At 64.1% G+C, this 57472-nt stretch carries 51 protein-coding genes (2 of these 51 only partly in view); 28 read left to right on the forward strand and 23 right to left on the reverse strand.

The genetic code is table 11. The features are described 5' to 3' along the window. The 3 genes from araD to A9973_RS02555 form a co-directional block, all read left to right on the forward strand. Positions 1-260, forward strand: partial view of an L-arabinonate dehydratase gene (araD, locus tag A9973_RS02545; RefSeq protein WP_183012188.1) — the 3' portion only. It extends 1471 nt beyond the left edge of the window; 260 of the gene's 1731 nt are visible here — the last part of the coding sequence; the start codon falls outside the window, past its left edge; the stop codon is at positions 258-260. Between the two features lie 75 nt (positions 261-335). Then, entirely contained in the window at positions 336-1046 is a 711-nt protein-coding gene (locus tag A9973_RS02550; RefSeq protein ID WP_183012291.1) for a ribonuclease activity regulator RraA, read from the forward strand. A 59-nt stretch (positions 1047-1105) separates the two neighbouring features. After that, the gene (locus A9973_RS02555) at positions 1106-2095 is read left to right on the forward strand and encodes a tripartite tricarboxylate transporter substrate binding protein (protein WP_183012189.1); all 990 of its coding nucleotides are present in this window, start codon (positions 1106-1108) and stop codon (positions 2093-2095) included. A 24-nt stretch (positions 2096-2119) separates the two neighbouring features. Here the strand turns inward: A9973_RS02555 and A9973_RS02560 are convergent, their stop codons facing one another. Both A9973_RS02560 and A9973_RS02565 read right to left on the reverse strand, forming a co-directional pair. Continuing rightward, the gene (locus A9973_RS02560; protein ID WP_183012190.1) at positions 2120-3076 is read right to left on the reverse strand and encodes a tripartite tricarboxylate transporter substrate binding protein; all 957 of its coding nucleotides are present in this window, start codon (positions 3074-3076) and stop codon (positions 2120-2122) included. A 23-nt stretch (positions 3077-3099) separates the two neighbouring features. After that, entirely contained in the window at positions 3100-4002 is a 903-nt protein-coding gene (locus tag A9973_RS02565; protein ID WP_183012191.1) for a dihydrodipicolinate synthase family protein, read from the reverse strand. A 281-nt stretch (positions 4003-4283) separates the two neighbouring features. Here A9973_RS02565 and A9973_RS02570 point away from each other — a divergent pair, with 281 nt between their 5' ends. Then, positions 4284-5009: a GntR family transcriptional regulator gene (locus A9973_RS02570; RefSeq protein WP_183012192.1), complete on the forward strand. Its 726-nt coding sequence runs from the start codon at positions 4284-4286 to the stop codon at positions 5007-5009. A 54-nt stretch (positions 5010-5063) separates the two neighbouring features. On the opposite strand, the gene A9973_RS02575 is transcribed toward A9973_RS02570, so the two are convergent. The 3 genes from A9973_RS02575 to A9973_RS02585 all read right to left on the reverse strand — a co-directional run bounded on the left by A9973_RS02575 (position 5064) and on the right by A9973_RS02585 (position 9460). Then, positions 5064-7868 (reverse strand): autotransporter domain-containing protein, encoded by a 2805-nt coding sequence (locus A9973_RS02575; RefSeq protein ID WP_183012193.1) that lies wholly within the window; start codon positions 7866-7868, stop codon positions 5064-5066. 538 nt (positions 7869-8406) lie between these two features. Beyond that, positions 8407-8805 carry an aldehyde dehydrogenase family protein gene (locus A9973_RS02580; protein ID WP_183012194.1) on the reverse strand — a complete coding sequence of 133 codons (399 nt, stop codon included), beginning with the start codon at positions 8803-8805 and terminating at the stop codon, positions 8407-8409. A 16-nt stretch (positions 8806-8821) separates the two neighbouring features. After that, the gene (locus A9973_RS02585) at positions 8822-9460 is read right to left on the reverse strand and encodes an isochorismatase family cysteine hydrolase (protein WP_183012195.1); all 639 of its coding nucleotides are present in this window, start codon (positions 9458-9460) and stop codon (positions 8822-8824) included. 151 nt (positions 9461-9611) lie between these two features. On the opposite strand from A9973_RS02585, the gene A9973_RS02590 reads away from it, so the two are divergent. Next, on the forward strand, positions 9612-10109 hold the full coding sequence (locus A9973_RS02590; RefSeq protein WP_183012196.1) for a helix-turn-helix domain-containing protein: 498 nt from the start codon (positions 9612-9614) through the stop codon (positions 10107-10109). Positions 10110-10218: 109 nt separating this feature from the next. On the opposite strand, the gene A9973_RS02595 is transcribed toward A9973_RS02590, so the two are convergent. After that, entirely contained in the window at positions 10219-10968 is a 750-nt protein-coding gene (locus tag A9973_RS02595) for an SDR family NAD(P)-dependent oxidoreductase (protein ID WP_183012197.1), read from the reverse strand. A gap of 227 nt (positions 10969-11195) precedes the next feature. On the opposite strand from A9973_RS02595, the gene A9973_RS02600 reads away from it, so the two are divergent. Beyond that, the gene (locus tag A9973_RS02600) at positions 11196-11810 is read left to right on the forward strand and encodes a TetR/AcrR family transcriptional regulator (protein ID WP_183012198.1); all 615 of its coding nucleotides are present in this window, start codon (positions 11196-11198) and stop codon (positions 11808-11810) included. Between the two features lie 131 nt (positions 11811-11941). Here the strand turns inward: A9973_RS02600 and A9973_RS02605 are convergent, their stop codons facing one another. Beyond that, complete coding sequence (locus A9973_RS02605) at positions 11942-13018, reverse strand: LysR family transcriptional regulator (protein ID WP_183012199.1); 1077 nt, start codon at positions 13016-13018, stop codon at positions 11942-11944. 386 nt (positions 13019-13404) lie between these two features. Here A9973_RS02605 and A9973_RS02610 point away from each other — a divergent pair, with 386 nt between their 5' ends. From A9973_RS02610 to A9973_RS02625, 4 genes are all read left to right on the forward strand, one after another. Next, positions 13405-14601, forward strand: a complete 1197-nt coding sequence (locus tag A9973_RS02610; RefSeq protein WP_183012200.1) for an efflux RND transporter periplasmic adaptor subunit — start codon at positions 13405-13407, stop codon at positions 14599-14601. Between the two features lie 26 nt (positions 14602-14627). After that, positions 14628-17843, forward strand: a complete 3216-nt coding sequence (locus A9973_RS02615) for an efflux RND transporter permease subunit (RefSeq protein WP_183012201.1) — start codon at positions 14628-14630, stop codon at positions 17841-17843. A 73-nt stretch (positions 17844-17916) separates the two neighbouring features. Next, positions 17917-19395: an efflux transporter outer membrane subunit gene (locus A9973_RS02620; protein ID WP_183012202.1), complete on the forward strand. Its 1479-nt coding sequence runs from the start codon at positions 17917-17919 to the stop codon at positions 19393-19395. Positions 19396-19419: 24 nt separating this feature from the next. Then, positions 19420-19611, forward strand: coding sequence for an alkyl sulfatase C-terminal domain-containing protein (locus A9973_RS02625; protein WP_183012203.1), 192 nt, complete (start codon positions 19420-19422; stop codon positions 19609-19611). Positions 19612-20151: 540 nt separating this feature from the next. On the opposite strand, the gene A9973_RS02630 is transcribed toward A9973_RS02625, so the two are convergent. Beyond that, complete coding sequence (locus A9973_RS02630; protein ID WP_183012204.1) at positions 20152-20628, reverse strand: hypothetical protein; 477 nt, start codon at positions 20626-20628, stop codon at positions 20152-20154. A gap of 52 nt (positions 20629-20680) precedes the next feature. Here A9973_RS02630 and A9973_RS02635 point away from each other — a divergent pair, with 52 nt between their 5' ends. Further along, positions 20681-20881, forward strand: a complete 201-nt coding sequence (locus A9973_RS02635; RefSeq protein WP_370539433.1) for a tripartite tricarboxylate transporter substrate-binding protein — start codon at positions 20681-20683, stop codon at positions 20879-20881. Between the two features lie 165 nt (positions 20882-21046). Here A9973_RS02635 and A9973_RS02640 read toward each other — a convergent pair whose 3' ends face one another. Genes A9973_RS02640 through A9973_RS02650 form a run of 3 tightly spaced genes read right to left on the reverse strand, consistent with a single transcriptional unit; the run spans position 21047 to position 27908 of the window. After that, the gene (locus A9973_RS02640; RefSeq protein WP_183012206.1) at positions 21047-22054 is read right to left on the reverse strand and encodes a tripartite tricarboxylate transporter substrate binding protein; all 1008 of its coding nucleotides are present in this window, start codon (positions 22052-22054) and stop codon (positions 21047-21049) included. 55 nt (positions 22055-22109) lie between these two features. Then, a complete protein-coding gene (locus A9973_RS02645) occupies positions 22110-24575 on the reverse strand; it encodes a CoA transferase (protein ID WP_370539428.1) in 2466 nt (821 codons plus the stop codon). Positions 24576-24590: 15 nt separating this feature from the next. Continuing rightward, positions 24591-27908, reverse strand: coding sequence for a carboxyl transferase domain-containing protein (locus tag A9973_RS02650; protein ID WP_183012207.1), 3318 nt, complete (start codon positions 27906-27908; stop codon positions 24591-24593). 270 nt (positions 27909-28178) lie between these two features. Between A9973_RS02650 and A9973_RS02655 the strand changes: the two genes are divergently transcribed. The 8 genes from A9973_RS02655 to A9973_RS02690 all read left to right on the forward strand — a co-directional run bounded on the left by A9973_RS02655 (position 28179) and on the right by A9973_RS02690 (position 37970). Then, a complete protein-coding gene (locus A9973_RS02655; protein ID WP_183012208.1) occupies positions 28179-29108 on the forward strand; it encodes a LysR family transcriptional regulator in 930 nt (309 codons plus the stop codon). Between the two features lie 234 nt (positions 29109-29342). Continuing rightward, positions 29343-29750 carry a Zn-ribbon domain-containing OB-fold protein gene (locus A9973_RS02660; protein ID WP_370539429.1) on the forward strand — a complete coding sequence of 136 codons (408 nt, stop codon included), beginning with the start codon at positions 29343-29345 and terminating at the stop codon, positions 29748-29750. Between the two features lie 61 nt (positions 29751-29811). Beyond that, entirely contained in the window at positions 29812-30963 is a 1152-nt protein-coding gene (locus tag A9973_RS02665; RefSeq protein ID WP_183012209.1) for an acetyl-CoA acetyltransferase, read from the forward strand. Between the two features lie 23 nt (positions 30964-30986). Next, the gene (locus A9973_RS02670) at positions 30987-32300 is read left to right on the forward strand and encodes a 3-hydroxyacyl-CoA dehydrogenase (RefSeq protein WP_183012210.1); all 1314 of its coding nucleotides are present in this window, start codon (positions 30987-30989) and stop codon (positions 32298-32300) included. Between the two features lie 137 nt (positions 32301-32437). Further along, positions 32438-33442 (forward strand): tripartite tricarboxylate transporter substrate binding protein, encoded by a 1005-nt coding sequence (locus A9973_RS02675; protein ID WP_183012211.1) that lies wholly within the window; start codon positions 32438-32440, stop codon positions 33440-33442. 585 nt (positions 33443-34027) lie between these two features. Next, positions 34028-37030: an autotransporter outer membrane beta-barrel domain-containing protein gene (locus A9973_RS02680; protein WP_370539430.1), complete on the forward strand. Its 3003-nt coding sequence runs from the start codon at positions 34028-34030 to the stop codon at positions 37028-37030. Positions 37031-37361: 331 nt separating this feature from the next. Then, positions 37362-37727: a DUF695 domain-containing protein gene (locus A9973_RS02685; RefSeq protein WP_183012213.1), complete on the forward strand. Its 366-nt coding sequence runs from the start codon at positions 37362-37364 to the stop codon at positions 37725-37727. 57 nt (positions 37728-37784) lie between these two features. Then, positions 37785-37970 (forward strand): amidohydrolase family protein, encoded by a 186-nt coding sequence (locus tag A9973_RS02690; protein WP_183012214.1) that lies wholly within the window; start codon positions 37785-37787, stop codon positions 37968-37970. Positions 37971-38010: 40 nt separating this feature from the next. Here the strand turns inward: A9973_RS02690 and A9973_RS02695 are convergent, their stop codons facing one another. Next, the gene (locus A9973_RS02695) at positions 38011-38580 is read right to left on the reverse strand and encodes an AAA family ATPase (protein ID WP_255468982.1); all 570 of its coding nucleotides are present in this window, start codon (positions 38578-38580) and stop codon (positions 38011-38013) included. 208 nt (positions 38581-38788) lie between these two features. Between A9973_RS02695 and A9973_RS02700 the strand changes: the two genes are divergently transcribed. The 5 genes from A9973_RS02700 to A9973_RS02720 all read left to right on the forward strand — a co-directional run bounded on the left by A9973_RS02700 (position 38789) and on the right by A9973_RS02720 (position 42310). Then, positions 38789-39385 (forward strand): NAD(P)H-dependent oxidoreductase, encoded by a 597-nt coding sequence (locus A9973_RS02700; RefSeq protein WP_183012215.1) that lies wholly within the window; start codon positions 38789-38791, stop codon positions 39383-39385. 14 nt (positions 39386-39399) lie between these two features. Further along, positions 39400-40008, forward strand: a complete 609-nt coding sequence (locus tag A9973_RS02705; RefSeq protein WP_183012216.1) for a TetR/AcrR family transcriptional regulator — start codon at positions 39400-39402, stop codon at positions 40006-40008. A gap of 240 nt (positions 40009-40248) precedes the next feature. Continuing rightward, positions 40249-40536: a hypothetical protein gene (locus tag A9973_RS02710; protein WP_183012217.1), complete on the forward strand. Its 288-nt coding sequence runs from the start codon at positions 40249-40251 to the stop codon at positions 40534-40536. Positions 40537-40778: 242 nt separating this feature from the next. Next, positions 40779-42014, forward strand: coding sequence for a M48 family metallopeptidase (locus tag A9973_RS02715; protein WP_183012218.1), 1236 nt, complete (start codon positions 40779-40781; stop codon positions 42012-42014). Between the two features lie 59 nt (positions 42015-42073). Next, positions 42074-42310, forward strand: coding sequence for a TetR family transcriptional regulator (locus tag A9973_RS02720; protein ID WP_255468983.1), 237 nt, complete (start codon positions 42074-42076; stop codon positions 42308-42310). Positions 42311-42373: 63 nt separating this feature from the next. Here the strand turns inward: A9973_RS02720 and A9973_RS02725 are convergent, their stop codons facing one another. From A9973_RS02725 to A9973_RS02735, 3 genes are all read right to left on the reverse strand, one after another. Further along, the gene (locus tag A9973_RS02725) at positions 42374-44194 is read right to left on the reverse strand and encodes a glycoside hydrolase family 15 protein (protein WP_183012219.1); all 1821 of its coding nucleotides are present in this window, start codon (positions 44192-44194) and stop codon (positions 42374-42376) included. Positions 44195-44198: 4 nt separating this feature from the next. Further along, entirely contained in the window at positions 44199-45017 is an 819-nt protein-coding gene (locus A9973_RS02730; protein WP_183012220.1) for a glucose 1-dehydrogenase, read from the reverse strand. A gap of 151 nt (positions 45018-45168) precedes the next feature. Then, positions 45169-45576, reverse strand: coding sequence for a RidA family protein (locus A9973_RS02735; RefSeq protein WP_183012221.1), 408 nt, complete (start codon positions 45574-45576; stop codon positions 45169-45171). 365 nt (positions 45577-45941) lie between these two features. Here A9973_RS02735 and A9973_RS02740 point away from each other — a divergent pair, with 365 nt between their 5' ends. The 3 genes from A9973_RS02740 (at position 45942) to A9973_RS02750 (ending at position 48167) form a co-directional block, all read left to right on the forward strand. After that, the gene (locus tag A9973_RS02740) at positions 45942-46778 is read left to right on the forward strand and encodes an alpha/beta fold hydrolase (protein WP_183012222.1); all 837 of its coding nucleotides are present in this window, start codon (positions 45942-45944) and stop codon (positions 46776-46778) included. 317 nt (positions 46779-47095) lie between these two features. Then, entirely contained in the window at positions 47096-47518 is a 423-nt protein-coding gene (locus A9973_RS02745; protein ID WP_183012223.1) for a GreA/GreB family elongation factor, read from the forward strand. 19 nt (positions 47519-47537) lie between these two features. Beyond that, positions 47538-48167 carry an oxidoreductase gene (locus A9973_RS02750; protein WP_183012224.1) on the forward strand — a complete coding sequence of 210 codons (630 nt, stop codon included), beginning with the start codon at positions 47538-47540 and terminating at the stop codon, positions 48165-48167. Between the two features lie 79 nt (positions 48168-48246). Here A9973_RS02750 and A9973_RS02755 read toward each other — a convergent pair whose 3' ends face one another. The 8 genes from A9973_RS02755 to A9973_RS02790 all read right to left on the reverse strand — a co-directional run bounded on the left by A9973_RS02755 (position 48247) and on the right by A9973_RS02790 (position 56733). After that, a complete protein-coding gene (locus A9973_RS02755) occupies positions 48247-49920 on the reverse strand; it encodes a long-chain fatty acid--CoA ligase (protein ID WP_183012225.1) in 1674 nt (557 codons plus the stop codon). Between the two features lie 15 nt (positions 49921-49935). After that, positions 49936-51090, reverse strand: coding sequence for an acyl-CoA dehydrogenase family protein (locus A9973_RS02760; protein WP_183012226.1), 1155 nt, complete (start codon positions 51088-51090; stop codon positions 49936-49938). Positions 51091-51107: 17 nt separating this feature from the next. Next, complete coding sequence (locus A9973_RS02765) at positions 51108-51932, reverse strand: SDR family NAD(P)-dependent oxidoreductase (protein ID WP_183012227.1); 825 nt, start codon at positions 51930-51932, stop codon at positions 51108-51110. A gap of 21 nt (positions 51933-51953) precedes the next feature. Beyond that, a complete protein-coding gene (locus tag A9973_RS02770; RefSeq protein ID WP_183012228.1) occupies positions 51954-52373 on the reverse strand; it encodes a MaoC family dehydratase in 420 nt (139 codons plus the stop codon). A 10-nt stretch (positions 52374-52383) separates the two neighbouring features. Next, on the reverse strand, positions 52384-52827 hold the full coding sequence (locus A9973_RS02775; protein WP_183012229.1) for a MaoC family dehydratase N-terminal domain-containing protein: 444 nt from the start codon (positions 52825-52827) through the stop codon (positions 52384-52386). A gap of 10 nt (positions 52828-52837) precedes the next feature. After that, on the reverse strand, positions 52838-54022 hold the full coding sequence (locus A9973_RS02780; protein WP_183012230.1) for a lipid-transfer protein: 1185 nt from the start codon (positions 54020-54022) through the stop codon (positions 52838-52840). Then, entirely contained in the window at positions 54019-55551 is a 1533-nt protein-coding gene (locus tag A9973_RS02785; protein WP_183012231.1) for an AMP-binding protein, read from the reverse strand. Before A9973_RS02785 ends, A9973_RS02780 begins: the two co-directional genes overlap by 4 nt. A 126-nt stretch (positions 55552-55677) precedes the next feature. After that, on the reverse strand, positions 55678-56733 hold the full coding sequence (locus A9973_RS02790) for an AraC family transcriptional regulator (protein WP_183012232.1): 1056 nt from the start codon (positions 56731-56733) through the stop codon (positions 55678-55680). A gap of 191 nt (positions 56734-56924) precedes the next feature. Between A9973_RS02790 and A9973_RS02795 the strand changes: the two genes are divergently transcribed. Further along, positions 56925-57472, forward strand: the start of a protein-coding gene (locus tag A9973_RS02795; RefSeq protein WP_183012233.1) for a CaiB/BaiF CoA-transferase family protein. It continues 622 nt past the right edge of the window; 548 of the gene's 1170 nt are visible here — the first part of the coding sequence; it begins with the start codon at positions 56925-56927; its stop codon lies off the right edge, out of view.

The raw sequence follows: 57472 nt of genomic DNA on the forward strand, positions 1-57472 counted from the left end.
CCTATATCGGCGGTCCATTGGCGCTGGTCAAGACGGGCGACACGATCACGGTGGACGTGCCCGCCCGCAGCATCCACTTGAACATCAGCGACGAGGAGCTGTCCGCGCGCCGCGCCGCCTGGACCCCGCCGCCCAAGCGCTACGAGCGCGGCTACGGCTGGATGTACTCCAAGCACATCCTGCAAGCCAACGACGGCTGCGACTTCGACTTCCTGGAAACCGGCTTCGGCGCACCCGTGCCGGAACCCGAGATCTTCTAAGCGCGCAGGCGGGCGCGGCCCGCCTGGCGCTTCCCCATTCATCGTCTATCGACCCCCGGAGTCATCGTGTCCCAAATGAATCCCGAAACCCGCGCCCGCCTGGCCGGCATCAGCACGGCCACGCTGTGCACGGCCTTGTTCAAACGCGGCCTGCGCAACCAGTTCATCCAGGACGTGCGCCCGCTGAACGCCAATCTGCCCAACATGGTCGGCCCGGCGTTCACGCTGCGCTATATCCCCGCCCGTGAAGACCTGAACACCATCAAGGTGTTTGAAGACCGCTCGCACCCGCAGCGCGTCGCGGTCGAGACCTGCCCGGAAGGCGCGGTGCTGGTGATGGACAGCCGCAAGGACGCGCGCGCGGCCTCCGCGGGCTCTATCCTGGTCACGCGCCTGATGAAGCGCGGCGTGGCGGGCGTCGTCACCGATGGCGGTTTCCGCGATTCGCCCGAAATCGCCGAGCTGGGCTTTGCCGCCTATCACCAGCGACCGTCGGCCCCGACCAACCTGACGCTGCACCAGGCGCTGGACATCAACGCGCCCATCGGCTGCGGCGACGTGGCGGTGTGGCCGGGCGACATCGTCGTGGGCGACCGCGAGGGCGTCGTGGTGATTCCGGCGCATCTGGCCGACGAGATCTCGGTCGAAGCCGTGGAGATGACCGCCTTCGAAGACTTCGTGACCGGCCAGGTGCAGCAGGGCGCGTCCATCCTGGGCCTGTATCCGCCCACCGACCCCGGCACCAAAGACAAATTCGCCGCCTGGCGCAAAGAACAGGGCCGTTGAGCCTTGCCGCCGGCCGCCCGGCCGGCGACCCATACCTATAAATCAAGGCAGGAGACAATATGAAACCGCAACGACGCATCGCGTTGGGCGCGCTGCTGGCCGGCGCCGCCATTGGCGTTATGGCCATGCCGGCCAGCGCCGCCGACTGGCCCGCCCAGAAGCCGATTTCTTACGTGGTGCCGTTCACCGTCGGTGGTTCGACCGACGTGGTGGGCCGCGTGCTGGCCCAGAAGCTGGGTGACCGCCTGCACCAGAACGTCATCGTCGAGAACAAGCCGGGCGCTGCCGGCGGCATCGGCGCGACCTATGTGGCCAAGGCGCCGCCCGACGGCTATACGCTGTTCGGCGGCACCATCAGCACGCATGCCATCAACGCCAGCCTGTACAAGAACCTGAAGTACGACCCGGTGAAGGACTTTGAACCGGTGTCGCTGATCGCCTACCTGCCCAACGTGCTGCTGGTGGATCCCAACCTGGGTGTGAATTCGGTGGCCGACCTGATCGCGTTGCTCAAGCGCGATCCGAACAAGCGCACGTTCGCGTCGTCCGGCGCGGGCACGTCAACGCACCTGGCCGGCGAACTGTTCTCAAGCATGATCGGCGTGCCGTTGACGCACGTGCCGTACAAGGGCACGCCGCCCGCGATGGTGGACGTGTCGTCGGGCGCGGTGACTTTCATGTTCGATCAGATGACGGCGGCCTTGCCGCTGTTGCAGACCGGCAAGCTGAAGCTGTTGGCCGTCACCACCAAGGACCGCATTTCGCTGGCGCCCGATGTGCCGACCATGCAGGAAGCCGGCGTGCCGGGGTTCCAGATGGCGTCGTGGCAGGCGGTCTATGCGCCCAAGGGCACGCCCAAGCCGATCCTGGACAAGCTGGCACAGGAGATCGCGGTCATCCTGAAAGAGCCCGATGTGCAGGAAAAGCTCGGCAAGACCATGGGCATGGAGCTGGTGGGCAGCACGCCCGACGAACTGCGCGCGCTGATGGCCACCGAAATCCCCCGTTGGGCCGAAGTCGTGAAGCGGTCCGGCGCAACGGTGGAATAAGACGTTTGGCGTCCCGGGCTGGGCCTACGGTTTCAGGTTCAGCTTGGGCACCAGGGTGTTGAAGGCCTGTTCCTGGCGGGCCACGTCAGCCGCGAACTGCGGCTGATCGGCATAGGACGGCGTCAGGTTCTGCTTGCGCATTAGGCTCTGGAATTCCTTGGATTGCGCTACCTGGCTGGCGGCGGCGCGCCATTTCGCCACCGCATCGGCGGGGGCGGACTTGGGCAGGCCGATGCCGCGCCACACGCTGAATTGCAGGTCGGCGCCGCGTTCCTTCATGGTGGGCACCGCCGGCAGGTTTTCCAGTCGTTTCGGCGCCATCACGGCAAGCGTGCGCAGCTTGCCGGTGTCGACGTGCTGCTGCAGTTCGGCATAGGCGACTGTCGTGGCTTGCACGTCGCCCGCCAGCAGGCCCATGATGGCTGGCGCCGATCCCTGATAGGGCACATGCACGAACTTCACGCCGGTCTGTTCGCCCAGCGCGGCGGCGGCCATGTGCGGCACGGTGCCGATGCCGGCGTTGGACACCGCCACCCGCTCCGGATTCTTCCTGGCGTATTCCAGGAACTCTTCCACCGTCTTCCAGGGCGCATCGGCGCGCACCGTCACCGAGGACGGATCGTCGGTGAAGCGCGCGATCGGCAGGAAGTCGGCGACGGTGGTCTTGCCGATGCCCATCAACGGAACCACCAGCATTTCCGGCGTCATCAGGACGAGCCTGTAGCCGTCCGGCTGCGCGTTGGCCACATACGACCACCCGATGGAGCCGCTTGCGCCGGGCTTGTTGATCACGACGGTGGGCTGCGCAAGCAGCGGGGGACGCACGGCCTCAGCGATGGCGCGGGCAGTGTTGTCGCTGCCGCCGCCAGGCTGGTAGGCGACGACAAGTTCCATGGAGCGGACGGGATAGTCCGCGGCATGCGCGGCGGACTGGGCAATCAGGGCGCTGGCAAGCAGCGCGGGCAGGCGGATGAGTCGCATGGTGGCGGTTCCGAAATCAGTGATCAGTAGCCCAGGGCGGACAGGTCCGCGAGCGTCTGTTTGGTGATGGCGATGGTGCGTTCGCGTTCCGCGCCCGCAAGGTCCAGGCGCGGCGGCTTCACGGTTTCGGCGCTGCCGGTGATCAGGTGTTCGGCCAGCTTGATGTGCTGCACCAGCTTGACCACGGTGTCCAGGTGGAACAACGGTGTCAGCGCGGCGTACAGCTTGCGGGCACGCACGAAATCGCCCTCGGCGGCCAGCCGGAGCAAGTCGACCGAAGCCTTGGGAACGGCGTTGGCCATGCCCGAGACCCAGGCGGTCACGCCCAGAGCGGCGCTTTCCAGCACCAGGTCGTCCACGCCGCACACCACCGCGAGTCGGTCGCCGAAGCGGGTGATCAGATCGGTGACGCGGGTCGTGTCGTAGGACTCCTCCTTGATAGCCACGATGGTCGGTTCTTCCAGCAATTCAGCCACCACGTCCGGCGTCAGGTCGACGCCGTAGCCGCGGGGGTTGTTGTAAAGCAGGATGGGCAGGGGGCTGGCCTGCGCCACTGTGCGGTAGAACGCCACCGTTTCGCGGTTGTCCGACTTGTAGGTCAGGCCGGGAAACACCATCAGCCCGTTCACGCCGATCGTCGCCGCTTCCTGCGCGAACGCCGCGGCACGGGCGGTGCCGGTCTCGGCCACGCCGGAGATCACCGGCACGCGGCCGCGCACGGTTTCCACGGCCGTGCGCAACACGGTCAGTTTCTCGTCGGGCGATAGTTGGGCGTTTTCACCCACCATGCCCATCATCACGACGCCGCCCACACCGTTGGCGATCAGGCGCTCCAGGCCCTGCCGCAGGGCGTTCAGATCCAGCGAGAAGTCGGGGTTCAGTTTGGTGGTGACGGCGGGGAAAACGCCTTGCCATTGAATGCTCATGCTGCAACTCCTGATGCGTGGCCGCCCGGCGGTTTTCAGGCGGATATTGGTTATTGGATATTGGATCCAAAAATAAAGAGTCAAAAAAACGAGGCGGTTTGCCTCGAATCGCCACGTCCTCGGACGGGCGTTAACAACTGGATCATGGATCCAATATACTCGCATTAAACGGGCTGTGGATACCGGCTGTCTCTCGGGGTTTTCCTGGGCACAACGGGCCCGCCGCCCGCATTCCCATGCCGCCTGGCGTTTGCCTGGCGGCCCAACCAGGCAGGTTTCACGTGTCTCAGAATTCGCCGCTTTCCGCTTCCCCGACCCGTCCCCAAACCGGATCCGCCGGCCGGCTGGTCCGCAAAACCGCCGTCGACCTGGTGGTGGACGAGCTGCGCGACCGCATCCTGTCCGGCGTGATCCCGCCGGGGTCCGCGTTGCGCCAGGAGTTGTTCGCGGAAGAACTGGGCGTAAGTCGTCTGCCCGTGCGCGAGGCCATTCGCCAATTGAGCGCCGAAGGGCTGATCGACATGATCCCGCACCGGGGCGCGTACGTGTCGATGCTGTCGCGCACGGAAGTGCAGGAATTCTTCGATATCCGCATGCGGCTGGAGCCGTGGCTGTTTCGCCTTGCCGTGCAGCAGCATGACGACGGCGACCTGGACCGCGCCGACGACGTGGTGGCGCAGATGGACACGGCGGCGCCCGAGCAGTGGGGGCGGCTGAATTGGCAGCTTCACGAATTGCTGTACCGGTCCGCGCAACGGCCGGCGGCGCTGGGCATGGTCCGCGCCTTGCACGAAAAATCCGAACGCTATTTCCGCTTCCAGATCGTCAATGCGCCGATCCGCCAGCAGGCCCATGACGAGCACAAGGAATTGATCGCGCTTAGCCGCCAAGGCCGGGCCGAGAAGGCCGAGGCCGCGTTGGAACGGCACATCGCACAGGCCGCCGAGCAGATCCTGGCTATCGTCGATCATCTCCTTGATGCGGCGATGCCGTTGCAACCGGGCTAGGCAGCCGCCAGGCGAAGCGGACGTGGAATGGCCGCACCCACTTCGCCTGCGTCCCTAGAATCGGATCGACAAATTGGCCTGCAATCGCTGGTCGGTGTTGCTGGAACCGAACTGTCCGCCGTAGGCCAGTCCCAGGGTCGCAGTCGGGGAAAGCGCCAAGTCCGCGCCGATCTCGACCACGGCGGCATCCTCGGCGATGGGCGCGCCGGAGACGCTGAAGGCGCTGCCCCCGGAAAAGGCCACGGTCGATGTGGGCGTCGTGTCGCCGAAAGCGTGCCGCCATCCGATCAGGCCGCGAACGGTGCCGCTCATCTTGCCGACTTCGATATCCAACGACGGCCTGATGCCGAGCGTGGAAAACCAGGTGTTGGAGCTGTCGGAACGACTGCTCAGCGCGGCATCACCACCACGCTCATCGAACCCGTCTGTGCGGAGGTTCACGAAGGCCAGCGCGGCAATCGGCTCAATACGAAGAACGCCTCGGGACAGCCCGTATCCCACTTCTCCGAAGACTTGGCTTGCACCCGCGTCGTAATCGGCTCGCAGGTTGTTGCTCAGGTTGCCTATACGTACCGAGCGGCGCGTATCCACGTCATGCCACGAGTAAGCCGCGCCCACGCGCAGCGCCAGGCGATCCCACTGTCGTCCGCCATAGACGCCGAAGTGGTAGCTGTCGGCGCCGCCCTTGGAGTCAAGCTGATCCACGTTGAAGCTGGTATGGGTGTAGCCGGCAAAGGCGCCTGCCCGCCAATCGCCCGCAAGAGGCATGTCGGCACCGATCAGGAAACCGGCGGTGTCCTGTTTGATCTGGGAAATGCCTTGTCCGCCGCCGGCGCGGCCCCAGCCACCCAGCGCCTGTGCCCACGCGCGGGGTGTAGCGTCGCTGGCGCAGGCGCGCGCCAGTGCGCTGCCGCGGCCTTCACGCCCGTCGTTCAGGCATGACGTGTCCCGCAGGCGGTCATTGACCGAATTGCGGACCAGCAAGGTGCCCGAGACCAGCATGCCCTTGGACGACGCCAATGCTTCGCCGGACAGCGCGTCCAACATGTCGCGCGCTTGCGCGTCGGAATCCGCGTTCAGCACCGTGTCGCCTGCCGCGCCGGCAAGGCCGCCGGCGGTGCTGCCCTGGTTGGGTGTTTCCGCAGCCTGGTCGACGCTACGAACCTGCACCAAACTGAGATAGACATGGTTGCTGTCGTAGCTGTCTTGCAGGGCAAGAAACGCCGAGACGGGCACCGACTGGCCATAGGTCCCGCCGACCCCGCCCGTCGCGCTGAGCACGGTGTACTTCGTGCCCAGGCGGTAGCTTGCCGCCGAGACGGGTTTGAGGTCATAGCGCGCGCCGGGTTGCAGCGTGGCCGCGCCGTTCACCGCGATCAGATCCGATGCCGAGGAGCTCGGGTCGAGTTCGATCTGATACACCGAACCTGCCGCCTGCGTGAAATTGCCATTGACCGTCAGGGTGCCAATGGATGATCCGGGAGCCACCACGCCGCCGCGCTCCACCTGCGTCGTTCCGACCGTGCCCCCGCCGGCCAGCGTGCCGCCTTGCCGGACCGTCACGGCGGAGTTTCCGATCGACCCGTTCACGGCCAGGACGCCGCCCTGGATCGTGGTGGGTCCCGTAAAGCCGATGCTGGTGCCTGAAAGCCCTTGCGTGCCGGCATTCAGCGTCAGCCCGCCGCTTCCTTGCAGCGTGCCCCCGAAGGTATCGTTCGCCGCGGTCAACGTTAGCGTCTGGGTGCCGAGGGCGACGTCGCCCGCGCCCGCCAGGGTGCCGATGGTTGCTCCGGCCGCCGTCGCTGAAATGTCAAAGATGCCATCGCCGACCACTACCCGGTTCGACACTGCCAGGCGGCCTGCGCCCGTCAATGACAGCCGGCCGGATTCGATGCGGGTGTCTCCGCTGTAGCGGTTGTCGCCCGAGAGCGACAGGGCGCCCGCGCCGAGCTTGGTCAACGAACCCGTTCCGGCGACCCCCGTGCCTACCGTCACGGTGTTGCCTGCGTCCGCGACGTCGAGCGTCCCTCCGCGCTCATCCAGCGTGATTGCGCGCGCCGTTGCGGTGAATGTGGTGCCGCTGATCTGCAGCACGCCGCCATTGAATTCGAGCGTTCCGGCCGCATTGCCCAGGTTGGCGTCGCTGGACACCCGCAAAGTTCCGCCGTTGATGTACGTTCCGCCCGTGTAGGTATTGGCGCCGCTCAGCGTGGTGCTGCCAGCGCCCGAGATAATCAGGCCGCCGCTGCCGATGATTGCCTGTTCCAGAACGAAGGCATTGCCGGCGTTGACCGCGTTCAGCGTCAGCACCGAGGTATTGAGGTTCAGATTGCGGGTATTGCCGTTGGTCAATTGCCGAACGCTGCCGCTCTCGCTCTCGATGCGCCATTCCTGGTCATTGCCCAGCGCGATTCTGGAACTGAGATCGATCTGTTGATTCACCCGGCTTTCCACGCCGACACCGTCAACGCCATTGATCGTCATGACGGCATTCAGCGTCGGACTCGCAGTGTTGGGGATGAAACCCGTGCCGGTATACGGCGCTAAAAAGACGAGGGAGCCTATCTGGCGGGCTGGGCCCCACAACATGGATTGCCCGCTTCCAGCCATCGCGTAGATTGCCCGATCAGTTCCACCCGGAACCGGGCTGCCGTTCGTGTCGAATCCGCTGCTGGGGGTTTGGCCCCACGTTATATTGCCTGTTTGAATGAAATACCGGTCCGCCGCCAGCGCCGCTGGCGCGGTCAAAACCCAAGAGGCCGTGCCAAGGATGGCGGCGAACGAAAAGAAGTAACTGCCCCCACTTCGCCGCGCCCCTGCCCGCTTCACCGTGTGCTGTTCCTGTTCGGCAAATCGCACGCTTTTAAATGCTGAGAACACTGTTCGATTCCTTCCTGGATGAATATCGCTAGCAATCGTTACGATCAAAACCTAATGAGGTTGTTTTTGACTCGATGATCCAAAAGGAGCCAGATTTCCCCAAGCATTTGTTCAACCGGCAGGCTGGCGCCGGGGTTTGCCGGTTCATGTTCCCGGCCTGCAGGGCGATCACGGGCCGGCCCGGACTCTCGCGACCCGCCGCCACGTCGGGCTGTTCCCCCCCGGGCGAATCGTGGTAGCAGATCCACTTCGATAGGTGCTCGGTGCGTCTTCCGCAGACGCTGAAGAGCTCGATCGACGCTGATGCGAGGGCAATGGATTGACCGAGCACGTCTCTACCACCGAGCTTGGCGTTCCGCATGCTGAGCGGCGACGGCGGCATCGAATCGTCATGAGTACGCGGTAGATTTCAATTGCGCGCGGTGCGAGCTCGCGCTCCTATATATTGGTTTTTTATTGTCCAGTACAAAATATGGCGTGCTAATTCACTCCGACAGGTAGATCACTGCTTGCCTCTTCAGCGCGGGCGCGGCGGACGTTTCGAATGGGCGGACTCGATAGCCGCGTAGTTGAAGCGTCCCTGACGAACGACAGTCGCAAACTGGCGAAACTGGAGGACAGCCTTGCTGGCCTCCAGTTTTCGCTGCTCGACAGGTAAACCCGATTCAAGCGAAATACGTTGCGCGAGTTCCGATGCGATCGCGTCGATCCCGTCGGCGAAACGTTCGAGAAGCGCGGCGCGTTTCTCGCGCAAGGTGTTGTCGCAGCTGTTGAATACGTTGTCTGTGAGTTGAGCGACGCACGCGACTTCGGCGGCGCCTCCCAATGCGAAGAGCGATTCTTTTTCGGCGTTTGTCGCCAGGCCGGCGATGGCAGGCGCTTGAGCGTCGACGAGAAAATTACCATTGCGCGGCATCTTGATTTCGTCGGCCTCAGGCGCTGGCAGTGCTATTGCCGATGGCACCGATGAGCGTGGCTGTCGTCAGGATCTCGTGGGCGTAGGTCGGGCCGTTCAGTTCGTGCGCGGCGCGCATCATTTCTTGGGTGAAGGAAGACGTCGCGTCGCGCACAAGCGTTACGTGATAGCCGAGTTCCATCGCAAAGCGACCAGTAGATTCGATGCAAGTATTGGCCAAGAGGCCCACAACTACCACGTGAGTGATGCCTTTCTGCTTTAAATGGAAGTCGAGATCGGTGTTGGCAAAGCCGCTCTGAGCCCAATGTTCCTTGACGATGATGTCGGATTCCTGCGGCACGAAATCGGGATGCCATTCTCCGCCCCACGAGTCCTTGGCAAAGGTACGGCCTTGTTGCACTAGTCGCTGGGTCGGATTTGGATGATCCCAGTTCTCGTAATCGCCAGGCTGCCAGCGGCGGTGCGGCACGTAAAACACCTGGATATCCGCTTGGCGAGCGGCGGAGACCGACGCACGCAAATTGTCGAGCAGGCGGACGTCGTCGGCGACTTCCTTAATCATCGAAAACAGCTTGCCGCCTTCTGAAAGAAAGTCGTTGTACGGATCGACCAACAGCAGGCCCGTGCGCTCCGCGCTATAGGTGAGAGTAGCCACTTCGTTTTCCAGTTAGAAAAGCTTGCGAACAGGTTCGCGTTTCGTCGGCGACGACATGCTTTGAAGAGTATCACTATGAAAATCATAGTGTCAAGAAGGGTTCCCAATGCTCGTGCTACTATGTAAATCATAGTTTTGACGAGAAACGCCTATGGCACAGCATTCATCAGCGCCGTATACGGTGTGTCCGGTCGCGCGCTCTCTGGATCTCGTTGGTGACCGGTGGACAGTCCTGATCCTGAGGGAGCTGTATATGGGCGCGACTCGTTTCGAAGAGATCCAGATTCAGACCGAAGCAACGCCGCAGATGCTAGCGACGCGCCTCAAATCGCTTGAGGCCAACGGATTGATTGAACGCCATCGGTACAACGAGAGGCCTCTACGCTTTGAATATCGACTGAGCGAGAAAGGGCGAGCGTTTTATCCTGTTGTTTACGCCATGCGCGCGTGGGGCGAGACCTGGTGCAAAGATGATGGCGAGGAGGTAGCAGTGCGTTTTGTCCACCGTGAGTGCGGTCATGACGTCGGGCTGGGATCTGTATGTCCGAATTGCGGCGTGCCTGTCGAACATAATGATCTTGATGCGTTGGTGAGCGATAAGTTTGCGGCCGAGCGAGTCGAGCGGCGCGCGGCGTTCAAGAGAAAGTAAGCGGGCTTGCAGTCCCATCTGCACCGAATTCGGAACGTATGATGGATGGCCAATATGGCCGCCTTGCACGCCAGCGCCAACTCCTGAACGCCTTCTGGCTAACTGGAGGTTAGCGAAGCCCGCCGGCGGCTAGTAGGTGGACGCCGGTGATAAAGGCCGCATCGTCGGACGCTAGAAAGACTGCGGCCTTAGCAATCTCATCCGTCGTGCCGAGACGACCGAGGGGCGTTCGTGAGAGAAAGCCCTGGGCGAAGACGGAGTCGGGAATGCCGTTCGCGAGTGCTTTCTCGGTCAGGGTCAAACCAGGTTTCAGGGTGTTGACCCGTATACCGCGTGGTCCAAGCTCGTTGGCGACAATGGTGGTGTAACCGTCGATCGCTGCCTTGGACGCTGTATAGACTGAAGATCCGAGAAGTGCGTAATGAGTCGTGACAGAGCCCAGATTGATAATGCTGGCGCCCTTCTTAAGGTACTTCACGGCGGCGGCCGTCATGTGCATCGTCCCTAGCACATTTACCTCGAACATTTGATGGTAGAGCTCTTTGTCGAACTCCTCGACTGGCGCGAACGCAGCCGCGCCCGCGTTGTTCACGAGGATATCGAGTTGCCCATAATTCTGGATCGCAGCTTCCACGATGGCTGCGGCCGATGCCTTCTTCGTCACGCTCGCGCCTACGGCGACGGCGTCGCCACCTGCCTTTTTGATTTCCTCGACCACGGCATACGCCCCGGCCTGATCAGTGTTGTAATTGACGACAACCGAAGCACCTTCAGCAGCGAGTGCGTGCGCTATCCTGGCGCCAATGCCAGTTGATGCGCCAGTTACGACGGCGACCTTTCCCGCGAGTTTTTGAGACATAGTTATTTTTTCACATAAGGTTATGTATTAACTAGTACAAAACATGGTGAACCGATTCATACCGTGCATGCACGCAACGACCGCCCGCCGCATTGGCTTGAGATCGCGCCCACAAAGACGACTTCAGTCTAGGTTTTGTACTGATCAGTATTACAATAACGCGATGAATTTAATCGCGTCAAGCATGTTTTGTACTTTTCGATAAAAAACCTATTTTTCCTCTAAAAATGGCAAACCTTTCAGCCAAGAATCTGGGTGGGCGCCCCGTAGAGTTTTGCCTCGAGACAGCACTTGAGGCAGCAACGAGCGTTTTTGCCTCAAAGGGATTCGAAGCCGCCTCATTGAACGATCTCTGCAGTGCGATGGGCATCAACCGGCCCAGTCTCTATCTGCACTTCGGGAACAAGGAAGCGCTTTACTTGAAAGCGGCCGAACGCTTCTCTCGCATGAGCGCACAGCTCCTAGAGGCCTGCCTTTCTGACCCCTCCGCGCGAGCGGGCACCGAACGGCTACTGCGCGAAGGCGTAATGATGTCCACCGATCCGCACGGACCAGGTGTGTGCTTCATCACGCAAAGCCCGCTGACAAGCAGCGAAGCATCCGCGGAGACACGAGAGGAACTTGAACGACGGCGCAACACCGTTGCGGTCATGCTGCGTGCTCGTTTTGACAAAGCGGTAATGGACGGCGATGTACCGGCGGGCACGAACACGGAAAGCCTCGCAAACTTCTACGCGATACTGATGCAGGGACTAGCGCTGCAGGCGCTGCACGGCGGAAAGCGCGAGGCGCTGCTTGATGTGGTCGCCGTCTCGATGACTGCTTGGCCAGCAAGCTGCTAGTTGCGTGTCGTCTGTCTGCTCAATTCCGGGCGGGCCTCAAGAAATACGGGGACACAAGCCCTGTACTTACTGCGGGATTCCCCTCATTTTCCAGCGTGGCGGGTCAACCGGCGCGCCACGCCGAGCACGTGCTAGCTGTTTTCGGCCGCCTCTTCGCGCGCGCTGCGCCAGCGCGGCGGGGTCGTCTGGATCAATGCGGGTTCCGTCCGAGGCTTTGGCTGCGCGATGGCCATCCCGGTGGGCATGCCCAGTTGACGCTGGAAAACACCGCACGCGCTCGCAGCGGGATCGGTTTCGTCGCGACCGCTGAGCAACGGGCAACCCGCGAACAATTCCGCTACCCAATCGGTGAAGGCGCGCACCTTGGGCGACAGCTGGCGGCTTTGCTGATACAGCACCGAAATCGCGGTGGTGCTGGGCTTCCATTGGGGCAGGATTTCGATCAGTTCGCCGGACTGCAAGTGCGGCAACGCCATGTAGCGGGCCACCTGAATCAGACCAAACCCCTTCAGGCCGCAGTCTAAGTAGGCGCCGGCCTGGTTCACCGCCACCGAGCCCTGCATGTTCACTTCCTGGTGCTTGCCGTCCACCTTGAAGTCCCAGGCGTAGTTGCGGCCAGTGCGGCTGGAGAAATAGTGCACCGCATGGTGGTCCCGCAACGATTCGATCGTCTGCGGCATGCCGTGGCGCGCCACGTAAGTCGGCGAAGCGCAGGTGATCGTCTGCAGGGTGCCGATGCGGCGCGCGACCAGGCTGGAATCTTCTAGCTCGCCGGAACGGATCACACAGTCCACGGCCTCCTGCACCATGTCCACGGGGCCGTCGCCCAGGCCGAGCACCAGCTCAACGTCTGGATACTTGCCGTAGAAATCCCACAATGCGGGAATCAGGATCAGGCGCCCGATGCTCGCGGACACGTCGATCCGCAGCCGCCCCTTCAGGCGCAGGGAGGCTGCCTGGAAGCAGACCTCGGTCTCTTCGACATCGGCCAGAATCCTCACGCAATGCTGGTAATAGTCCGCGCCGTCCGGGGTCAGGCCGACACGGCGCGTGGTGCGGTTGAGCAGACGCACGCCCAGAAGGCGTTCGAGGTTCTGGATGATGGTGGTGACCGTGGTCCGCGGAAGCGAGAGGCTGTCGGCCGCCCGGGTAAAGCTATTGGCATCCACGATGCGCACAAACACCTGCATAGCCTGAAAACGGTCCATGGCGGGGGTGTCCTTTGGGGCGAATAAGTCGGCGTGAACGGAGAATAACCTGTTTTCCGCACTGATTAGTCACCCTTGAAGAACAGTATATTCGTAATAGACGTGTTTATCTGGCCCCGTAAAACACCCAGAATGCAAACCATCTTGAACCGCCCTTGCCGCCTTACGCCACAAAAGCGGCATGTCAACCCTCAGATTCCGAACCCGCAGCGATCCGCCTTCACCTGGCGCCGCAGCCCAGGATACGCAACGCCGTTGCATGCTGCGGCGCACCAATAAACATATATCCATCGGATCCTTAGGACTGACATTCCCCGGATCATCACCGCCGCTCCCTGGCTTCCCGGCAAGCGCGCTATCGCCCCTACACCACTCAAGGAAGCATCATGGTTTCGCGCAATCGAATCACTACTCTCGTCGTCTTTGCAGCCGTACTCGCGACCGGAGGCGGCTACGCCCTGACCCGGGGCCCCGCCGGCGGCAATGTCGCCATGGCGCAAGGCGCCCCCGCCGCCACGCCGGTCGAGGTGGCCGAAGTCGTCACCAAGACCATCGTGGACTGGCAACGCTATTCCGGCCGCCTGGAGGCGATCGACCGCGTCGACATCCGCCCGCTCGTGTCCGGCACCCTGACCGCCGTGCACTTCCAGGACGGCAGCATCGTCAAGAAGGGCGACCTGCTCTTCACCATCGACCCGCGCCCCTACGTCGCCGAAGTGGACCGCGCCGCCGCCGCGCTGACGGCCGCGAAGGCCCGCGCGTCGTACACCGCCACGGACCTGGCCCGCGGCCAGCGCCTGCTGACGGACAACGCCATCGCCCGCCGCGACTTCGAGGAAAAGCAGAACGCCTCGCGCGAAGCCGCCGCCAACCTGCAAGGCGCGCAAGCCGCGCTGGACTCCGCCAAGTTGAACCTGGGCTACACGCGCATCGAAGCGCCGGTGGCCGGCCGCGTCTCGCGCGCCGAAGTCACCGTGGGCAACGTGGTCTCGGCCGGCGCCGCGTCGGTGCCGCTGACGAGGCTGGTGTCGGTGGCGAAGATGTACGCATCGTTCGACGTGGATGAACAGACCTTCCTGAAGTATGTGAACCCGGCGCGCAACGGCCGCGCGGGTTCGGTGCCGGTCGAGCTGGGCCTGGCGAACGAGGACGGCTATTCCCGCACCGGTTTCGTGCAGTCGGTGGACAACCGCCTGGACACGACGTCCGGCACGATCCGCGTGCGCGCCGAATTCGACAACGCCGACGGTTCGCTCCTGCCCGGCCTGTATGCCCGCGTCCGCCTGGGCGGCGGCGACCCGCGTTCGGCCGTGCTGATCGACGAACGCGCCATCGGCACCGACCAGGACAAGCGCTACGTGCTGGTGCTGGACGACAAGAATCACGCCATCTATCGCCAGGTGAAGCTGGGCGCCAACCAGGAAGGCCTGCGCGTCATCGACACCGGCTTGGCCGCCGGTGAACGCATCGTCGTCAATGGCCTGCAACGCATCCGCCCCGGCGCCGCCGTGGCCCCGACCCTCGTGCCCATGGTTGTCGCCAAGGCCGCCCCGGTCAAGACCGCCGCAGCCGACCTGAAGTAAGGCCTGCGCGTCTACAGAGAACGTTCATGAATATCTCAAAGTTCTTCATCGACCGGCCGATTTTCGCCGGCGTGTTGTCCATCCTGGTGCTGCTGGCAGGCTTGCTGGCCATGTTCCAGCTGCCCATTTCCGAATACCCGGAAGTCGTGCCGCCGTCGGTCGTGGTGCGCGCGCAGTATCCGGGCGCCAACCCCAAGGTCATGGCCGAAACCGTCGCCTCGCCGCTGGAAGAATCCATCAACGGCGTGGAAAATATGCTGTACATGCAGTCGCAGGCCAACAGCGACGGCAACCTGACGCTGACGGTCAACTTCAAGCTGGGCGTGGACCCCGACAAGGCGCAGCAGCTGGTGCAGAACCGCGTGTCGCAAGCGCTGCCGCGCCTGCCGCCGGACGTGCAGCGCCTGGGCGTCACCACGACCAAGAGCTCGCCCACGCTGACGCTGGTCGTGCACTTGATCTCGCCCAATGACCGCTACGACATCACCTACCTGCGCAACTACGCGATCCTGAACGTCAAGGACCGTCTGGCCCGCATCACGGGTGTGGGCGAAGTGGCGGTGTGGGGGGCAGGCAACTACTCGATGCGCGTCTGGCTGGACCCGCAAAAGGTCGCCCAGCGCGGCATGACCGCGTCGGAAGTAGTCGCCGCCATCCGCGAACAGAACGTGCAGGTCGCCGCCGGCGTGATCGGCGCATCGCCTACGCAAGGCGACGTGCCGCTGCAACTGAACGTGAATGCGCGCGGCCGCCTGCAAAGCGAAGAAGAGTTCCGCGACATCATCCTGAAGACCTCGCCCGACGGCGCCGTGACGCACCTGTCCGACGTCGCTCGCGTGGAGCTGGACGCCCAGGAATACGGCCTGCGGTCGCTCCTGGACAACAAGCAGGCAGTGGCGATGGGGATCATGCAATCGCCGGGCTCGAACGCGCTGGATGTCTCCAGCCAGATCCGCGCCGCGATGGCCGAGCTGGAACAAGACTTCCCGCCGGGCGTGGAATACCGCATCGAATACGACCCCACGCAATTCGTGCGCTCCAGTATCGAAGCCGTGGTGTATACGCTGCTTGAAGCCATTGCGCTGGTCGTGCTGGTGGTGATCCTGTTCCTGCAGACCTGGCGCGCATCCATCATCCCGCTGCTGGCGGTGCCCGTCTCCATCGTGGGCACGTTCGCGCTGATGCTGGTGTTCGGCTATACCATCAACGCCTTGTCGCTGTTCGGGATGGTGCTTGCCATCGGGATCGTGGTCGACGATGCGATCGTGGTGGTGGAAAACGTCGAGCGCAACATCGCGGCGGGTTTGAGTCCACGCGACGCGACCTACCGCGCCATGCGTGAAGTCAGCGGCCCCATCATCGCCATCGCGCTGACGCTGTGCGCCGTGTTCGTGCCACTGGCCTTCATGACGGGCCTGACCGGCCAGTTCTACAAGCAGTTCGCCATGACCATCGCCATCTCGACGGTGATCTCGGCCTTCAACTCGCTGACCCTGTCGCCCGCGCTGTCGGCCCTGCTGCTGAAAAGCCATCACGACAAGCCGGACTGGCTGACCCGCGGAATGAACCGCGTCTTCGGCCGCTTCTTCAACTGGTTCAACAACATGTTCGGCCGCGCGTCCGAGTCCTACGGCTCGGGCGTGTCCGGCGTGATCCGCCGCAAGGCCAGCGCGATGGGCGTGTACGCGGTGCTGGTGGCCGCCACCATCGGCGTGTCGTACCTGGTGCCCGGCGGCTTCGTGCCGGCGCAGGACAAGCAGTACCTGATCGGCTTCACGCAGCTGCCCAACGGCGCGTCGCTGGACCGTACGGAAGCGGTGATCCGCCGCATGAGCGACATCGCCCTGAAGGAACCCGGCGTGCAATCCGCCATCGCCTTCCCGGGTATGTCGATCAATGGCTTCACCAACAGCTCCAGCGCCGGCATCGTGTTCGTGACGCTCAAACCCTTTGGTGAACGCAAGGACGCCGCGCTGTCCGGCAACGCCATCGCGGCCTCGCTGAACCAGAAGTTCGCGACGATCCAGGACTCGTTCATCGCCGTATTCCCGCCCCCACCCGTACTGGGCTTGGGCACGCTGGGCGGCTTCAAGCTGCAACTGGAAGACCGCGCCGCGCTGGGCTATGCCGAACTGGATAAGGCCAAGCAGGCCTTCCTGGAAAAGGCGCGCCAGACGCCCGAACTGGGCCCGTCGTTCTCCAGCTACGAGATCAACGTGCCGCAGCTGGATGTGGACCTGGACCGCGTGAAGGCCAAGCAGCTGGGCGTGCCCGTGACGGACGTCTTCGACACCATGCAGATCTACCTGGGTTCGATGTATGTGAACGACTTCAACCGCTTCGGCCGGGTGTTCCAGGTGCGTGCGCAAGCCGATGCGCCGTTCCGCGCCCACGCCGACGACATCCTGCAGCTGAAGACCCGCAATGCCGCGGGCGACATGGTGCCGCTGTCGTCGCTGGTGACGGTCAACCAAACCTTCGGGCCTGAAATGGTGGTGCGCTACAACGGCTACACCGCCGCCGACATCAACGGCGGTCCGGCCCCTGGCTTCTCGTCCGATCAGGCGCAAGCCGCGGCCGAGCGCGTCGCCGCCGAAACGCTGCCGCGCGGGGTGAAGTTCGAATGGACCGACCTGACGTATCAGCAGATCCTGGCGGGCAATGCCGGCTTGTGGGTGTTCCCGATCAGCGTGCTGCTGGTGTTCCTGGTGCTGGCCGCGCTGTATGAAAGCCTGACCCTGCCGCTGGCCGTGATCCTGATCGTGCCGATGAGCATCCTGGCCGCGCTGACGGGCGTCTACCTGACGGGCAACGACAACAACATCTTCACGCAGATCGGCTTGATGGTGCTGGTGGGCTTGTCGGCGAAGAACGCGATTCTGATCGTGGAATTCGCAAGAGAGCTGGAAATGAGCGGCCGCACGCCGCTGGAAGCCGCCATCGAAGCCAGCCGCCTGCGCCTGCGCCCGATCCTGATGACGTCCATCGCGTTCATCATGGGTGTCGTGCCACTGGTGCTGTCGTCCGGCGCCGGTTCGGAAATGCGCTACGCCATGGGGGTCGCTGTGTTCTTCGGGATGCTGGGCGTGACCTTGTTCGGCCTGTTCCTGACGCCGGTGTTCTACGTGCTGCTGCGTTCGCTGGGCGGCAAGACGCTGCACTCCGCCGCGCCGCACGAAGCGCCGGTGAGCACGCAGCATATCGACCCGAACGCGCCGCCCGTCACGCAACCTCACGCATAAGGCCGGCAACGCCGAAAGAGCAGCCAGCGCGCCCCGTCACGAACGGCGGGGCGCGCGCTAAAGAGAATTCATCATGATCCAAAGACTGACCCGCGGTTCCGCCTTGCTTGCCGTCCTGCTTGTGCTGGCCGGCTGCGCGGTGGGCCCCACTTACGAAAAGCCGTCCGCCGCTGCGCCGGCGACATTCAAGGAAGCCGCCCTGCCCGCCTCTGAAGCCGGCACCTGGAAGCCCGCAGAGCCGTCTGAAGACGCGCTGCGCGGCGCCTGGTGGAAGGTGTTCGGCGACGACGGCCTGAACCAGCTGGAAGACGAGGCCCAACAGGCCAACCAGAACCTGCAAGCCGCCGCCGCCCGCCTGGCGCAGTCGCGCGCCCTGCAGCGCGAGGCCCGCGCCGGCTTCTTCCCCACGCTGGATGCGGCCTTTGGCCCCAACCGCCAGCGCCCGTCGGCCGTGTCGCAAGGCCTGCCCGACGGCACGTCCACCAATCCGGTGACGACGTGGCGCGCCCAAGGCGCGGTGTCGTATGAAGCCGACCTGTTCGGCCGCGTGGCATCCACCGCGGACGCCGCCACCGCCGACGCCCAGCAAAGCGAGGCACTGTACCGTTCGGTGCTGCTGGCCCTGCAGGCCGACGTCGCCACCACGTACTTCCTGGTGCGCGAACAGGACGCGGAATCGCAGCTGTACAACCAGACGGTCAAACTGCGCACCGACACGCTGCAATTGATCCAGCGCCGCTACGACGCCGGCGACATCAGCGAACTGGACCTGGCGCGCGCCAAGGCGGAGCTCGCGTCCGCGCAATCGGAAGCGCTGGGCATCGACCGCCGCCGCGCCACGACTGAACACGCGCTGGCCGTGCTGCTGGGCCGCGCCCCGTCCGACTTCACGATGCCGCCGCAGCCCATCCAGAAGGTCGCGCTGTCGATCCCCGCCGGCCTGCCGTCGACGCTGCTGGAACGCCGCCCCGACATCGCCGCCGCCGAACGCGCGATGGCTGCAGCCAACTCCCGCGTCGGCGCCGCCAAGTCCGCGTTCTTCCCGCGCCTGGACATCACCGGCGCCTTCGGCTATGAGTCCTCGGACCTGGGCAACCTGTTCCAGTGGTCCAGCCGCACCTTCCTGCTGGGTCCGCTGGTAGGCGCCGCGCTGTCGATGCCCATCTTCGACGGCGGCCGCCGCCAAGCCGGCCTGGACCGCGCCCGCGCGGTCTACGAGGAAGACGTCGCCGTCTACCGCCAGACCGTGCTGAACGCGTTCCGCGAAGTCGAAGACAACCTGGCCAACCTGCGCATCCTGGCGGACCAGACCAAGGCGCAAGACGCCGCCGTCGAAGCCTCCGCCCGCGCCGCCAAGCTGTCGCACACGCAGTACCGCGAAGGCTCGATCAGCTACCTGGACGTGATCGAAGCCGACCGCAGCGTCCTGCTGCAACAACGCGTCGCCGTGCAGTTGAGCGGCGAGCAGGCACGCTCGGCAGTCGGCCTGATCCGCGCGATCGGCGGCGGGTGGGAAAACCCGGTTCCGCCTGACGCGGTGGCGGCGAAGTAGAAACCGCCAAAGGCGGTGACAAAGATGAGGCAGGGGCAGTCCGGAGCGCAGGCTCCGGATCGCGACACGCTGAACGACATTATGTTGATGCTGACGACGCTCAAGGACTCCCTGGTCAAGGGAGACGTCATGATCACCGGAGATCAGTCGAAGCTGATCGATGTCTTCGGCTCGGCGGACGATTTTGAATTCTGGTGCAACATCGTGACGCCGTAAGGCGGGTATATCCGGGACGAGCGAGGCCGACGTAGGTCTGCGTCGGCCTCGTCGCTTTCACTGCGTGGGGCTCGCCGATGTCCGCTTTGGGTTGTGCATTCAATCGGTCGTTGACGAATTACTCCTTTCGGCGAAAAGCCCGAGCCGCGAAGCGGTGTCGGCTTGAGTGAACTATTTAAGCTTGCATGCCGAAGGCTCTCGGCCCTTCGAGATGCGACCGCGGAATCCCCAATGAACAACACCTGGCCACTTCGTCCTCAAGCTCTCTCTCCCTCTGCTCAAGTAGTGCAGAAGGAGGTGTCACACCAAGCTCAGCAGCGGCACCAACAAGATCAAGCGCGCGAGACATAACGAGATCCGCATCGCAGTCCCTCCGTGCGCGTCCATGCTCCTGAGCCCAACGCATTAGCAGGCGATATGGGGAACGCCGTTCGCCAATGTAGACCAGCGTTCCAAAGGCATGAAAGACAACTGCTTTAAGAACCTTCACATTCCCTTCACGAGATCTGGCATCACCTTTCTTAGTTCAGTGACAGGACGTTACACCAGCAGCGTCGCCGTGGCGCGGCCCGCAATCATGTCTTCGAACAGGGCCGCGAGGCTCGGGGCAACGTCGCGGGTGTCCTCGAATTCCGGCTCGATACCGTGCACGATGCGGCCCGAGTTGCGTTCTATCGCCAGGAATTCATAATCGCCCGCAACGCTCATGTAGATCGGCGTGTGCTGTTGCCAGAAGTCCAGGACCGCCTGCCGGCCGGCGTCGTCCAGCGCGGCCTCCAGGCTGATATCGCGCAGGGTGTGCCAGGCAAAGGCAGTGTCCGCCGTGCCGTCATGGTCGGCCGCGCTCAGGAACCAGCGGGTCTGGTTCGCGTTGTGCAATTCGGTGAATGCCGCCAGGAAAGCGCCATAGCCATGCGCATCGGCCGGCGCGGCCGCTGACGTCGAGTTGGGCGTCGTCCGCAGCACCGTCCAGCCGCGGGCGGCAAGATGATCCAGAAAGCGTTGTTGCGACGTCATGTCGGTCTCCTCGGAGGGAATATAAAGCACTATCGGGCACGGCAGAAGTCGCATTTGCGTCTTCGGGAAATGGACAGTCGACGCCCCGGCGCTCAATGATGTGGTCGCCGGCCACGTCCCCATGAGGTTCGATGCGTTGCTGTCGTTCATGCCTTTCGTCAAGGCGGGCCGGCTGCGCGCCATCGTCGTCACCGGCGCGCAGCCGGCCTCTGCCCCGCCCGGCGTGCCTACCCTGGACGCTGCAGGGCCTTGAATCCGCTTGGGCGGATCTGGCCCAGACAAAAGCCCTCGTGCAATCAGAAGTCGCCATAAGGGCCGACGTCGTCCACCAGAGCGGCGTGCAGATCGACTGAGCCAGGCGTTGCCTGGCAAGCCGATGGCGAGACGCCCCGCTGGCGTCCGCCGCGCCGGCCTGGGCTCAGTCGATGACGATGTTCTCCCGTTTGACGACATGAGAAAGCTGATCGACCTCATGCCCGATGCGCGTGGACAATTCCTTCGGATCGCGCATGACGACGATACCCTGCGCACTGAGTGAGGTATTGGCAGCGGGTTGCTCCATCGCGCGCTTGGACTGCTCGTACAAGGTGTCGACGATCTGGGCAGGCGTGCCTGCCGGGGCGAACAGGCCCAGCCAGAAAGTGACATCGATGTTCGGATAGCCTGCCTCGGCCATCGTGGGGATATCCGGCATTTGGGAAATCCGTTGCTTCTGCGTGACTGCCAGGGCTTTCAACTTGCCGGCCGCCACTTGCGGTGCGCTGGCCAGCGTATCGAAAGACGTGTTCACCTCGCCCGCCATGACCGCCATGCTTGCTTGCGAGGCCGACTTGTAGGGGACATGGGTTGCCTTGAACTGGGCGTCATTGCTCAGTTGCGCAAACGCCAGATGGGCCAGGTTGCCTTGGCCTCCCGACCCATAGGTAAGCTCGCCCGGATTCTTCCTGGCGTACTCAACCAGATCCTTGACCGACTCGACGGAGTGCTTCTTGGCCCATTCGGGGTTGACGTTCAGAATGAACGGCGCGTCCAGTACCAGGGCGATGGGAGCGAAATCCTTGGCCTTGTACAGGGAGTTCTTGTAGATCAAGGGATTGACGGTGATGCTGCTGCTGTTGGTGGCCAGCAGCGTGTAGCCATCCGGCGCCGAACGGGCCACCTCGGCCGCCCCGATCGATCCATTGGCGCCGCCTTTGTTCTCCACAATGACGGGCTGCTTGAGCGTCTTGGACAAAGAATCCGACAGCAGGCGAGCCATCGTGTCGGTGATCGATCCGGCCGGAAACGGCACGATGATCTTGATGGCTTTAGTGGGCCATGCTTTGTCCTGCGCGAACGCGGCAGGTGACCCCAACCCCAATGCCGAAGCCACAGCGAGGTGCGCGGAAGTGATGAGGAAGTTACGGCGGGAATCGGATGTAGCCATTGTTTGTCTCCACGAAGGTTAGATCTTGTGCATTGCATTGTGCTTGCGCGGCTTGTCAGGCCGCCTTCCTGGTTGCGGTGTTTCCTATGATTCCGTCTCGCTCCAGTGTCTGTTGCTGATCCACGCTCATGCCCAGCACGCGCGAAAACACATCGCCATTGTGCTGCCCGAGCGTAGGCGCCGGACGCACCGCCGCGACCGTAGCGGCCGGCTCCCTGAACCAGGGCGTGGTCGCCAGAAACTCGCCGATATAAGGGCGGGAAGTCGCCTTGAAAAACTCACGGGCCCTGAGATGCGGGTCATCAAGCACCGTCCAGACCGGCTTGACCTCTCCTGCGCTGATGCCGGCCTGCTGCAGTTCGGCCATTGCGCTTTGCGCGGAGCGCGCGCGGGCCCATGCGTTGATCCTGCGGTCTATCTCTTCCTGCCGGGCCCGTCGGCCTGCCGCCTTCTCCAGAGCAGGGTCCAGGGCAAGGTCAGCCGCCTGCATGACCGCCAGCAATGCCTGCCATTGCGCATCGCTCGTGATGCTCACCACCACCCAGGCGTCATCGCCCGCGCACTGGTAAATCCCCTGCGGGGCATGTAGAGGATGCGTATTGCCGCTGCGGGGCGTAGTAGTGCCGTGCACGGACTGCTCAATGAGGAACGGCGCTGTCATGGGCAGCATGCATTCCACCTGAGACAGGTTGACGTGGCGCCCCTTGCCCGAGCGTTGCTGCACGAACAGCGCCAACAACGCCGCCGCCCCCCCGTTGAAGCCACCCACCGGATCGCCATAAGCGTAGGAGGTCAGCGCCGGTGGGTTCTGCGCGAAACCGGTGTGTTGCGGCAGGCCGCTAGCCTGCTCCAGCGTGCCGCCATAGGCCCTGATCGTGCTCCATTCATTGCCCGACCCGAATGCCGGCATGGATACCATGACCAACCGCGGATTGACCTGGGAGAGCACGGCATAGTCCAGCCCGAGTTTGGGCAACACCTCGGTCGAGTAGTTCTCGATGACGATATCGGCCTTGGCCACCAGATCTAACAGGACCGCACGTCCTTCAGCACGGGTCAGATCCAGCGTGATGCCCAACTTGTTGCGGTTCATCAGCGCAAAGTTCGAGTTCTTTTCGTACAGCTTTTCCTGATAGAACTCATCGGTGTAATGCGTGCCCCGCCACCAGTCCGGATAGCGCGTGCTTTCAACCTTGATGACTTCCGCGCCAAAATCCGCCAGCGTCCTTGCCGCCAATGGCCCGGCCCACCCCATCGTCAGATCCACCACCCGGATTTTTCGTAGGGGCAGCGCGTCCGGCGCAGCCCTGGCCAAGCCGGCGGCGGGCGTCAGACTCTGCGCTTCACGGTAGCGGGGGCCGTCAGCGTCCAGGAGCGCTGCCTTACCGCCCGGCAAGGGCCCCGCCTCGCCCATGGGCAGCGGAACGACCGGCCCCTCGAATTCGGCCGCCCCCGCCTTGACGGGAACAAAGGCGCCGCGTTCGCGATGCACGCCTTGTTGAAGCAGTTCTGCCATGGTGGGCACGATGACCGCGGGGAATTTCTCCTTGCGCAGCACATCGAACCATTCCTTGGCTGTCCTGGCGCGCAGACTGGGAATCAGGAATGCATCGATTTCGTCCGCATGGACCATACGGGTCGGCCCGCTCGCAAAACGCAGATCCGCAGCCAGGTCCGGGTGGCCGATGGCAGCGCACAGCGCTGCCCACTGCGGGCCGGTATGGGCGAACAGCCCAATCCAGCCCTCCTTTGTCTCGTAGATGCCGGCGGGATGCGCTGTGCAGAACCGGTTGACACCCAGCCGCGCCAAGGGATGCCGGCCATCCTGCACCATGCCGGCTTCCATCTCCACCAGCGAAAACGCAATCTCATGGATGCTCAGCAAATAACGCCGGCTGCCGTCGGATCGTCCCAGCAACGCGGCGGTCGCGCTCGAGAATGCCGCGACACCGGCGGCAATGGCGGTCTGAATGTCGTGCGGCAGATGGGGCGGGCCCTGCGCCGCGCCACTGCAATACACCGCGCCGGCCAAGGCGCGGCACACGGCCTCGGTTCCCGCGAAACCACTGTAGGGCCCGGACTCGCCGAACCAGGTCAGACATACTTCGATCGGCGCAATGCCCTGGCCGTCATTCCCATCGCCCGCGTACGCGGGGCGCTTCAGAACCTCCAAGCCTTCATCCAGGGCCCGGGCGTCGAGAATCACATCGCATGTCCGCGCGAGCCCAGACAGCCACGTGGTATCCGCGCCTGTCTTTCTAGGATGGACTACGCTGCGCTTGTTGGTATTGAGCCAGGCATACAAGGCACTTGCGGGTTCACCATCGGCCTGGTTCAAAAGGGGCGGCAGGCGGCGCAGCGTGTCGCCGTCGGCGTCCTCCAGCTTGATGACCTCGGCGCCAAAATCCGCAAAGAGCTTCCCGGCATAAGCCACGGCCGCTCCGCAACCGATTTCCAGCACGCGCAACCCGGAGAAGGCGAGCCGGCTTTCAGATGTATGCATAGTCGCAATCTGTTCCAAGAGACTTCGCCTCGATTACCAGGTATCGACAAAGGCGCGGCGGGCCCGGCCGGCGCGCACAGATGCCGACGCGATGCCTTGGCGTATCCAAGTGCGGGTCTGCGCGGGATCGATGACTGCGTCGATCTCCGTCGTGGACGCGACATTGATGGCGTGCCCGCGGTCGTAGGCGCGAGCCACCAACTGGTCGTAAAGCGCCTGGCGCTGCGGCCCCTCGGGGACGTTCTCGAGTTCCTTCTTGAAGCCCAGCCGTATGGACCCTTCCAGGCCCATGGGGCCGAATTCGCCCGTTGGCCACGACACCGCGCAACTGGCCGAGCGAAAGCCCCCGCCGGCCATGGCCATGGCACCCAGACCGTAGCCCTTGCGCAAGGCAATTGCCAAGATGGCGACCCGCAGCTTGGCCGCGACCACGAACATGCGCGACACATGCCGGACTTGCGCCTTGGCCTCTTCCTCCGGCCCGACCATGAATCCCGGAGTATCGATCAACGAAATGATGGGTAGACCGTGGATATCGCAAAGATTCATGAAGCGCGCCGCCTTGTCGGCCGCATCGGCATCGATGGCGCCTCCCAGGTGATGCGGATTATTGGCGATGATCCCTACAGGCTGCCCTTCCACGCGAGCCAGGGCGGTGTGCATTCCGAGGCCGAACCCCGAGCGCAGCATCAATACACTGCCTACGTCGGCAATGCCTTCGATGACCTTCCGGCTGTCGTAGACACGCAAGCGATTCTCCGGCACCACATGACGGAGGTGGCGCGGGTCGGGCGCCACCCAGTCCTTGGTGCGGCCCTGGAACATGGACAGATAGTGCTTGGCCGCCACGACGGCCTGCGCCTCGTTGTCGACCAGGATGTCGATGACGCCATTGGCGAACTGCACCGGCGCGGGGCCGACGTCCTCTGGCCGGAAGATGCCCAGTCCTCCGCCTTCGATCATCGCCGGTCCGGCCATGCCGATGTTGGCGCTCTTGTCCGCGATGATGACATCGCAGACCCCCAGAAAGGCGGCGTTGCCCGCGAAACAGCGCCCGGAGACAATGCCGAGCAAAGGCACTTCGCCACTGAGTTCGGCCAGCGCGGCGAACGACGGCTGATAAAGCCCGGATACGAACGGAAAATCGACATCGCCCGGCCGACCGCCTCCGCCTTCGGCGAACAACACCATCGGCATTTCGTCGCGGCGGGCACGTTCCACCAGCCTGTCGGTCTTGATATGGTTGCGTTTGCCCTGCGTGCCCGCCAGCACCGTCGCGTCATAGGCCATCACGGCGGTCAGCGACCCGTCGTAGCCGAATGCGTCGCCGTTGACGTTGCCAATGCCGGTGACAATGCCGTCCGCTGGCGTGTTGGCGATCAGGTCTTCCTTGCTGCGGCGGCTGGCCTGCGCGGCAATGACCAGTGCGCCGAATTCCACGAACGAGCCTTCATCGCACAGATCGTCCACGTTCTCCCGTGCGGTGCGCTGCCCTCGCGAACGGCGCTTTGCCACGGCCTGCGGGCGCGCGTCATCATAAAGCGCCGCATGGCGGTCGAAGACGGCTTGCAGGTCAGGGCGCACGGCATTCAAATCGATCGCGTCTGTCACGACCTCGGTGTCGACACCACTCGATTCCTGCTCCAGCAAAACCAGGATCTCGCCTTCGAGCACATTGCCGCCACTGGCGGCCGGCACCTCGACGACCCTGCCATTGAAATCGGCGACGACGCTGTACTCCATTTTCATCGCTTCGATCACGGCGATGGGTTGGCCCTTGAGCACGACAGCGCCAGCGCTTACGGACACCTCGACCAGGCGGCCGCTCAACGGTGCGCGCGATGCCGAGAGCCCTTCCGGCACCGCGGCCTGCGCGGCCTGCGGCAGCTTGGCCGCCGACGCGCCGCGCCCCCCCGAATCTCCGATCAGGCTGTCCTTGGCCTGCTGCGCTTGCGCGTACTGCTCGGCCGCTGCAAGCAGTTCCCCGAGGATGGCCTCGATGTGGCGCGTATGGTTGCGCTGCGACAGGAAGTCCTCCCGGGCCACGAGCGCCTGCAAAAGATGGATATTCGTCGCGACACCGGCAATTCGGAACTCGGCCAGGCAGCGGCGCAAACGCCGCACCACTCCCGAGAAATCGTCACTGCCGCTAGACACGATCAGCTTGGCCAGCAGCGTGTCGAACGCCGGGGCGGGCGAGTACCCGCTGTAGGCATGGGTGTCGACGCGCACGTCTGGGCCGGCGGGCGGCTCGAAACGCTCCAGCCTGCCGTGTGCCGGGCGTGCCATGCCCGTGGCATCGATCGATTCTGCATTGATGCGGAGCTGAATGGCATAGCCGTTCAGCCCCGGCGGGTTGGTCGGGTCCACGCCCAGTTCGGCCAGGCGCTTTCCCTGCGCGACCCCGATCTGCAAGGTCACCAGATCCACGCCCGTGACCTGCTCGGTAATCGTATGTTCGACCTGCAGCCGGGGATTGGCTTCGATGAATACATAGTCCGTCTGCACCCCCTGCTCGTTTTCTTCGACCAGGAATTCAAAGGTTCCCAGGCTGCGGTACTCCACCCTGGCCGCCATTTTCTTTGCCGCGGCAAGAATGGCGGCGCGCAGCGTGGCGCTCAGCACCGGGCTGGGCGCGATTTCGACCACTTTCTGAAAGCGGCGCTGCAGCGTGCAATCCCGATCGCCGAGCGCGACCACCGACGCACCATCGCCGGCGATCTGCACTTCGATATGACGCGCGCGATTGACCAGACGCTCCGCGTACAGCGCGTCCACACCAAAGGCCGACATGGCTTCCGACCGGCAGCGGGCATAGAGCTCGGCGATATCGGCTTTGGACTTGACGACGCGCATCCCGCGTCCGCCGCCTCCGCCGACCGCCTTGATGACGATCCCCACCCCGCCCTGCTCGTCGAAGAACTGTTCGACGTCCGCAAGTGACGCACCGCCCGGCGTGGCGGGCATGACGGGCACGCCGCATTCGCGGGCCAGTTGCAAGGCGCGGCCTTTGTCTCCGAACAGGGCGAGGTGATCGGCGTTCGGGCCGATGAACGTGATTCCCGCCGCATCGCAAGCCAGGGCGAAATCCGCCCTTTCACTCAAGAAGCCATACCCCGGATGGATGGCGTCGCAATGCTCGGCCGTGGCCGCGGCAATGATGGCGTCGATATCGATATAAGCCGCCGGACCGGAGCCGGCCAGAGCAACCGAGGTATCCGCGAGAATTCGATGCTTCGAGTTTGAATCGTCCCGGGAATACACCGCGACGCTTTCCAACCCAAGGTCGCGCACGGCGCGAATGGCTCGCACGGCGATTTCGCCACGATTGGCAACCAACACTCTCTTCATGGTGATCCTATGTCTCTGCTCTAACTCTTATGCTCAAGTCTTAGCTGCTGCCCGTAGCCATTGCATGTTCTCGCCAGACGAGGCGCGCCTGCGGGCAGGCGCCGAAAAGCACTAACATGGAAACGCATACGCGCAATCGCAGCCCGGCTTGATCCGGTGGTTGTCGTTAACGTGGTGAGGATGGTAGGTGTCGTGCAACAGCCGCACAATTCACATTTTTCTCTGACCCCTATAGCCGTTTGGCATGTGTCTCGATAAAAGCAGGCGGAAATGGAACTCAGGCAGTTAAGAACGGTTCTGGCGATCGCGGAAACCGGCAGCCTCACCAAGGCGGCGGAACTGCTGCACGTTGTGCAGCCCGCCCTGTCTCGACAGCTGAAACAGCTGGAAGACGAACTTGGCACTCCGCTTTTCGAGCGCAACCGGCTTGGGATGGTGCTGACCGTGCCAGGCCGCCGGTTTGTCGATCAGGTGCGGCTTTCCCTTAAGGGGCTTAATGAAGCCCGGGCCGACATCGGCGCCGCAAAATCGGAGCTGCTTGGCACGGTGTCCATCGGCATGCTGCCCAGCCTTGCGGCCGCGCTTGCCGGCCCGCTCGTCATCGCGCTGCAGCAGCAGTATCCCAATCTGCGCGTGCGCATCGCCACCGGCTTCTCGGATTTCCTGCAAGAGGGCCTGGAGGGCGGCAAGCTTGATATCTGCCTCATGGGCGACTATCTGCAATCCGAACTTCTGCAGACCTCGCCCGCTTATTCCGAACCCATATACGTGTTCGGCATGCCGGGGGCCGGATTGTCCGAGGACTCCCCGATGACGCTCGAGGCCGTCTCCAGAATGCCCATGGTGGTTCCGGAAGCGCGCAGCTTGCGCAACGTGATAGACCGGGCCTGCACCATCCTCGGCGTCAACCTGAATCTGGTTGCCGAGTCGGACAGCACTACGGTCATTCTCGATCTGGTGTTACGCGGCGTCGGCTACACCATCCTGCCAGTCATCCCCATCATGACGATGCTGGCCGAAAAGCGCATCGAAGGCGCTCCCATCATCAGCCCCACGCTGCAACGCACCGTGATCATCGGCACCGCCGTCCTGAACCGCAACCCCCGCATCGTCAATGCCCTGCATGCCGAACTGATCCGCGTGCTCGAGCCCTACATCAAACAGTTCGACCACGTCGGCGTACGCTGGCTGGCTGACTAAGTACACCCTCCGCGTACACCCTCCGCGCGCGAACCCGGCACGCACCGGGCCATGGCCCAGCTATGCTCAATCGCTATGACCCTCGTCAAAATTAGTTAATTGTCCCGAGACGGCTCGCCCCCCTAACATCATTCGAGCGTCGTGGCGTCGCCAGCAGACAAGCCATGCACCCAACGGGTGTATGTGCCGTCCGTCTGCCGGCCGGCTGCGGCCAACGAATCTTGGGAGGCGAATGTGCAGAATTCCTCTAACAGCACACACACAACGGGCGACGAGGCAGTCGGCCCGGAGCAGTACTTCCAGCGCATGCTCGAACAAGGGCAGTTCATGATTCAGCGCTGCGAAACAACCGGCCGCGCCGTTTTCTATCCGCGGGCCATCTCCCCTTATGGCGGCGGACGCTTGCGCTGGGAAGCCGCCAATGGCGACGGCACCATCTATTCGACCACCGTCGTGCGCCAACGCCCCGAACGGGGTGGGAACTATTGCGTCGTGCTGGTAGACCTTGAAGAAGGACCGCGCCTGATGAGCACCGTTGTCGATATGGAGCCCCTGGCGGTGACGATCGGCATGCGAGTACGTGCAGAAGTGCGCCGCCAGTCCTCAGGCGTGCCGCGCGTGGTTTTTGTGCGCGCGGACTGACCGCCGTTGGTGATTGCGCGCGCGGACTGACCGCGCGACCCATGATAATTGGAATGAATTGATGGCTACTAGTACAAGAGGGGCCTCGGCGATTGTCGGGATCGGCACCACGCCTGGCTGGAACAACCCCGGCTTCTCGGCGTTGGATCAACTCGGCATCGCCGTTCAGGCGGCGGCCGCCGATGCGGGCATCGGCGTGGACCAGATCGACGGCTTGTTCACGTCCACCCTGACGCACTTCATGCCCGCCCTGTCCGTGGCAGAGTATCTCGGCATCCATCCGACCTATATGGATGGCACCAACATCGGCGGATCCTCATTTCTGGCCCACCTGTTGTCGGCCACGCTTGCCCTGCAAGCCGGGGTGTGCAAAGTGGCCTGCATTTGCTATGGGTCGAACCAACTGTCGGCGGGCGGCAAGCTGACCACCCTGACCGAACCCGCACCCTGGGAGGCGATGTATTCGCCGCGCAACCCCATCAGTGGCTACGCCTTGGCTACCGCGCGCCACATGCACCAGTACGGAACCACGCGCGAGCAGTTGGCCAGCGTCGCGGTCGCCTCGCGCCAGTGGGCGCAGCTCAATCCTGCCGCGCACGAGCGCGGCCCCCTGAGCGTCGCCGATGTCCTGGATTCCCGGCCCATATCCGATCCTCTCACGCTACGGGACTGCTGCCTGGTGACCGACGGGGGCGGAGCGATGATTCTCGTCGCCGCGGAGCGCGTGCCGGAATTTGCCAACAAGCCGGCCTATGTTCTGGGTGTCGGCGAGGCAACCACGCATCGCCAGATTTCGGCCATGGAAGACCTCACGGTCACCGGCGCCGTGCAATCCGGCCAACGCGCCTTCGAGATGGCCCGCGTCGCGCCACAAGAGATCGACGTCCTGCAGCTCTATGACGCATTCACCATCAACCCGATTCTGTTTCTTGAGGACCTGGGTTACTGCGCCAAGGGCGAAGGTGGCGCGTTCGTGGCGTCAGGCGTGACCGCGCCCGGTGGCGCACTGCCGGTCAACACCAACGGCGGCGGCCTGTCCTGCAATCATCCGGGCATGTATGGCATTTTCGCGGCCATCGAGGCGGTGCACCAGATCCGCCGCTCCGCAGGCGCCAGACAGGTGGACGGCGTCGATCTGGCCCTGGCCCACGGCAATGGCGGCCAGCTGGCCAGCCAGGTCACGGCGATTCTCGGATCGCGCGCCGCCCTGTAAACGATGAAACCGCGGACACCATCATGAGCAGCACAACCAGCACGCAAGTCGTCACCTACCATCCCATCGTGGCCGAAAGTCAACTACACAAGCTTCCGTTCGCGGCCAAGGCCAGGTCCGTCAGCCGGGCGGCGGTGATAGGCGCCGGCACGATGGGCGGCGGCATTGCGATGTGCTTCGCCAACGCCGGCATATCCGTGATGCTGCTGGAGAAAGACGCCGAGCGCCTCAGTCAGGGCTTGGCGCGCATCGAAGAAAACTACGCCAACTCCGCTCGGCGCGGCCGGCTCAGCGCAGGCGACGTCGCGCAGCGTCTCGCATGCATACAGGGCAGCACACGCTTCGAGGATCTGGTTGACGTGGATCTGGTCATTGAAGCGGTGTTCGAGGAAATCGGGCTCAAACACGAGATATTCAAGACGCTTGATCGGGTCTGCAAACCCGGCGCCATCCTGGCCTCCAACACCTCTTATCTGGACATCGACACTATCGCGAGCGCCACCCGGCGGCCCCAGGACGTGGTCGGGATGCACTTTTTCAGTCCCGCCAACGTCATGCAGTTGCTGGAGAACGTGCGCGGCTCCGCCACCTCTGACGAAGTGTGCGCCACCGTCATGGAAGTGGGCCGTCGCCTGGGCAAGGTCGCCGTGCTGGTGCGGTCCTGCGACGGATTCGTCGGCAACCGCATGTTGGCCAAGCGCACGCGCGAAAGCCATTTCCTGCTTCAGGAAGGCGCCTCGCCCTTTCAGATAGACCGTGTCCTGCGCGACTTCGGCCTCCCGATGGGGCCGTTCGCCATGGCGGACCTGGCAGGTTTGGACGTGGGCTGGCGCAATCGCCAGAGCCGCCTGCAGAACCTGACGCCGCGCGAGCGTGAGTGCGACATGCTGGACCGCATGGTCGCCGCGGGCCGGCTGGGCCAGAAGACCCAGGGTGGTTTCTACGACTATGACAGTGACCGCAAGGCCACCCCGTCACCTGCTGCCGAAGCACTGGTCGCCGCCCACCGCGCCGCCTCCGGCCGACAAGCGCGGCAGATCTCCGACCCGGAAATTCTGGAACGCTGCCTGTACTCCATGATCAACGAAGCCGCCTATATCCTGGAAGAGAACATCGTCGAACGCGCCGCCGACATCGACGTCGTCTGGCTCAAGGGTTACGGCTTTCCCGCCTATCGCGGCGGCCCGCTGTGCTACGCGGACCAGATCGGTCTGCCTGCCATCCTGGCGGGGCTGCGCAAGTACGAGGCCGAGCACGGTTCCCAATACTGGAAGCCGGCCAATCTCATCGTCAAGCTCGCTCAGGAGGGGCGAGGTTTTCACGATGGCTCTGCCTGAAGGCGCGCACACGCATTTAGAGAGAGCACGTCAACGGTGTCCCCAAGGGAGGCAGGCACGGTCAATACCTGACCTGCGTGGGCAGCGGACCTGACCTATACAGAGGTTTTGATAACTACAACAAACCGGAGACAAGCGTGTCTGACAAGCAACTGCATCGCATCCCTTTGGGCCGCAATCTTGCCGCCATCATCATCTGCGGCAGCAGCGCCCTGCTCGCGCCAGGAGTCGCGGCTGCCGCCGATTGGCCCGATGGCAAACCCATCACCATCGTCGTCCCGTTTTCCCCTGGCGGATTCACGGATCTGGTTGCGCGCCGCTTCGCTCAGGACCTGGGCAATGAGTTGAAGACGACCATCGTGGTTCAGAACAAGCCCGGCGCCAGCGGGCAGATCGGCACTGCGCTCGTCGCGCGCGAGAAACCGGACGGCTACAACCTGCTCGTCACGGCCACGCAGCACGTGATCTATCCCGGCCTGCAGCCCAGCCTGCCCTACGACCCGAAGAAAAGCTTCTCCAACGTGGCCATTCTGGCTTACGCGCCTAACGTCCTGCTGGTTCCCGCCAAATCTCCCATCTCCAACACCAAGGAGTTCACGGCCTACGCCAACAAACAACCTGGCGGTCTGGCTTTCGGCTCCAGCAGCGTGGGCGGCTCGGCGCACATGTCCGGCGAACTCTACAAAATGGTCGCTGGCGCCAATCTGCGTCATATCCCCTACAAGGGCGCCGCTCCTGCCGTCACCGACCTGATAGGCGCGCAGATCCCGGCGGCATTCTTGGACGCGACATCGGCTGCCGCCTTCATCCGCTCGGGCGACGTCAAAGCCCTGGCCGTCACCTCAAAAGACCGCCTGCCCAGCTTGCCCGATGTCCCCACCGTCGCCGAATCCGGCTATCCGAGCTATGAATCTCAGGCCTGGATAGGCCTCTTCGGCCCCGCCGGCATGCCGACACCGATCGTGCAGAAACTGAACCAGATCGCCATCGACAGCGCCAACACCGAAGCCAACATCAAATGGCTCAACGACAACAATGCCACGCCGGCCAGGCTCTCGCCGGCACAGGTCACGGGCTTCGTTGACGCCGAGCTCGACAAATGGAAAACCGTCATCGACCAGGCGCACGTCACGGTCCAATAGCACGGTGAGGCGCTCGAAAACGGGCGCCGTTTTGGGCGCAGGGGTGCCCGCCGCCGTTGATCCCGCTGCGCGACCGCCCGGGGCGTCTTACTCAAATCAGGCCGATGAGCTGAAGGACGCCGGCTGCGACGCCATCCAGGGCCATCTGGTCAGCCGCCCGTTGCGCTCAGAGGCCTTTGTTGCGTTTCTGCGACGAGGGTGACGGCAGAGAGCGGATGTTGCGCTGTCGTGCAGTCGATGCAGGGCTTCACGGTCCGCATCGGGTCGCAAGCGGTCCGCTAAAACCAGCCACTTTCGGCCCAAAGCGGTCCTTAGTTTTTTTAATACCGAAACCCTGGACATGTGTTAGGATTTTTTCCGAAATCAAAGATATTGCCAGTTTCATCAAGTCTGACCGTGTGAGTTTTATCTCGCAACTTCGGGAGAATGATTATGAAACGCTGGTTAGTATCAGGGTCTTCACGTCCGCGGCGTCCAGCGCTGCGCTGGTTATATCCTCTGGTCACCACAGGGTCGCTACTACCCGCGGCAACATACGTCTCCGCACAGACGGTTGGTCCCGGACCGATCGGGGTTCCAGTCAACGTGGGCAACGGCACCACCACCGTGGTGGGCGGTACGACGATCACCACCCCGGGGACGGCGTCGGCCGTGACGGGCGGGACGTTGATCGTCGATCCCGCAGCGGGTCCAAGCCCCGGACCGGTGTCATTCTCCGCAAGCAACTTCAATTCATTCGGCATTTACGCAACAGGCGGAACGATTATCTTCCGTAGCGGCGCAACGCCCGGCATCACCACATCCATCACGACCGCCGGAAACGCGTCGGCCGGTCTGTGGACGCAAAATACCGGTGTATCAGCGACGTCGGCCGGCGGTCTGAACATTCATACCACCGGAGGCTACGGCAACGTCGGCGGTCTGCCCGTCGGCTCCTACGGTGCGGTCGCCAGCCACAACAGCAGTATGTCTCTGACCCAAGCCAACATCCTCACGGAAGGCTTGGGCGCAACGGGCGCTTATGCCTTCGGTAGTCAAATTACGCTAAATAACGTTGCCATCGTGACGCGAGGCAATGCGTATCGGGATGGCACGGGCACCTATGGCGCCTATGGGGCCCTTGCCAACGCACTGAATGGCGTACGCGGCAAGATAATGATCACAGGCGGAACGATCTCCACGGCCGGCGACGTTGCCTATGGTGTAGGTTCCATCGGCTCGGACGTCACGCTCAACGGCACCACCATCACCACGACGGGTGCCAGCGGCGCCGGCCTGTTCGCCAATGCCGGCACGATCAACGCATCGAACGTAGCGGTGACCGCATCCGGAGGGTCAGCCTATGGGGTCTATGCGGTCCAGGGTTCGACTATTACGCTACAAAATGCACAAGTGACGACCCAAGGCACTTCGGGGTACAACTTGCTCAGTTATGGCGCGAACTCTCGCGTGACCGGTACCAACGTAACGGCAATATCCACAAACAGCAATGCTCCCGGCGCGACGGCATGGGGCACGACGCCCACCGACATCGTGGCACTGAGCCTGACCGGCGGCTCTGTTCAAACGCAAGGCACCAACTCGCATGGCTTGTATGCCCGTGGCGCGATGGCGACGGTTTCTGTCGACGGCACGTCCGTCAGCACCTCCGGCGAGGGCGCCTTTGCCGCGCGTGTCATCAACGGTACCTTGAACGCGACCAATGCCACATTGCAGGCGACCGGCACCTCCGCGACTGGTTTGGGACTGAGCAGCGATGCGGGCATCACGGCTACCGCGACCTTGACGGGCGGTACCCTGAGCAGCGCGCAATTCGACGCCATCGCCGTCAATGGGGGCACCGCGCAAGTCACATTGACCGGTACACAAGTCACGGGAGCACCTCGCTGGCTGCATGTGATCGGCGGATCGGCGCTTGCAGCCGATCCGCTGGCGGCTCCCGATACAGCGACCGCTTCAGGGACAGATTCGCCCGGCCTGTCAGGGGTGAGGGTGGCGATCCTGGCGGGCGGCGTGGCTGCGCCAGCGGCTGGGCCCACGAGCATTGCCATAGTCAACGCCTCGGGGGCCACGCTCAACGGCTCGGCCCTGACCGAGAGCGGCGCTGCGTCCACCGTCTCGCTTGGCAATGGCTCGGTATGGAACATGACCGGAGATTCCAACATTACCTCCCTGAGCAACAACGCGAGCCAGATTCTGTTCACGGCCCCCTCATCGGGCACATTCAAAACACTGACCGCAACCAATTACACCGGTTCTAGCGGCGGCCTGATTGGCTTGAACACCTATCTGGGAAATGACAGTTCCCCCTCGGATAAGCTGATCATTGATGGCGGCGCCGCCACAGGCACCACAGGCCTGCGCATCACCAATGCCGGAGGCCCGGGGGCGTTGACCACGGCGGCCGGCATCAAGGTCGTCGACACCATCAATGGGGCCACGACCCAATCGTCCGCATTTTCCTTGACCGGACGCGCCGTCGCAGGCCCCTACGAATATCGGCTCTACCAGGGGTCCGCCGCAGCGCCTAGCGATCAGAGCTGGTACTTGCGGTCTGAAAAGGAACCGGAGCCGCCGCCCGAACCGCCCGTCCCGCCTGGGCCGCCTGGGCCGACACCTGCCCCCGAGCCGCTGTACCGACCCGAAGTTGCGGCTTACCTGGCCAACCAACGCCTGGTCGGGCAGATGTTCGTGCAGAGCATGCACGACCGGCTGGGAGAACCTCAGTTCATCGAATCGCAACAGTTCCCAGATCAAGGCAGCAAGCGCAGAGCGCTCTGGTTGCGCGCGGTAGGACAATGGGAAGGCACCCACAGCCGCGACGGCAACTTTGACGTCAGCACCGACCTTTTCCTGTTGCAGGGCGGCGGAGATCTTGCGCAATGGAAGCTCTTTTCAGAGACCGATCGCTTGCATCTGGGAGCCATGCTCGGTTACGGGACGGCTGACAGCACTGCCCGCGCCGACGGCAACCCATACAAAGCAAAAGGCCGCGTGAACGGGTACAGCGCAGGCGTGTACGGCACATGGTTTCAAAATGATGAGACCAAACTAGGCGCCTACGTGGACACCTGGTTCCAATACGGCTGGTTCAACAACCGTGTGCAAGGAACCGAGCTGCCGAGAGTCGACTACGACTCTCAGGCTTGGGCGGTGTCTGCGGAGGCCGGCTACGCCTTCAAGCTGCAGCAAAACTGGATGCTGGAACCGCAGGCGCAAGTAATCTATGTCGACACCAACACCGACAGCATCACGGAGCAGAACGGCACTCGGGTAGACCGAGCCGACTCCAACGGCACCATTACCCGTCTTGGGGTGCGCACGTTCACCACGCTTGACCTTGGCAACAACCGCAAGGCGCAACCCTTCGCGACCGTGAATTGGTGGCACAGCAGCGTCGACAGTTCCGTGTCTTTCAATCAACTGCCCGTCGGGGGCTTGTATCCCAAGGACCGGTATGAATTGAAGGTCGGCGTCCATGCCGACTTCACCAAGGGCTGGACTGGATGGGTCAACGCTTCCGGCAGCTGGGGCGCGCAAGACTATCATCAGTATGTGGGGCGGATTGGCGCGAAGTACACGTGGTGAAGCTCGCCTTGTGACCTCGAAATCAAAGGTGCGATTGTCAACGATGCAACAGACGTCCGAATTTCTCTCGGACGTCTGCTTCGGGTCCAACGCGGACCGGGTCAAGGACATGCTGGTCGCCGATCGACGTACTGCGCGGTTGAAATGTCTCCCGTCAAAAAGCGCGAACTTTATTGCGAGTGCTCTATCCCTGACAACAACAATAAAAGCGTGATCAGAACGGCACGACAGCCCTTGTGCGTAGTCGTTGGGGCATAGGAGTATTGGCGACTACGTAAGGGACGTGGATGTCTCGGATCCTTGATCCGCTGGCAAGACCTCCGAGTCCGGCATGCCCAATGACGAAGACAAGAAGAACACGAATAGCTTTGAAGAGGCCATCGAGAAGGGCTTCGAGAACTCCGATATCGGGGTACAGGTGGCTTGCCTGACGGGCAATCATCTGAAGGAGTGGCGTTACTACACTGTTGACGTCGAAGCCTTCCTGGACGCGTTCAATGCATGCCTGGCCGGGCATCCGGCCTATCCGATTCAACTGCGCACGTACACGGATCCCGATTGGAATACCTTGTCGGAATTGCAGCAAAAGGCTCAGAACAGATTCATTGAAAACGTTCGGCGGCGACAACGGCCGTTGGCTGGCCTGTGCGCGCGCCGCGGCCAGCACGGCCTGCGCGCATACGGCCGGGCCAACTAGCAGTTATTTCACGATGGCAATCCTTCGCAAACGACGAATGCCGGGCAGAGAGGAGGCATGCTCAACTTGCCGCATTTCGAGTTCATTCACAACGTCGTAGGCACGGACTGCATCATCTATGCGGTCGACTACCCTTACCTTACCAACACCGGCGCGCGCGCGTTTCTGCAAGGTCTTCCCGTGAGCCAGGAGGACAAGGAAAAGATTGCGCATCGCAACGCGGAGTTGTTGTTCGGCTTGTGAATGACGTGCTGACGCCATTCGTGCTCAAGCACATTCAGATCTACCGCAGCAGGAAACGCGCGCTTTCGACCGCTTGGCCGATTGCATCGCAAGTTTCTTCAACGCTCAGGCCCGCAACCGACAGCGAATGGCCTTCCAAGACACCCAAATTTTCGAACTGCTGGTACAGGGCAGAAATGGGAACGGGGTCTGAAAGGGTGTCGCCGCCTCGTTCCTGGCAGCGCCTGATTGCCTCCCCCAGGTCCGGACGAAGCACGATGTAGTGCAGGGCCACGTTGAGGCTGCGGAACGCGTCGAGAAACCAGGGGCCGATGATGCCATCCACCAGTACGAAGTAGCCTCCGTTGGCATAGCCGGCCGCCGCCCTGGCCAAGACGTCGATCACGGTGGCGTTCTGGCCATGGGCTTCGGTTTCCCAAGGAGGGATCGAACCCGTCTTGATGAAATGCCAGAAATCGTCTGAATGCAGGTGGACTTTCGGGCTGCCAGGCAACTGCGCAATGATGTTCGCGGCAGTCGTTTTTCCTGAGCCAGGCGCACCTGTCAGGATGAGAATTTCTTCGGGTCTGAACATCTTGCGCCCTTGGTCCGGTTCCATGGCGATGGCCATCTCAGCATCGCCTGGCTAGATTAACGCAACGCCCGCGAGACCCTCGTGCACGCGGGCAAAAGTAAAGCCAGGATTGAAAACCCTGTCCTGCCGTTTCTAGTTGTCGGATGACGCTCGGCTTCCGCATCATTGAAAGTGCAATAATGACAACCTACTAAACGTATACTACTATAAGTACATAGCAATCTTCGTATGGACGTCACAAGACATGCATGCACTTATCGTCGTTGCCCATCCCGATGCGGCCTCCCTCACCCACGCCATCGCTGGCCAGGTTGCGCAAGGGATCGCCGCCGCCAGCCCCCGGCATTCATTCGAAATCGCCGACCTGGCTGCCGAGGCCTTCGATCCCAGGTTCACGCGAACCGACGTGGCGCTGCACCTGAAGAATGCGGTCCCGCCCCCGGACGTCGCCGCCGAACACGCCCGGATCGACCGCGCGGACGCGCTGGTGCTGGTCTATCCCGTTCATTGGTGGTCGTTTCCCGGCCTGCTGAAAGGATGGATCGACCGGGTGTTCACCAATGGCTGGGCCTATGACGCCGGCCCGGACGGCAAGTTGATCAAAAAGCTGCAGCGCCTTCAGGTGCATCTGATTGCCAGCGGCGGCGCCGATATGCGAACCTACGCCCGGCATGGCTATTTCGGCGCGATGAAAACGCAGATCGACCATGGGATCTTCGGTTACTGCGGCGCACGCGTCTCGACCTCGGATTTGCTGGTTGCCTCGGACGCCGGGTTCCCGGCGTCTCATCTCGACACGGCGCACGCCATCGGCAAGCGGGTTTTCGCCTTGCCGCAATGATCCAGCAACACAGGATGAAAACGATGTCCGCCCCATCCGCCCCCTCGCCGCGCCGCCGCTTGCCGAAAGAAGCGCGGCTGCGCCAGCTTCTGGACGTCTCCTGGAAGCTGATCCGCGACGAAGGCACCGACGCCTTGACGCTGGGGCGGCTGGCGGAAGCAGCCGGCATCTCCAAGCCCGTCGTCTACGACCACTTCGGGGCGCGCAACGGGTTGCTGGCCGCGCTCTACCAGGACTTCGATGTGCGCCAGACCGCGATCATCGACGCGGCCGTCGCCGCCAGCAAGCCGACGTTGAAGGACAAGGCCGGCGTCATTGCCAAGAGCTATATCGACTGCGTGCTGACGCAAGGGCGCGAGATCCCCGGCGTTCTTGCGGCGTTGAACGGATCGCCCGAGATCGCAGCGGTGAAAAGGCAGTACCAGCTTGCCTTCATCGAGAAATGCCAAAAGATCTTTGCGCCCTTCGCCAGCCCGCGTACCGTGCCGCCGGCTAGCCTGTGGGCCATGCTCGGCGCCGCGGATTCGCTTTCGCATGCCGCGGTGGCCGGTGAAATCACCGAAGCGCAGGCGCGGGAAGAACTCTTCCAGACCATCCTGAACATGGTCAAACGAACCCGGTGAATCCGCACTGGCGCCTGATCCCAGCCAAGGGCACGCCGTCCCGTCCCGGGCGCGGCGAAGGGCCGACATTACCGCACCTGCCGGGATAGTGATCGGCGCCAGGGAAGGCAGTACCTGCAACCCGGGCACGCGGCTTGCTATCAGCGCCTGAGCAAGATCTTCAGATGGCCCAGCCGCCGGAGTACAACGTAGAAGAAGGCGCCTTGGACGAACCGTCGCTTCCCGACTGCGGTGACCGCAATGAACTCGCCCCAACCTGCCTCTGCCTTGACGCCGACTCCGGCCGGCAACATCCTGATCGTCCGCCTGGGGCCGCAAGACGCGATAGACCCTTTTGCAAAAGCGCGCGAAGCGGCCAATGACGGCATCCTGTCCAAGCCGCCCGGCGAGTTGGCAGCCCCCGCCGCCCGGGCAGAGCAAGCGCATCCGATTCGGATTCCGCTTGCCGTGGCTTTAGCGGCGATGTTGTGGGTGTTGGGCGCCATCGTCCTGCTGACCCTTGCCTTGGGCTATCGGCTATTGACCTGAGGCAACCGCCGCAGGATCTGCAAGCGCAGGCATTTTTTTCCGAAATCTCAGTGTCAGACTGCAATATCGCCTAGCCTGGCAGCACCGCTGCAGGATTCTTGCTCCCCCTATCCATATCCCTATTATGGTTGCATCCACTCGGTTCCCTCACGGTTTTTCCTGGTGGCGAACGTGTCCGGGAGTGCGTGATATAAAGAGGCCCCAGAATCAGAGGCGCGTGTTGCGCCGTCAGCCACGCAGCCATGCCTAAATCTGAAAAGGGTCGCGCCCTTCCCGCTGGTTGGAGCGCTCTCGCTCATAAAAGTTGGTCGCGGGGCGATGCGCAAAGCGCAATTAACATTGTCCTGGCAGACTTGAACCGTCAAGGTGCGCATAAGCCGTTGGGGACCATTCTCCAGTTCGCGTTTTATCTCTTTGAGGTTGGCGATTTTGAAGCGGCTGCGCGCGTCCTGGAAGGTGCCCGGGCTGGCTATCCGCGAGATCCGCAGTTGCTGCTCAATTTAGCCATCTGCCTCACCAGGACGAAACGGTATGACATCGCTAGCGATCGACTTGCGGAGCTGATCGAAATACAACCGAACAACATGGTTGCATGGGACGCTCTGTGCACCTTACGTAGTGCTCAAGATCGACTCGACGACGCCGCTCAAGCTGGGACCCAAGCGCTGAAATTGAAGGATGATGGCCAACCTAAAGCGCCTTCGAACTGGAACGTGCCGGCCGAAAGCCCATCCGCTTGGCTACGCGCCACCGGTAAAGACTCGAATTCCGTCCTCTCGTTTTCGCTTTGGGGCTCAGGCCAAAGCTACTTACGCGGCGCGATCGACAACACATTGGCAGCGGCAGTCTTGTATCCGGGCTGGCGCGTCCGTTTCTACCTCGACAACACTGTCCCGGTTGAAGTGCGCGAAGCGCTGTCAATGCTGGGGGCCGACATACGGATGGAAACTGCGGGCCAAAGCGACCGCCAGCGTCTGACCTGGCGTTTCAAAGTCGCCGACGATCCGCAAGTCGGACGATTCGTTGTGCGCGATGCCGACTCCGTTGTGAACCAGCGCGAACGATCAGCGGTAGAAGCATGGATTGCGTCGGACCGCTGGTTTCACGTCATGAGGGACTGGTGGACGCACACGGATCTGATGCTTGCTGGAATGTGGGGCGGGATCGCCGGCGCTCTACCCAACATGGAACGTCTGCTGAAAACATATTCGCCACCGGCGGTGGCGAGCAGGACCATCGATCAGTGGTTCCTGCGAGACCAGGTTTGGCGATATGTCCGTACCAGCTGCCTCGTTCATGATCGTTGCTTCCCGGTGCAGCACGCTGTGCCTTGGCCCGATCCTGCGCCGACGGGTGAAACGCATGTGGGAATGAACGATCACATTCTGGCGACTGATATCCAGGCGGCCAGATTGCGCGACGCGCTGAGCCTTCGCATGCCAGATTGGCGTGAACAACTGGCGTGCCTAGCCCTGTAAAGGCGCCTTGTTCTTATATGTCGGGACTCGCGTAACCCTATCGCTTTTTGAGTCTGGCATTGCCCGCGCAACGCCGACTCGGCGACGAGGGCACCGATGCTTTGACGCTGGGTCGGCATGCCGAAAAGGCGGGCATCTCCAAACCCGTCGTCTACGATAATTTCGGGATGCGCAACGGGCTGCTGGCCGAGCTCTACCAGGGTTTCAACTTGCGCCAGACCGCGATCATCGGCGCCGCCGATTCGCTTTCGCATGCGGCCGTGGCCGGTGAAATCACCGAAGCGCAAGCGCGCTAAGAGCATTTTCAAACTATCGTGAGCACGGTCAGGCGAAGCAAGGATAGCGCGTAGGCGCGTGCCTCATTCCTGGGGCGCGTCGCGTGACGAACGCTGGTGCGCCGTGCCGCCAGCGGCGCTCAGGTTGTAGGCCGTATTGACCAGGCCGATGTGCGAAAAACCCTGCGGGAAGTTGCCCACCAGCCGCTTGCGCGCCACGTCGTACTCTTCGGCCAGCAGGCCAAGATCGTTGCGCAGCGACAGCAGGTGGTCGAACAGGCGGCGCGCATCGTCCAGCCGGCCCTGCATGATGTAGGCATCGGCCAACCAGAAGCTGCACGCCAGAAACGCGCCTTCATCGCCCGGCAGGCCGTCGTCGCTGTGGCGGGTCGAATACCGCAGCAACAGGCCGTCGCGCAGCAGTTCGCGTTCGATGGCCTGCACGGTGCCCGTCACGCGCGGATCGTCCGCAGGCAGGAAGCCGACCTGCGGAATCAGCAGCAGGCTGGCATCCAGCGCCGTGCCGCCGTAGTACTGCACGAAAGTATTCCGCGCGGCGTCATAGCCATGCGTGCAGATGTCGCGACGGATCTCGTCGGCCAGCGCCCGCCAGCGGTCCACCGGCCCTTCCAGCCCGAAGCGTTCGCAGGATTTCACGGTGCGGTCCAACGCCACCCAGCACATCAACCGTGAATGCGTGAACGCGCGGCGCGGCCCGCGCATTTCCCAGATCCCGTGGTCGGGCTGGCGCCAGAGCTTCTCAAGCGGTTTCAGCAAGACCTTCTGCATGCGCCAGGCTTCGGCCAGCGGGGCAAGGTCGGCGACGCGTGCGGCGTGCAGGGTCTCGATCAATTCGCCATAGACATCCAGCTGCATCTGCCCGGCAGCGGCGTTGCCCAGGCGCACCGGCACGCTGCCCTCATAACCGGGAAGCCAGGGAATGTCGTGTTCAGGCAGCCAGCGTTCGCCAGCGATGCCGTACATGATCTGCAATTGGTTCGGGTGCCCGGCCGCCGCGCGCAGCAGCCATTGGCGCCAGGCCTCGGCTTCCTCGCGGTAGCCGGCGTTCAAGAGCGCATACAGCGTCAGGGCCGAATCGCGCAGCCAGCAATGCCGGTAATCCCAGTTGCGACTGCCCCCCAACTGTTCGGGCAGCGAGGTCGTGGGCGCCGCGACGATGCCGCCGGTGGGCTGGAAGGTCAGCAGCTTCAGCGTGATCAGGGACCGCACGACGGCATCGCGCCGTTCGCCCGGTCCGTTACTCCAATGACAGCGTTTGCACCATTCATGCCACCACGAGATCGTGCGGTCCATGCTTTCCATGCGGTCGGGCACGAAATGCGGCATCTTGTGCGAACGGTGATACGACAAGGTGAAGGGGACGGTCTCGTCCTTCCTGACGGTGAATTCGGCCACGCTTTTCATGTCGCGCCCGGCCAGCGGCACGGCCGTATGCAGTTCGACGGCATCCGGCCCGGCGATGGCGCTCAGCCCATAATCGCGCCGGCGCACCCAGGGCACAGCCTGCCCGTAGTTGAAGCGCAGCGTCAACTCCATCCGCATGTCCACCTGGCCCGACTCGCCCTGCACGATGCGCACGACGTCAACGCGCTCTTCGTCGTCGCTCAACGGCATGAAGTCGTAGACGCGCACCACCCCGCCCGGTGTTTCATGGCGCGTTTCCAGTACCGCCGTATCCGGCAGATAGCGGCGCGTGGTGATGGCGCCAGGGACGCCGGGCGCCAGCAGCCAGCGGCCATGGCTGTCGTCGCCCAGCAGCGCCGCGAAGCACGCCGGCGAATCGAAATGCGGCAGGCACAACCAATCAATGGAGCCGTCGCGCGCCACCAGCGCGGCCGACAACATGTTGCCGATCAGGCCATAGTCTTCGATAGGCTTGGACATAGGCTCAACCCGCGCCGCGAAACGCGGGGTACAGCGTCATCCCGCCGTCGACGAACAAGGTCGTTCCCGTCACGTAGTCGGAGTCGTCGCTGGCCAGCCACGCCACGGCGCGCGCCACGTCTTCCGGTTCGCCGATGCGGCCGTAAGGAATCAGCTTCAGCAGCGACGCCAGGCTTTCCGGGGTATTCCACGCCGGCGCATTGATGGGCGTCCGTATCGCCCCGGGCGCCACGGAATTGACGCGAATTTTCAGCGGCGCCAGTTCCTGTGCCAAGGACTGCATCAGCAGCGACACGCCCCCTTTAGAGGCCGCGTAGTTGGTCTGGAACGCCCACGGAATCACTTCGTGCACCGAGCTGATGAAAATGATCTTGCCCACCGCCGCGTCCGCAGGCGGCGGATCCGCGCGGTTCAGGAAAGCCCGCACCGCAGCGCGGGCGCACAGGAACTGCCCGGTCAGGTTGGTGTCGATCACCGCCTGCCATTGGTCCAGCGTCATGTCTTGAATGGCGGCCGGCCGCTCGATGCCGGCGTTGTTGACGAGTATGTCGATGCCTTGGAAGTGCTCGGCCGCCACGCGGAACAGATGGTCGACGTCTGCCTCGCGGCTGATGTCGGCGGCCGCGGTGACGGCCTCGCCGCCCGCGCGCGCAATCATCTGCGCCACTTCGGCGCCCCGCCGTTCGGCGTCTTCATTGGGGCGGTGGTTCACGACCACCCGCGCGCCCGCCGCCGCCAGGGCCAGGGCGATACCGCGCCCGATTCCGGAACTGGCGCCGGTGACGACCGCCACGCGCCCGGACAGATCGACTGCATGCCGCATGCTGCGCTCTCCTTGCGGTGAGCGGGTCCGGTGCTGCTGACGTGCGGATCCGCAAACGCCGCTTTCGATAGCCAAGCTTGCAGCTTAGTCCCGGACGGGCCTCGGTTCAACCGCCCGGGGCGTCGTGGCATGTTTCACCGATGCCTGGCACTTATTTCGCCGCTACAACCTTGATCTCGACGGCCAGTTCAGGGCGCGCAAGCGCCGCCACGCCCAAGATCGTCCAGGCGGGAAAGTCACCTCGGATGTACTGCTCCTTCACCGCGCGGAAGTCGGCCAGGTCTGCCCCGACATCGACGTGATAAGAAACCATCTCTACCACGCGGGTGAAATCCAGGCCCAGGTGCCCCAGGATGGCGTCAATGCGCTGGAAGGCCAAATCGGCCTGTTCGCGGGGAGACTCCGGAATGGAACCGTCTGGCCGCAGGCCGATCTGGCCCGAGATGAACACCATTCCATTGGCCGTGACCGCCGGGGAATACTGGAAGAGATCGAAAACTCGGTTGCCGCCGAAGGTGGGCTCGTTCTCCGTCAGACGCAGACGTTCTATCTTGCTCATTGAGGGTCCTGATCATGCAGGTTGTTGCCAAGGGCCTGGCAACACAGACTCTACAGGATCGCCTACACGCCGCCGCGCAGCCAGTTCCCCGGCGCGTCCCCGCGGTGCGCCTTGAAAGCCCCGTTCCGCTGCCGGCTACATCGTCAGCTACCTGCTGCTGGCATGCACGCTGCGGTACGGGTTGCGCCCCTGGGTGACGGGTCCGGAAGGTAGCGCGCGTACTCGGGGCAAGGATGATTTCATTCAAAGCCGCTTGAAAACGTACAAGCCTCGGGACGGCATGCGCGTTACGCTGTGGATTGGCCGGCCCATATGCCCGCCCCCCAGCGGTTCCCCTTCCCTGCCTCTACCCGGAGTCATTGACCATGAGCACCATCACTACCCCCGACGGCGTGCAGATCTATTTCAAGGACTGGGGCCCCAAGACGGCCCAGCCCATCATGTTCCATCATGGCTGGCCCTTGTCCAGCGACGACTGGGACGCCCAGATGCTCTACTTCGTCGCCAAGGGCTTTCGCGTCATCGCGCATGACCGCCGCGGCCATGGCCGCTCCAGCCAGGTCAGCGACGGCCACGACATGGACCACTATGCGGCCGACGCGTCGGCGGTGGCCGAACACCTGGATCTGCGCAACACCGTCCACATCGGCCATTCCACCGGCGGCGGCGAAGTCGCGCGCTATGTCGCCAAGTTCGGCCAGCCGCAGGGCAGGGTCGCCCGCGCCGTGCTGGTCAGCGCCGTGCCGCCCCTGATGGTCAAGACCGACGCCAACCCCGGCGGCACGCCGATCGAGGTGTTCGACGGTTTCCGTGCGGCGCTTGCCGCCAACCGCGCCCAGTTCTTCACCGACGTCGCGTCCGGCCCCTTTTACGGGTTCAATCGCCCCGGCGCGAAGGTGTCCCAGGGAGTCGTCAACAACTGGTGGCGCCAGGGCATGATCGGCTCGGCCAAAGCGCATTACGAGGGCATCAAGGCGTTTTCGGAAACCGACCAGACCGAAGACCTGAAGGCCATCACCGTGCCCACGCTGGTCATGCATGGCGACGACGACCAGATCGTGCCCATCGACGACGCCTCGCGGCTGTCGGTCAAACTGCTGAAGCACGGCACACTGAAGGTCTATGCGGGCTTTCCGCACGGCATGCTGACGACGCATGCCGAGGTCATCAATCCCGACCTGCTGGCCTTCATCAAGGGCTGATTTCCGCTGCAAACGGGGTCAGCGGGCGGAGGCGTCCTCCCGCTTTCGCCTCCGTCCCACCCCCCCGCGCCGGCATTGGCCTATATACTCAGCTATTGCCGACCGCAGATCGGGCGCCGCACGCGCGAAAACCTGCGCCGCAACGACGCTTGACCCGCCCGCAAGGGCGCTCCCCAGGGACAAGGCGCTTATCCGCCCTCCGCCGCCATCGCAGCGCTTCCCTCGGGACCGGCTTTACTGTCACCTCCTCCATCGCCCCGCCCGAGCAAGCCTGAAAAGCGTCTGCCGAGGGGGCCATTCGTCTTAGAAGAATCCATATGAACGCCTTGCCGCAAGACAAACTGATTACCGCTTTGGACCACGCCCGCCTGCTGGGCATGATCACGCGCCCCGGCAGCGCCGCCGCGCTGTCGCGCGATGCGATCGACGCCACGCAGGACATCCTGGATTCCGCGCCCATCATCCCGCTGGAGGAAGTCACGCCGGACATCGTCACGATGCGTTCGCGCATGCGCCTGCTGAACGCCAACGGCGATGAAATGATCGTTACCCTGTGCTATCCGGCCGACGCCAACCTGGCGCAAGGCCAGGTATCCGTGCTGTCCCCGCTGGGGCTTAGCCTGATCGGCTCGCGCCAGGGCCAGCGCATCACCTGGACCGCGCCCAACCAGACCGAACACGCCGCCACGATCGAAGAGATCGTCTACCAGCCCGAAGCGGCTGGCGACACCACGGCGTAAAGCCTGCCTGGAGCATGCCATGAAGCTGCTGCTGATCGGATCGACCGGCCTGGTTGGCCGTCATGTGCTGGACTTGGCGTTGGCCGATCCGCGCGTGGCGGAGGTGGTCTCGCTCGCCCGGCGTGCGCTGCCCGCGCATGCCAAGCTGCAGACCCCTGAGGCCGACTTCGAGCATCTGCCGCAAGACGCCGACTGGTGGCGCGCCGACGCCGTGATCTGCACGCTGGGCACGACCCTGCGCGCGGCGGGGTCCGAGGCCGCCTTCCGCAAGGTCGACCACGACTATCCGGTGGCGGTCGCCCGCCTGGCGCGCCAGCACGGCACCCCGGCCTATGTCTTGAACTCGGCCATCGGTGCCGACGCGTCCTCGCGCTTCTTCTACAACCGCGTCAAGGGCGAAGTGGAACGCGATCTGGCCAGCCTGGGATTTGCGTCACTGACCGTGGTGCGGCCCGGCCTGATCGGCGGCCGGCGTGCGGAATTCCGCCTGGGCGAACGCGCCGCGATCGGCGCGCTGACGTTGCTGGGCCCGCTGCTGCCGCGCCGCTGGCGGATCAACCCCGCCAGCACGATCGCGCAGGCCATGCTGGACGCGGCCATCGACGCGCGGCCCGGCATGCACGTCGTCACGTCCGATCAGTTGACCTGAACGGCCCGACTCGGCGTCCGCGGCTCGGCGTCCCCGGCTCGGCGTCCCCGGCTCGGCGCCCCCGGCTCGGCGCCCCCAACTAGGCGACCCCGACCAGACGCTCCGCCTCCTGCAACTGGCGCCATAGGATCTTGCCCGTGTTGGACTTGGGCAGCGCGTCAACGAATTCCACGATGCGCGGCGCCTTATAGGCCGCCATGCGCGTGCGTGCCCAGGCGATCACCTCGTCTTCGCGTGCGCTATCCCGCGCTTCAGGACGCAGCACCAGCAGCGCCTTCACTGTTTCACCTCGGCAGGCGTCGGGCACACCGATCACACACGCTTCGTGCACGGCGGGATGCTCATACAGCGCGTTCTCGACCTCGGCCGGCCAGACCTTGTAGCCTGACGCGTTGATCATGCGTTTCAAGCGGTCGGTAACGAAGAAATAGCCGTCCTCATCCATCCGCCCCAAATCACCGGTGCGGAAGTACCGCTCGCCGTCCAGCATGAAAAACGCGTCCGCGTCGGCGGCCGGATTGTTCCAATAACCCTGCATGATCTGCGCGCCCCGCGTGACCAGTTCGCCGGTCTCGCCAGGCGGCAGTTCCGCAAGCGTCGACGGGTCCACCACCCGCGTATCCACCCCGAACGTCGGCACGCCGATGCATTGGCGCTTGTTGCGCTGTATGGGATTGCAGTGCAGGAACGAGGCGGTTTCGGTCAGGCCATAAGCCTCGTTGAAGATGATGCCGTAGCGCTCGGCCAGCATCGCCGCCACGGATTCCGGCATGGGCGCGCCGCCGCCGCACAGCAAGGCCAGGTTGGACAGGTCGAACGATTCGATGCCGGGCTGCGCAAAGAAATCCACCACCATCGCGGGCGGCGCGGCCCACACGCTGACCCGGTGCCGCGCCATCAACTGCGCCGCCACCTGGCGGTCCCAGCGCGGCAGCAGCACAACAGTGGCCCCCAGCAAGATCGGCAGGTTCATGCAGTTCTGCATGCCCAGCAAATGGAACATGGGCGCCACCCCCATGATGACGGCTTCGGCGGTCAGGCCTCGCCACAATTGCGAGCCCGTCACTGCCGCGCCCAGCGTGCCGTGCGTGTGCCGGCACCCCTTGGGACGGCCGGTGGTGCCCGACGTGTACGGCAGCAGGCACAGGTCCGCGGCCTTCGCCTTGTGCGGCGCCGGCGGCGCGTTGACGGCCAGCGCGCCATACCAGGGCACGCCGCCCGCGACATCCGGCGCCCGCCGTGGCGCGGCGATCCAGTCGGGCGGCGCCAGGTCGCCATCGCCTGGCCCCAGATAATCCGAATAGGTGTGCACGATCACCCGGTCCAGCCGGCCGTCGTCCACGAAATCCGCCAAGCGCCCGGCCAGCTCCTGCGCCGCGAACGCCACGCGGGCGCCGCTGTCTTCCAGGTAGTGCGCCAGTTCGTCCGGCGTGCTCATCGCGTTCACCGGCACCACCACGGCCTCGGCTCGCAGGATGGCGTAGTAGGCAATGATGAACTGCGGGCAGTTCTGGCTGAGCAGCAGCACGCGGTCGCCGGCCTGCACGCCGGCGCCGTGCTGCAGATAGCCGGCCATCGCGTCGACTTCCCGTTTGAGCCGTGCGTAGTCCAGCACCGTGTCGTAGAACACGATGGCGGGCTTGCCGGGATAGCGCGCGGCCGACGCCTCCAGGTTGAAGACCAGGCTGGATTGGGGTTGGCTGATGTGATGCGGCAGCCCCTTGGGCCAGTACTGATGGTGCGCTTGCTGCATTCGTGTCTCCCCGCCTCAGGCGGTCATCCCGCGGGCGATGATTTCTTTCATGATCTCGTTCGAGCCGCCGTAGATCTTGCCCACGCGCGCGTCGGCATACATGCGGGCGATGGGATATTCCAGCATATAGCCGTAGCCGCCATGCAGCTGCAGGCACTCGTCGATCACCTGGCAGTTCATCTGCGTGGTCCACCACTTGGCCATGGCGGCAGTGGACAGGTCAAGCGTGCCGCCCAGTTGCCGCGCAATGCAATCGTCGACGAATCGCGCCGCGATGGTCGCCACGGTCTCGCATTCGGCCAGCTTGAAGCGCGTGTTCTGCATGTCGATCAGCGGTTGGCCGAAGACCTGCCGCGTCCGGGTGTACGCGACCGTCTCGTCGATGGCGCGCCGCATCGTCGCCACCGCGCCCACGGCGATCAGCAGCCGTTCGCGCGGCAGTTGCTGCATCAGCTGCTTGAAGCCGCGCCCTTCGACCTCGCCCAGCAGATTGCCGGCAGGCACGCGCACGTCGTCGAAGAAGAGTTCCGCGGTATCCCCGCTTTTCTGGCCCAGCTTTTCCAGCAGCCGGCCGCGCCGGAACCCCGGCAGGTCCCGGGCTTCGATCATGATCAGCGACACGCCGCGCGAACCGGCCTGCGGATCCGTCTTGGCCACCACGCAGACCAGATCGGCATGCAGGCCATTGGTGATGAAGGTCTTCGACCCATTGACCGCATACGCGTCGCCGTCGCGGACCGCCGTGGTGCGCACACTTTTCAGGTCGGATCCCGCGCCCGGCTCGCTCATCGCAATGGCGCCCACAAGCTCGCCCGTCGCCATCTTCGGCAACCAGCGTTGCTTTTGCGGCTCGGTGCCGTAGTTGAGGATGTAGTGCGCCAGGATCGCGCTGTGCACATTGTTGCTGAAGCCGTAGACCATGGCTCGCGCCTGCTCCGCGGCCACGATGGCCTCGTGGGCGAAGGTGCCCCCGCCGCCGCCATAGGCCTCGGGCATGCTCACGCACAGCAGGCCCATCCGACCCGCCTTGTGCCAGACTTCACGGTCGGCATGCTGTTGCTTTCGCCACTTTTCCTCGTCGGGCACGAATTCCTTTTCGAACAGGCGGCGCGTCGAATCCTGGAACAACGTCAGGTCGGCGTCCATCCAGCTTTGGCGTGGCATTTCCATCGCGTTCCCCCCGGGCATCAAGGACGGCCGCCGCCCACGACCAACACCTGGCCGCTGACGTAGTTGGATTCGGGCAGGCAGAACAGGTACACGGCGCCCGCCGCTTCCGCCGGCGTGCCGGCGCGGCCGATCGGGATCAGGCTTTCGGCGTTCTTCAGCACCTGCGGATTCACGCCCACCTTGATCTGCCGTCCCTGGATATCCAGCGTGGCGTCGCCATCGGCGGCGGCCTCGGTCAGGCGCGTCTTGATCAAACCGAACGCCACGCTGTTCACGTTGACCTTGTAGCGCCCCCACTCCTTGGCCAAGGCGCGCGTCAAGCCGTTGATGCCCGCCTTGGCGGCCGCATAGTTGGCCTGGCCTGCGTTGCCCATCACGCCCGACGTGGAGGAGATATTGACGACCTTGCGGAACACCTCGCGCCCTTCGGCGGCCTCGGCCTTGGCGGCCTCGCGGATGAAACCGGACGCGGCGCGCAGGATGCGGAACGGGGCCGACAGGTGCACCGCCAGGATCTCGTCCCACTGTTCGTCGGTCATCTTCTGGATCACGTTGTCCCAGGTATAGCCGGCGTTGTTCACGATGATGTCCAACCCGCCGAACGTGTCCACCGCCGTTCCCACGAAGCGCTCGGCAAAGCCGGATTCCGTGACGCTGCCCGCGCAGGCCTGCGCCTGCCCGCCCGCCTGGCGGATCATCGCCACCGTGTCTTCGGCCGGGCCCGCGTCCAGATCGTTCACAACGACCTTTGCCCCTTCGCGCGCCAGCTTCAGTGCGATTTCCTGGCCGATGCCGCGCCCCGATCCGGACACCAGCGCCACCTTTCCGTCAAGCGTTCCCATCGTCTCTCTCCTGTACCGTATTCAAGGCGCGGCCAGAACCGCCACGCCGCTCAATCTGAGTTCACCGGTCTGGCTGCGCGCCTGCAGCTCCACCCTAAGCCGGGTTTCGCCTTGCGACGCGAAGCGTTCGACCACCTGCCCGGTGCAGCGCACCTCGTCACCCACATGCGTGATCGCCACGAAGCGCACGGCGAATTCGCGCAACGCCGATTGCGGTGCCCAGTTCGTCAGCAGGCGCGCCAGATAGGCCGCCGACAGCATGCCGTGCGCGAACACGTCTTCCATGCCGGCCGACCGGGCGAAGTCCAGATCGACGTGGATGGGGTTGTGGTCGCCGGACGCGCCGCAGTACAGCGCCAGCGCGTGCCGGCTGACGGGGCCCGCCGTAAAGCCGGGCAGCGCATCGTCCGCCCGGGCGTCCTGATACTTGTTGCCGTTCATCGCGCTCTCCTCAGCCGTTGCGCACGACGGTGGTGGCGCGCAATTCGGCCACCAGTTTCCCGGATGCATCGGTCACCCTTGTCTCGCGCACCACGAATTCCAGCGCGCCGCCTTTCTTGGCATAGATGTCGGTGATGCGCGGCTCGAAGCACAGCACGTCGCCCGCATGCGCCATGGCGTGATAGGTGAAGCCCTGCTCGCCATGCAGCACCCGGCCGATGTCGATGCCCAGCAGGTCGCGCATGGCGGCGGGATTCGGGCTGTCCATTTCCAGGCAGAAGAAAAAGGTCGGCGGCACCGGCAACGCCGGATGGCCGGCGGCGCGTGCGGCGGCCTCGTCCGCATAGACGGGATCGTCCTGCCCGGTCGCCTTGGCGAAAAACCGCAACCGCCCTGCTTCCACCGTCGTGGTGAACGCGGGCAGGGCGGTGCCGATATGTCGGGTGTCCAGCATGGCGGTCTCCTCAGGCGGCCTGGTACAGCGTGACGACGCAGGCGCCACCAAGCCCCAGGTTGTGCTGAAGCGCCAGCCGCGCCCCCTCCACCTGGCGCAGGTCCGCCTGCCCACGCAATTGCCAGACCAGTTCCGCGCACTGCGCCAGGCCAGTCGCGCCCAGCGGATGGCCCTTGGACAGCAGGCCGCCCGACGGATTGGTCACGACACGGCCGCCGTAGGTGTTCTCGCCATCGACGATGAATTGTTCGGCGGTGCCTTCCGGCGTCAGCCGCAGGCCTTCGTAGGTGATCAGTTCGTTGGCCGTAAAGCAGTCGTGCAGTTCCACCACATCGACATCGGCGGGATCGACTCCGGCAGCCTCGTACACCTGGTCGGCCGCGGCGCGCGTCATGTCGTAGCCCACCAGCTTGCGCATGTCGCCCTCGCCGAACGTGGACGGCGTGTCGGTCGTCATGGCCTGCGCCGCGATGCTGACCGCGGGCGACAAGCCGTGGCGGCGCGCAAAATCCTCCGAGCACAAGATGGCCGCCGCCGCGCCGCAAGTCGGCGGGCAGCACTGCAGACGGGTCAGGGGATCGAAGATCATGGGGGCGGCCAGCACTTCGTCCAGCGTGACCGTCTGACGGAACACCGCGTATGGATTGCGCGCCGCGTGCTGGCGCGCCTTGACCGAAATGCGCGCGAACGTATCAGGCCGGATGCCGTGCGCTTTCATGTAGTCGCGCCCCGCGCCGCCGAAGAACTGCGCGGCGCGCGGCTTGGCCGTGTCGTAGCCTTGAAGGTCCGTCATGGACGAGACGAACGCCGCCAAGGGCGAAGGGCGGTCCTCGTAGACGCCCTTGAGCGCACCGGGCACCATCTGTTCGAAGCCCACCGCAAGCGCGCATTCCACCGCACCGCTTTCCACCGCCTGGCGCGCCAGGAACAACGCGGAGGATCCGCTGGCGCAATTGTTGTTCACGTTGAAGACGGGGATTCCCGTCAGGCCCACCCCGTACACGACCGCCTGGCCGGACGTGGAATCGCCGTAGACGTAGCCGGCGTAGGCCTGCTGCACGGCGTCATAAGGCGCGCCCGCATCCTTCAAGGCTTCGCGCACGGCGCGCATGCCCATCACGGAATAGGGTTCGCTTGCGCCGGGCTTGCTGAACGGGATCATGCCGACGCCGGCCACCCATACTTTTCGATTCATGCCTGCTTCTCCTGAAGGGGCGCCGCGGCAGCCGCCGGGCGCGGGGATTCATGGTCTTGCCGCAGCACGGACTTCAGCACCTTGCCCGCGGCGGACAGAGGAAGATCGTCGCGGAACGCGTAGCTCTTGGGACATTTGTAGGTGGCCAGCCATTGGCGGCAATGGGCGTGCAGCGCATCGGCATCCGGCGCGTGGCCGGCGCGCGCGACGACCACGGCATGCACCGCTTCGCCCCAGCGCTCGTGGGCCACGCCGATCACCGCGCAGCGCGCCACCAGCGCGTGCTGCGCCAGCACGGCCTCGACTTCGGCGGCATAGACGTTTTCGCCGCCGCTGACGATCATGTCTTTCAAGCGGTCGACAACGGTCAGGTAGCCGTCCTCGTCCAGCCGCGCGGCGTCGCCCGTCAACAACCAACCGTCGGAGAAGGCGCGCGCGGTCTCGTCAGGCAGATTCCAATAGCCCGAGATCACCATGGGTCCGCGCACCGCCAGTTCGCCGACCTCGCCGGTCGCGGCTTCCCGCCCGTCGGACGCCAGGATGCGCACCTCGACCCCCACGGCAGGGCGCCCGGCGGACATCGCGCGCGGGCCGCCATGCCGCACGTTGGCGTTGATCGCCACCATGGCCGATGTCTCCGTCATGCCGTAGGCATGCACGAATTCCGCCTGCGGAAATGCGGCCAGGGCACGCGCCAGCAGCGCTGGCGAAATCGGTGACGCGCCCCAGATCACGCGCTGCAAGCCATCCAGGCGGTAGTCCGAGAATCCGGGTTCATCCAGCAGCATCTGGATCATGCTGGGCACCAGCAACACCTCGGTGACGCCGTCGTCCTGCAAGGACTGCAACGCCGCCTTCTGGTTGAAACCGCGCTGCATCACGACGGACGCGCCCGCCAGGAACTGGCCCATCAAGCGCCCCAGCCCCGCCACATGGAACAGCGGCGCCACCAGCAGCACGCAGCTGTCCTCGTCCGTCGGCACGGTGGCCAGCCGGGCGACGGCGGCGCTCCACAAGTTCGCGTGCGTCAGCATCGCGCCCTTGGGGAACCCGGTGGTGCCGCCCGTGTACAGGATGGCGGCCAGCGTGGCGCCGCCCGCGCGCAGGTCTTCGATCGGCGCGGCGGCGGCGGCCTGCGCTTCCAACGCCGGCATCGGCAGCACGCGAGTCGATGCCGGCGCCGTCACGTCCGTCATGCGCGGCGCCAGCGCCTCATCCAACAGCAACAGGCGCGGCGCGCCGTCGGCCAGTCCTTGTATCAGCTCAGCACCGCTCCAGCGGGTATTCAGGGGCTGGATCGCCGCGCCCAACCACCAGCATGCCAGCATCCACGACACATAGTCCGCGCTGTTGGCGCCCAGCAAGGCGACGCGGTCGCCCGGCTGCACGCCGTGGTCGCGCAGTACCGCGGCCTTGCGCGCCACCCAGGCCAGCAGTTCGGGATACGTCCAGCGCTGCGCCCCTTCGCGCAACGCGGTCTTTGCGGGATACAGCCGGCTTGCGCGATGCAGGCCTTGCGTCAGATACATGGCGTTGTCTCCTGCGGCACGCGGGCTCTGTGGCCCGCTGTCCTGTCCAGCCGGGTGCCTTGCGCCCGACCGTTGCCGTGCCCATAGCTTCCCGCCAGGCGCCGCAGGCGGCAATGGCCGCAGGCGTCAAACGGATTGGCGGAAAGTGTCAGCGGCGTCAGGCGGCATGCAGGCCGGGCCGCACACCAGACGGTTGCGGCGGTACTCGCCAGGCGATACGCCGGTCCATTTCTTGAACGCCCGGTGAAAGGTGCTGGATTCGGAAAAGCCCAACCGTTCCGCGATATCCATCAGGGACAAGTCGTGCCGGCCCAGGTATTCCACCGCCGCGTCCCGGCGCAGGTCGTCTTTCAGCACCTGGAACCCCTGGCCCTCGTCGCGCAGATGGCGCCTGAGGGTTTGCGGCGTCATCGACAACTGCGCGCTGACCTGCGCCAGCGACGGCAGGTCGGCGGACAAGTCGTTGCGCAGCAGCCGGCGGATGCGGTCCGTCAGGGTGGCCCGGTCCTGATACTTCACCAGCAGATCGAACGGGGCGTTCGCCAGGAACGCCTTCAACGCCTGCGCGTCCTGAACCACCGGGAGCGCCAGCCAGCGCGATTCCAGCCGCAAGCCCGACACCGGTTGCCCATAGCGCACCGGCGCGTGAAACACCTTGTGCGCGTCGGCGCTGCGCGCGCCTTCGTGGTAATCCACGCCTGACACGGGGATCCGCCGCGCTGCCAACCAATTGGCCACGCCCAGCGTGAAGAACAGGAACGTGCGTTCGCCATACCATTGCGTGCCCCGGCGTTCGCCTCGCGAGTCCAGCACGATGTGCGCGGATTCGCCGTCGACGCACAGCCGCGCGGTGAAGTCGCGCAGCACGCCGTGGTAATAGCGGAACGCCGCGCGCAACGCTTGCCCCACCGTCGCCTCTTGCAAGGCCAGCCGGCAGGCGTGGGCGAACGCGCCCATGGGCACGGGATGCTGCCCCAGCGCCAGAAAGTCGTCGCGCGTGGCGCGCCGCAGCATCCGCAAGATCTGCGCGAACTGCGCCTGCGACACGCGCGCCATCGGCGCCTGCAGCAACGCGGGCGACACGTCGGCGCGCACCAGGACGCGATCCACGTCCACGCCCCGGCTGCGCGCGCCTTGCAGGATCTGGGCGATGTGCCCCACGGCGATGGTGTGATGGGTCATGGCGTATTCCAACGGCTGAGCGGACACCGACATCGCCGATGGTAGCCAAAGGCCCTGCCGCGCGGAATGCCCGACGTGAGCATTCCCGCCAAGCGGAATCAGCGATTTCGCCATTGGTTGGCCGCAAAGCCGCGCCTAGACTGGTTTTCCCCTCAGGCCGGCCGCCTCTTCGTATTTACCGGAGTCCCTCTTTGGATACGCCGAACACCGCCCCGCTTGCGGGCATCAGGATCCTGGACCTGTCGCGCTTGCTGCCCGGCCCGCTGGGCGCGCAGTACCTGGCCGACCTGGGCGCGGACGTCATCAAGATCGAAGACACGCAGGCGGGCGACTACGCGCCGCCCGCGCTGCGCGCCGTGTGCAACCGCAACAAGCGCGGGCTGCGCCTGGACTTGAAGCATCCCGACGGCCAGGCGGCGCTGGCCGCGCTGGCGCGCGACGCCGATGCGGTGATCGAGAGCTTCCGGCCCGGCGTGGCCGCGCGGCTGAAGGCCGACTATCCGACCCTGTCCCGGCACAATCCCCGATTGGTGTATTGCAGCATCACCGGCTACGGCCAGGACGGCCCGCAGCGCGACGCCGCCGGCCACGACCTGAACTACTCGGCCTACGCCGGCGTAGCGGATCAGATGGGATGCGGCCCCGACCAGCCCGCGCTGTCCAACCTGCCCGTGGCCGACGTCCTGGGCGGTTCCTTGACCGCGGTGATGGGAATCCTGGCGGCGCTGGTCGATGCGCA

This window comes from Achromobacter sp. UMC46, assembly GCF_014170335.1.
GTDB lineage: Bacteria > Pseudomonadota > Gammaproteobacteria > Burkholderiales > Burkholderiaceae_B > Achromobacter.

What these genes read in the sequence shown, in the direction of transcription:
- A9973_RS02760 (WP_183012226.1), bottom strand. Translation starts at nt 51,090, where the DNA reads ATGGAAATGCCACGCCAAAGCTGGATGGACGCCGACCTGACGTTGTTC.
- A9973_RS02600 (WP_183012198.1), top strand. Translation starts at nt 11,196, where the DNA reads ATGGCAAACCTTTCAGCCAAGAATCTGGGTGGGCGCCCCGTAGAGTTT.
- A9973_RS02615 (WP_183012201.1), top strand. Translation starts at nt 14,628, where the DNA reads ATGAATATCTCAAAGTTCTTCATCGACCGGCCGATTTTCGCCGGCGTG.
- A9973_RS02775 (WP_183012229.1), bottom strand. Translation starts at nt 52,827, where the DNA reads ATGCTGGACACCCGACATATCGGCACCGCCCTGCCCGCGTTCACCACG.
- A9973_RS02610 (WP_183012200.1), top strand. Translation starts at nt 13,405, where the DNA reads ATGGTTTCGCGCAATCGAATCACTACTCTCGTCGTCTTTGCAGCCGTA.
- A9973_RS02665 (WP_183012209.1), top strand. Translation starts at nt 29,812, where the DNA reads ATGGCTACTAGTACAAGAGGGGCCTCGGCGATTGTCGGGATCGGCACC.
- A9973_RS02715 (WP_183012218.1), top strand. Translation starts at nt 40,779, where the DNA reads ATGCCTAAATCTGAAAAGGGTCGCGCCCTTCCCGCTGGTTGGAGCGCT.
- A9973_RS02550 (WP_183012291.1), top strand. Translation starts at nt 336, where the DNA reads ATGAATCCCGAAACCCGCGCCCGCCTGGCCGGCATCAGCACGGCCACG.
- A9973_RS02630 (WP_183012204.1), bottom strand. Translation starts at nt 20,628, where the DNA reads ATGACGTCGCAACAACGCTTTCTGGATCATCTTGCCGCCCGCGGCTGG.
- A9973_RS02705 (WP_183012216.1), top strand. Translation starts at nt 39,400, where the DNA reads ATGAAAACGATGTCCGCCCCATCCGCCCCCTCGCCGCGCCGCCGCTTG.
- A9973_RS02750 (WP_183012224.1), top strand. Translation starts at nt 47,538, where the DNA reads ATGAAGCTGCTGCTGATCGGATCGACCGGCCTGGTTGGCCGTCATGTG.
- A9973_RS02670 (WP_183012210.1), top strand. Translation starts at nt 30,987, where the DNA reads ATGAGCAGCACAACCAGCACGCAAGTCGTCACCTACCATCCCATCGTG.
- A9973_RS02625 (WP_183012203.1), top strand. Translation starts at nt 19,420, where the DNA reads ATGAGGCAGGGGCAGTCCGGAGCGCAGGCTCCGGATCGCGACACGCTG.
- A9973_RS02580 (WP_183012194.1), bottom strand. Translation starts at nt 8,805, where the DNA reads ATGCCGCGCAATGGTAATTTTCTCGTCGACGCTCAAGCGCCTGCCATC.
- A9973_RS02590 (WP_183012196.1), top strand. Translation starts at nt 9,612, where the DNA reads ATGGCACAGCATTCATCAGCGCCGTATACGGTGTGTCCGGTCGCGCGC.
- A9973_RS02690 (WP_183012214.1), top strand. Translation starts at nt 37,785, where the DNA reads ATGCTCAACTTGCCGCATTTCGAGTTCATTCACAACGTCGTAGGCACG.
- A9973_RS02780 (WP_183012230.1), bottom strand. Translation starts at nt 54,022, where the DNA reads ATGAATCGAAAAGTATGGGTGGCCGGCGTCGGCATGATCCCGTTCAGC.
- A9973_RS02650 (WP_183012207.1), bottom strand. Translation starts at nt 27,908, where the DNA reads ATGAAGAGAGTGTTGGTTGCCAATCGTGGCGAAATCGCCGTGCGAGCC.
- A9973_RS02700 (WP_183012215.1), top strand. Translation starts at nt 38,789, where the DNA reads ATGCATGCACTTATCGTCGTTGCCCATCCCGATGCGGCCTCCCTCACC.
- A9973_RS02685 (WP_183012213.1), top strand. Translation starts at nt 37,362, where the DNA reads ATGCCCAATGACGAAGACAAGAAGAACACGAATAGCTTTGAAGAGGCC.
- A9973_RS02560 (WP_183012190.1), bottom strand. Translation starts at nt 3,076, where the DNA reads ATGCGACTCATCCGCCTGCCCGCGCTGCTTGCCAGCGCCCTGATTGCC.
- A9973_RS02790 (WP_183012232.1), bottom strand. Translation starts at nt 56,733, where the DNA reads ATGACCCATCACACCATCGCCGTGGGGCACATCGCCCAGATCCTGCAA.
- A9973_RS02595 (WP_183012197.1), bottom strand. Translation starts at nt 10,968, where the DNA reads ATGTCTCAAAAACTCGCGGGAAAGGTCGCCGTCGTAACTGGCGCATCA.
- A9973_RS02735 (WP_183012221.1), bottom strand. Translation starts at nt 45,576, where the DNA reads ATGAGCAAGATAGAACGTCTGCGTCTGACGGAGAACGAGCCCACCTTC.
- A9973_RS02740 (WP_183012222.1), top strand. Translation starts at nt 45,942, where the DNA reads ATGAGCACCATCACTACCCCCGACGGCGTGCAGATCTATTTCAAGGAC.
- A9973_RS02640 (WP_183012206.1), bottom strand. Translation starts at nt 22,054, where the DNA reads ATGGCTACATCCGATTCCCGCCGTAACTTCCTCATCACTTCCGCGCAC.
- A9973_RS02695 (WP_255468982.1), bottom strand. Translation starts at nt 38,580, where the DNA reads ATGGCCATCGCCATGGAACCGGACCAAGGGCGCAAGATGTTCAGACCC.
- A9973_RS02655 (WP_183012208.1), top strand. Translation starts at nt 28,179, where the DNA reads ATGGAACTCAGGCAGTTAAGAACGGTTCTGGCGATCGCGGAAACCGGC.
- A9973_RS02770 (WP_183012228.1), bottom strand. Translation starts at nt 52,373, where the DNA reads ATGAACGGCAACAAGTATCAGGACGCCCGGGCGGACGATGCGCTGCCC.
- A9973_RS02745 (WP_183012223.1), top strand. Translation starts at nt 47,096, where the DNA reads ATGAACGCCTTGCCGCAAGACAAACTGATTACCGCTTTGGACCACGCC.
- A9973_RS02730 (WP_183012220.1), bottom strand. Translation starts at nt 45,017, where the DNA reads ATGCGGCATGCAGTCGATCTGTCCGGGCGCGTGGCGGTCGTCACCGGC.
- A9973_RS02785 (WP_183012231.1), bottom strand. Translation starts at nt 55,551, where the DNA reads ATGTATCTGACGCAAGGCCTGCATCGCGCAAGCCGGCTGTATCCCGCA.
- A9973_RS02565 (WP_183012191.1), bottom strand. Translation starts at nt 4,002, where the DNA reads ATGAGCATTCAATGGCAAGGCGTTTTCCCCGCCGTCACCACCAAACTG.
- A9973_RS02725 (WP_183012219.1), bottom strand. Translation starts at nt 44,194, where the DNA reads ATGTCCAAGCCTATCGAAGACTATGGCCTGATCGGCAACATGTTGTCG.
- A9973_RS02710 (WP_183012217.1), top strand. Translation starts at nt 40,249, where the DNA reads ATGAACTCGCCCCAACCTGCCTCTGCCTTGACGCCGACTCCGGCCGGC.
- A9973_RS02765 (WP_183012227.1), bottom strand. Translation starts at nt 51,932, where the DNA reads ATGGGAACGCTTGACGGAAAGGTGGCGCTGGTGTCCGGATCGGGGCGC.
- A9973_RS02605 (WP_183012199.1), bottom strand. Translation starts at nt 13,018, where the DNA reads ATGGACCGTTTTCAGGCTATGCAGGTGTTTGTGCGCATCGTGGATGCC.
- A9973_RS02755 (WP_183012225.1), bottom strand. Translation starts at nt 49,920, where the DNA reads ATGCAGCAAGCGCACCATCAGTACTGGCCCAAGGGGCTGCCGCATCAC.
- A9973_RS02620 (WP_183012202.1), top strand. Translation starts at nt 17,917, where the DNA reads ATGATCCAAAGACTGACCCGCGGTTCCGCCTTGCTTGCCGTCCTGCTT.
- A9973_RS02555 (WP_183012189.1), top strand. Translation starts at nt 1,106, where the DNA reads ATGAAACCGCAACGACGCATCGCGTTGGGCGCGCTGCTGGCCGGCGCC.